This is a genomic window from Streptomyces sp. NPDC088746 (genome assembly GCF_044751065.1).
GTDB lineage: Bacteria > Actinomycetota > Actinomycetes > Streptomycetales > Streptomycetaceae > Streptomyces.
Genome location: NZ_JBIVLA010000009.1, coordinates 225,661 through 283,331, shown reverse-complemented (window position 1 = coordinate 283,331; position 57,671 = coordinate 225,661). Strand labels below are relative to the sequence as shown.

Sequence of the window (57,671 nt, the reverse complement as noted above, 5' to 3'; positions counted from 1 at the left end):
GAGCCTGAAGCTCACCGGACGTACCGAACCGGAGTCCGAGGATTACGCCGCTCCGGACGAGGACGCCGTTCCCGACCCGTACGACACGTTCGAGATGTACCGGGTGATCTGCCCGGACTGCGCCCAGCCGATCGCCCTGCTGGCGGACGAGGACGTACTTCCCGAGCACGCGCTGTGCCCCACGCCGTGGAACCCCTTCGTCCTCACCGTCTGCCCCGGTACGAACCGTGACGCCTCCAAGGCGCGCCCGGCCGACGAGTCGCTCGAGGCCCAGGAGCAGGAGACCGCGCTGCTGTTGACGCTTCCTCAGGGGCTCGACTGGCGGATGCAGCCCTTCTCGCACGCCGGCGGCCCGGGTTCCCGTCCCCTGCGGTACGTGCCGCAGGCGCGGCGTCACGCCGCCTGACGGTTGCGCGCCCCGAGGGCGCACCTTCGCGCGCACCACGACGGCGGGGCCGGCGTGGTGCGGTCAGCTCACCGGCCGGTGGCCGCTGCACCCGAGGAACGGGCGCGCTAATCGGCCGGGCAGTGACCCGGGGCCCCGTGGCGCGTTGGCTCTGTATGACCACGCCGCATTCAACGGCCGGCCCCGTACGCCGCCGTCTCGCCGCACCGGCGTCCGGAGAATCGGTTCCCCGGCCCGGACCGCCGGCCGGGGAGGCCACGGGGCCGTCCGCGCCGCACTCCACCGACCCTCCCATCTACCGGGCCATGCTGCGCCATTGGGAGAGCTCGGGCCGGGCCCTGCCGGGCCGCCATGACCAGGAGTGGAACCGGATCATGACGACACCGGTCTGGTCGGACCGGCCCGTCCGGGTCAGTGCGTCTCGGGACCCGCGAGGTGACGGGCGATGACCATGCGCTGGATCTGATTGGTGCCTTCGACGATCTGGAGCACCTTGGCCTCGCGCATCAGCCGCTCGACCGGGAAGTCGAGGGTGTAGCCGTAGCCCCCGAGGACCTGGACCGCGTCGGTGGTCACCCGCATGGCCGCGTCGGTGCAGAACAGCTTCGCCATGGCCGCCTGCCGTGAGAACGGGAGGCCGGCGTCGCGGAGCCGTGCCGCCTCCAGGTAGAGCGCCCGGCCGGCCTCGATGTGGGTGGCCATGTCGGCGAGCATGAAGCGCAGCCCCTGGAAGTCCGCGATGGGCCGGCCGAACTGGCGCCGGTCGGTGGCGTATCCGACGGCCTCGTCCAGGGCCGCCTGGGCGACGCCGATGGCGCAGGCGGCGATTCCCAGCCGCCCCGAGTCGAGCGCGGACAGGGCGATGGCGAAGCCCTGCCCCTCGTCACCGATGCGGCGGTCGCCGGAGATCCGTACGCCGTCGAAGTGCAGCTGGGCGGTGGGCGAGCCCTTCATGCCCATCTTCTTCTCGGGCAGGGCCGCACCGAGGCCCTCGGTGTCGCCGGGCACGAGGAAGGCGGTGATGCCACGCGGGCCGTCCTCCCCGGTGCGGGCGAGCACCGTGTAGAAGTCGGCGATACCTCCGTGCGTGATCCAGGCCTTGGTGCCGGTGAGGACCCAGTCCTCGCCGTCCCGGACCGCCTTGGTGCGGAGCGAGGCGGCGTCGGACCCCGAGGACGGCTCGGAGAGGCAGTAGGCGCCGAGCAGGCCGCCCGAGAGCATGGCGGGGAGGTGGGCGGCCCGCTGCGCCTCGGTGCCGTATCCGGCGAGCGCGTGACAGGCCAGGGAGTGGACGCTGACGCCGAGGCCGACGGTGAGCCGGGCCGCCGCGAGCTCTTCGAGCACCTGGAGGTAGACCTCGTACGGCTGGTCGCCGCCGCCGTACGCGGAGTCGTACGGCAGTCCGAGCAGGCCGGCTTCGGAGAGCAGGGTGAAGACCGGGCGCGGGAAGAAGCCCGCTTCCTCCTCCTCGGCCGCCCGGGGAGCGATTTCCTTCGACACGATGTCGCGTACGAGCTCGACGAGCTGCCGGGACTCCTCGGTGGGCAGACGGCGTTCCACCGGCTGCGGGGCACGGTCGGACATGACGGCGCTCTCCTCCCTGTCGGGCGTGACGGCGGTCGCGCGCGGGGTGTGCGCAGCACCGCCGGGTGGTCCCGGGCGATGCCCGGAAATCTACGGCTCCGCAGCCGATCCTGCCTTCCCGGATCACGGGAGGCGCTGGCCAGCGGCTGTGGCGCGTTGAGTATGCCCGATCGGAGCGCACGCGTCACCGGGCAGCCGGAGCCGGTGCCGAGGAAATTGGTCCGAACCATTGACCCAACTGGTCTAGTCCTTCTACGGTCTCCCCCAATGCCTCATCGCGTCCATGCCAATTCCGGATGGCGCGGGGCAGGCGCCCCCCACGCCCAAGCCCTCCCCCACGAGGAGCCACAATGACCGGACTTCACCGTCCTCGCGCCCGTCTCCGGGCGCTCACCGCCACCCTCTGTACCGCCGCGCTCGGAGCCGCTCTGCTCGGCGTCGCCGGTACGTCCTCCGCGGGTGCCGCCCCTTCCGCTTCCGAGGTCTCCGCACCGGCAGCCGCCGAAGCCGCGCCCACCGCGGCCGGCGACAAGGTGGTCGGATACTTCACCAACTGGGGTGTGTACGACCGCAATTACCACGTCAAGAACATCGAGACGTCAGGCTCGGCCGACAAGCTGACGCACATCAACTACGCCTTCGGCAACGTCCAGGGCGGCAAGTGCACCATCGGCGACAGCTACGCCGACTACGAGAAGGCCTACACCGCGGACCAGTCGGTGGACGGCGTCGCGGACACCTGGGACCAGGAACTCCGCGGCAACTTCAACCAGTTGCGCAAGCTGAAGAAGCTGCACCCCGACCTGAAGGTCATCTGGTCCTTCGGCGGCTGGAGCTGGTCCGGCGGCTTCGGGGAGGCCGCGCAGAACCCCGCCGCCTTCGCCGAGTCCTGCTACGACCTGGTCGAGGACCCGCGCTGGGCCGACGTCTTCGACGGCATCGACATCGACTGGGAGTACCCGAACGCCTGCGGGCTGACCTGCGACACCAGCGGCCGCGACGCGTACGGCGGCCTCCTGTCGGCGCTGCGCTCGAAGTTCGGCACCGGCAATCTGATCACCTCGGCGATCACGGCGGACGGGTCCGACGGCGGCAAGATCGACGCGGTGGACTATGCGGGAGCGGCGAAGTACCTGGACTGGTACAACCCGATGACGTACGACTTCTTCGGCGCGTTCGCGGCGCAGGGGCCGACGGCTCCGCACTCACCGCTGACCTCCTACCCGGGCATCCCGACGGAGGGCTTCAACAGTGACGCGGCGATCTCCAAGCTCAAGGGCCTGGGCATCCCCTCGGAGAAGCTCCTGCTGGGCATCGGCTTCTACGGACGCGGCTGGACCGGCGTCACCCAGGAGGAACCGGGTGGCACCGCGACCGGGGCGGCCCCGGGGACGTACGAGGCGGGCATCGAGGACTACAAGGTCCTGAAGAACAGCTGCCCGGCCACCAGCACGGTCGCCGGGACGGCGTACGCCCTCTGCGGCACCGACTGGTGGAGCTACGACACCCCGGCCACCGTCGCCACGAAGATGGACTACAAGAACGAGCAGGGCCTGGGAGGCACGTTCTTCTGGGAGCTCAGCGGCGACACGACGGACGGTGAGCTGATCCGGGCCATCAACTAGCCCCGACGGGGTACACGACCCGCAGGGCGGGTCAGGGGTGGGGTGCCGGGCGGGCGCCCCACCCCACCGTCGTTCACGGTCACATCAGTCCGGCCGGGGTGACGAACATGGCGAGGACGACGACGAGCGTCCAGCCCAGGATGTGCTCCAGGACCTTCGGCCCGTCCTTGGGGCCGCCGGTGCGGGCGCGGCTGTGGGTCCGGTTCTCGGCTGTGGTCGCGGTCATGGCATCTCGCTCGGTCGTTCGGCAGTGGGCGTCCCCCGTGACCCGACCACAGTGCCAGCGGAAGCGGGCGGCGCGGTAGAGATCCGGGTCACAGCGGCCTGCGGGACGGCAGGCCGGAGGAAGCCCTGTTCCCGCGCTCCCGCAAGGGATCGGCGGGCGGGGACACCCGGGGGCGGGCGGGTCCGCTGTGCGCTACGCCATACCGCCCCGCGGGCCCCGGCCGGGCGTGGAAGCCGCCCCCGCGCCGCGGCGGTGTGGTCACGTCGGTCGCCGCGCCGCCGAACGGCTGAGCGGGCGTACCGCGCCACGACGGCCCGCCGGGCGCACCTGCCGCCGGGGCCCATCGGCCGGAGCCCGGCGATCCGCGCCATGGATGGCATGCACCGAGCCCGCCCGTGGGCTCCGCCCCGCGGAACCGCCCGGGGCGTCATACCGCGGGCGGGCCTGCCAGACGTCTGCCGACCCGGGCGGCGGTCTCCCGGAGCCAGATGTGGGCGGCGTCGTGCGTGTGCACCGGGTGCCACCACAGCGCTTCCCGCAGCGGCACCGCTTCGTACGGGGGCTCCACGATCCGGACGGCGGCGACCGGGGAGAGGAGCCGGGCGAGCCGGGCCTGGACGAGGGCGATGCGCCGCGTGCCGGCCACCAGGAGCGGCAGCAGCTGGAAGCTGTCGACGGAGACCTCCACCCGCGGCTCGATGCCGAGCATCCCCAACTGCCGCATGGCGGGGGCGTCGTACGTGCGCTGGTAGGTGACCCAGGGCAGCCGGGCGAGGTCCTGCTGGGTCAGCGGGCCGTCGACGCTCGGGTGGTCGTCCGCGACGAGGAAGACCCAGCGGTCGTCGTAGAGATCGGTGGCGGGGAAGTCGCTGATGACGCCGTGCGGCATGAGCAGGCCGTCGGTGGCGCTGAGCAGGGTGGCGGTGTCGTCGACCACCGTGGAGGGGGTGTGGGTGAAGCGGAGCCGGATGCCGGGCGCCTCCTCGTGCACGACGTGGGCCAGTTCGGTGCCGAAGAGGGCGACCGCGTAGTCGGACGCGACGAGCTTGAACTCACGGCTCTCCTCGGCCGGGTCGAAGTCGGCCTGGCTGGCGAAGAGACGCTCCAGCACGGCGTAGGCGGTGGACGTGCGGTCGAGGAGGACCTGGCCGAGCGCGGTGAGCTCGTAGTGGCCGCCGACCCGCGCGAGCAGATCGTCGTCGAAGTGCCGGCGCAGGCGTGCGAGCGCCGCGCTCATGGCGGGCTGGCTGAGCCCCACGCGCTGACCGGCCCTGGTGACGTTGCGTTCCTCCAGGAGAGCACGCAGGGCGACGACCAGATTCAGGTCGAGGCTGGCGAGATTCACGGGGCTCCTCCTGCGGTAGGGCGCCGGTAGGGCGCCGACCAGGCATGAATAGACGTGATGGATACCGATTATCCACGGAATCGATTTCCCTGATCACGGGCGGCGGGTCCAGATTGGTTCCACCGCAATCAGGAGGACATGTTCGTGAAACCTGGATCCGCGTCCGCGCTCTTCGCCGGACCCTTCGCCCTCGGCACCCTGTCGGCCCCCGGCGGCCCGGCGTTCCCGGCTCTCGTCACCCCCGACGGACAGGTGACAGACCTGCGGATCGCCTTCGGCGAGGAGCAGTTGACGGTCCGGGACCTGCTGGACCGCTGGGAGACGGCCCTGCCGCGGCTGCACGCCCTGTCCGGTGGAAGCGGCTCCGGCAGCGGCCCGCTGGAGGGGTTCCGGGTGCACGCGCCCGTCGAGCCGCGGCAGGTGTTCCAGTCGGGAGCGAACTACCGGCAGCATGTGATCGACCTCCATGTCGCGCACCGGGCGCCGGACGACGAGCGCCCCGAGGAGGAGCGCCGCGCGGAGGCGGCGGAGATCATGGACCGGCGGGCGGCGGACGACCTCCCGTACGTGTTCATCGGCCTGCCGAGCGCGATCACCGGGCCGTACGACGACGTCGTGCTGCCCTCCTGGGCCGGCAAGCCGGACTGGGAGCTGGAGCTGGCCGTGGTGATCGGCCGCCCCGCCCACCAGGTGTCCGTCGAGGACGCCCTGTCGTACGTCGCCGGCTACACCATCGCCAACGACCTCACCGACCGGGCGACGGTGTTCCGCCGGGACATGCCGCAGATCGGCACCGACTGGCTGCGCAGCAAGAACGCCCCCGGGTTCACCCCGCTCGGCCCCTGGATCGTACTGGCCGGGTCGGTCCCGGACACCGACGGCCTGCGGCTCACGCTGAAGCTCAACGGCGAGACGATGCAGGACGAGTCCACCGGGGACATGATCTTCGACGTGGCACGCCTGATCTCCTACGTGTCGCAGTCCGCCCGCCTCCTCCCCGGCGACCTGGTGCTGACCGGGTCCCCCGCCGGCAACGGGATGCACTGGGGCCGTCTCCTGCGTGACGGGGACGTCATGGACAGCTCCGTCACCGGGCTCGGCACCCAGCGCACCCGTTGCGTCGCGGAGGAGTCATGAGCATGGACCGCACCGACCCCGAGGGCTCGATCGCACAGGCCGCGAAGGAGTGCTCCAACTGGGGCCGCTGGGGCCGGGACGACGTGCTCGGCACCCTCAACTTCCTCGACGAGGCCAAGCGCCGGGAGGGTGCCGCACTCGTCCGGCGCGGCGTCAGCTTCTCGCTCTCCCAGCGCTTCGACATCGACGGCCCGCAGAAAGGCTGGCGGCGGCGCACCAATCCGGTGCACACCATGCTGGACACCGGGACGGACGCGGCCCTCGGGAACCAGGGGCTGCCCCACGGGATCGGCGGCGCCGACGACGTGATCGCCATGCCGCTCCAGTGCTCGACGCAGTGGGACGGGCTCGGGCACATCTTCGACCACGGCAAGGCGTGGAACGGCCGGCCCGCCGAGGAGGTCGTCACGTCCGACGGCGACCTGGTGACCGGCATCGAGCACATGGCGCCGCACGTCGCGGGACGCGGCGTTCTCCTGGACGTGGGGCGGGTGTTCGGCGAGGGCGACGGGCTGCCGGACGGCTTCGCGATCACCGAGGAGCACCTGACGGCGACCGCCGAGGCCCACGGCGCGACCGTGGGACGCGGTGACCTCGTGGTGGTGCGCACCGGCCAGCTCACCCGGGTGCGCCGCGACGGCTGGGGCGACTACGCGGGCGGGCCCGCCCCCGGTCTCTCCTTCACCACGGCGGGGTGGCTGCGGAACAGCGAGATCGCGGCCGTCGCCACCGACACCTGGGGCTTCGAGGTGCGGCCCAACGAGTTCGACCACGCGTTCCAGCCGCTGCACCAGGTCGCCATCCCGCACATCGGCCTGCTGATCGGCGAGATGTGGGACCTGGACGCGCTCGCCGAGGACTGCGCCGCCGACGGTGTGTACGAGTTCCTGCTGGTCGCCGCGCCCCTTCCCATCACCGGCGCGGTCGGCTCGCCCGTGAATCCGATCGCCGTCAAGTAATCAGCGGAACGAAGGAGTTCCCCCATGACCGATACCCGCACGATCCTCGTCGTAGGCGGAGGCGCGGCCGGCAACGCCGTGACGATCCTGCTGCGCCGCGCCGGCTTCACGGTGGACCTGATCGAGGCCCGGGACGACTGGAACGCCACCGCCGGCTCCGGCATCACCCTCCAGGGCAACGCCTTGCGCGTGCTGCGCGAACTGGGGGTCTGGGAGCAGGTGGAGGAGTCCGGCTCCGGTTTCGGCTCGGTCGGCATCACCGCCCCCGACGGTACGGTCCTGCACGTCCAGGACGACCTCCGCACCGGCGGTGACGACCTTCCCGCCACGGTCGGCATGCAGCGCCCGCGGCTCCAGCAGATCCTGATCGAGGCGGTGCGCGCGAGCGGTGCCCGTGTCCGGCTGGGCACCCGGGCCGAGCGCTTCGACCAGGACGCCGACGGCGTCACGGTCCGGTTCACGGACGGCACCGAGGGCCGCTACGACCTGGTGATCGCGGCGGACGGCCTGGGATCCGCCACCCGCGCGGCCGTCGGCATCGAGGCCGCCCCGGAACCGACCGGCATGGCGATCTGGCGCGTGGCCACCCCCCGCCCCGCCGGGGTGACGCGCACGGACCTCGCCTACGGCGGCCCGGCCTACATCGCCGGCTACTGCCCCACCAGCGACACCACGCTCTACGCGTACGTCGTCGAGGCCAACCGCGACCGTGCCTCGATCCCCCCGGAGTCGTACGCCGACGAGATGCGGCGCCTGGCCTCCGCCTACGGCGGCAACTGGCCGGAGATCACCGAGCACATCACCGATCCGGCGCGGGTCAACTACACGTGGTTCGACCGCATGCTGGTCGAGGGCTCGTGGCACCGGGGCCGGGTCGTCCTCGTCGGCGACGCCGCCCACTGCTGCCCGCCCACCCTCGCTCAGGGCGCCGCCCTGTCCCTGGAGGACGCCTGGGTGCTGGCGCAGATGCTGACCGGCTCCGGCACCTGGGACGACGCGCTGTTCCAGGCGTATCACGAGCGGCGGATCACCCGCGTACGCCCCGTCGTGGAAGCCTCCGTACAGATCGGGCAGTGGCAGCTCGACGGGGTACGCGACGCCGACGTGCCCGGCCTGATGGGCCGCACCATGACGATGCTCCGGGAGCTGCCGTGACCTCCCCCACCGTGGACGTGCACGCCCACGTCCTGATCCCTGAGATCGAGGCGCTCGTGGCGGGCCTGCCCGGCCTGGCCGAGGCCAGGGAGCTCGACGCGCGTCGGAACGGCCCCGCGGCTCTCGCCGTCAGCGGCCCGATGGTGGGTGAGCGGATCCCGCGGCTGACCGACACCGCCGTACGGCTGGCCACGATGGACGCACAGGGCGTGGACGTCCAGCTGGTCAGCCCCTCCCCCTCGCACTACCACTACTGGGCCGACGAGGAGACGGCCGAGAAGGTGTACCGCGCCGCCAACGAGGGGACTGCCGCGCACTGTTCGGCCGCCCCCGACCGGCTGCGCGGACTCGGACTCGTACCTCTCCAGCATCCGGGCCAGGCGGTACGCGCCCTCGACCACGCCCTGGAACAAGGGCTGGCCGGAGTGGAGATCTCCAGCCACGCCCCGGGGCGGGAACTGTCCGACCCCGCCTACGAACCGTTCTGGTCCCGGGCCGGCGAGACGGGTGCGATCGTCTTCCTGCACCCCTTCGGCTGCACGCTCGACGAGCGTCTGGACCGGTGGTACCTGTCCAACACGGTCGGCCAGCCCACCGAGAACGCCGTGGCACTCTCCCACCTCATCTTCTCGGGAGTGCTCGACAGGCACCCGGGCCTGAAGCTGATCGCCGCGCACGGCGGCGGCTACCTCCCCACCCACATCGGCCGCTCCGACCACGCCTGGTCCACGCGCTCCGACGCCGGTGCCGGCTGCGCCCACCCGCCGAGCAGCTACCTCAGGCGGCTGTACTTCGACTCGCTCGTCCACGACCCGCACGTCCTGCGGGAGCTGATCAGGGTGGCCGGGGCCGACCGCGTACTCCTCGGCTCCGACTTCCCCTTCGACATGGGCACCGAGGACCCGGTGGGCGCCCTGCGCGCCGCGGGGCTGCCCCGGGCCGACTTCGACGCCGTACGCGGTGACAACGCCGCCGCCCTGCTCGGCCCCGCTCTCACCTGAGGAGGAACCCACCATGAGCGCACGTCTGCTCACCCACCTGCGTCATGTCGACCTGGCGGTGCCCGACTACGACAAGCAGCTCGACTTCTACGCCGGCGTCTGGGGCCTCACCAAGGTCACCGAGGACTCCGGGATCTCCTTCCTGGCGGCCGAGGGCTCCCCGGAGCAGTACGTCGTAAGGCTGCGCAAGGCCGAGGAGAAGCGGCTCGACCTCGTCTCCTACGGCGCCGCGAGCCCGGCCGACGTGGACACCCTGGCCGAGCGGCTCCTGGCCGGCGGCGTGCAGCTGGTCTCCCGGCCCGGCGCCGTGGACACACCCGGCGGCGGGTACGGTTTCCGCTTCTTCGACGTGGACGGCCGCACCATCGAGGTCTCGGCCGACGTCCAGGTCCGGCAGCACCGGAAGATCGAGGAGAAGGAGGCCATCCCGGTCAAGCTCTCCCACGTCGTCCTCAACTCGCCCGACCTGAACCGCACCCGGGAGTGGTACGAGCGCCACCTCGGCTTCGCCCTCTCCGACACCCTCTCCTCGCCCCACATGGGTGAGGTCATGCACTTCATGCGGATCAGCAACCAGCACCACTCCATGGCCATCGCCCAGGGTCCGCACACCGCCCTGCACCACGTCTCGTTCGAGATGCGCGGCATCGACGAGTACATGCGCGGCTCCGGCCGGGTCATGCGGGCCGGCTTCCGCAAGATCTGGGGGCCCGGACGGCACATGGCGGGTGACAACACCTTCACGTACTTCCTCGACCCGCACGGCAACACCGTCGAGTACACGACCGAGCTGGAGAACCTCGACGAGGACACCTGGCACCCCCACGTCTACGACTTCTCCCAGCCCGAAGTCACCGACCAGTGGGGCACGGCCAACGCGATGAACGAACTCGTCGCCAAGGAGTCCTTCAACGACCCCGACCGCGGTGTGTTCGTCGCCCCGCCGGTCTGAGCCCGGCCCGACCCCAGGAGCCGCACCATGCGCTTCGCCGCTTATCAGCATCAGCACCGTGACCGGGTGGCCGTCGTGGACGAGGACGGCACGCTCTTCCCGTTGCCCGGCGTCACCTCACTCACCGCACTGCTCGCGGAGACCGACGGGCTGCCCGGCCTGCTCGCCGCGGGCGGGGCGGCGCTCGACGGGCCGGCCGGCCCTCCTGTCTCCCAGGTCCGGCTGCTGGCTCCGCTCCAGCCCGCGTCGGTACGCGACTTCGTCACCTTCGAGGAACACGTCGAGGGCGTGCGCCGCTCGGTCGACGGCGTCGCAGGCGTGCCCGAGCAGTGGTACGCGGCGCCGACGTTCTACTTCACCAACCCGCACGCGATCTACGGCCCCCAGGACGGCGTCCCCGTGCCGCCCGGCTCCGCCGTGCTCGACTTCGAGCTCGAAGTCGCCGCCGTCATCGGCCGGGAGGGGCACGATCTCACCCCACGGCAGGCGCGCGACCACATCGTCGGCTACACGGTCTTCAACGACTGGTCCGCCCGTGATCTGCAGTCGGCGGAGATGAAGGTCGGTCTCGGCCCCTGCAAGGGCAAGGACACCGCGACCACCCTCGGCCCGTACCTCGTGACGTCCGACGAGCTGGAGCCCCACCGGGACGCCGAGGGCTTCCTGCGTCTCGCGCTGACCGCCGAGGTCAACGGCGTGACGGTAGGCGAGGACCTGCTCTCCCACATGAGCTGGACCTTCGAGGAGATGACCGCCTACGCCTCGCGCGGCACCCGGGTCGTGCCCGGGGACGTGCTCGGTTCGGGCACGTGCGGCAACGGCGGATGCCTCGCCGAACTCTGGGGCCTACGCGGCGAGCAGACCCCGCCGCCGCTCGGGCCCGGCGACACCGTCACGCTCACGGTCGAGGGCATCGGCTCGCTGACCAGCACCGTCGTCCCGGGCACCGCGCCCGTGCCGCTGCCGGCCGGCCGGCGCCGCGACAGGCGGCGGGCGTGACGGGCCCGGGCGCCCCGCGGCTCCGGGACAAGGTCGTGGTCGTCACGGGGGCCGCCCGTGGCCAGGGCGCCGCCGAGGCGGCGGCCCTGGCCCGGGAGGGCGCCCGTGTCGTCGCCACCGACGTGGAACCCCGGGACGGCTGCCGGCGGCTCGACGTCACCAGTGAGGAGGAGTGGGCCGAACTCGCCGCCGAGCTGCGGGACTCGTACGGCGAGGTGCACGGCCTCGTCAACAACGCCGGCATCACCTGGCGGGCCCGGATCGGCGACGTACGCTCCGAGGACATGGCGCGGGTCCACGCCGTCAACGTCACCGGGCCCCTCCTCGGCATCCAGCACCTCGCCCCGCTCATGCCCCGCGGTGCCTCCGTCGTCAACGTCGGCTCGTCGGCGGCCCTCACCGGCCACTACCCGGTGGCCTACACCACCAGCAAGTGGGCGCTGCGGGGCCTGTCGAGGACCGCGGCGCTGGAGCTCGGTGCGCGGGGCATCCGCGTCAACACCGTCCACCCCGGCTACATCGAGACCGAGATGACCGCCTCCGCGGCGCCCGCGTTCCGCGACGCCAACGTTCGCGAGACGCCGCTGGGCCGCACCGGGACGGCCGACGAGGTCGCCCCGCTCGTCGTCTTCCTGCTGTCGGACGAGTCGTCTTTCATCACCGGTGCGGACATCCCCGTGGACGGCGGCCTCACCGCGCACGGCGGCGTCAAGTCCGTCTCCGACGCCCTGCGCGAGTGAACGCCGGAGCCGGGCTGTTCAGGAGCTGAGATCCGGTACAGGTGCGGCGGCGCATGAGCAGGACGAAGTCGCCCATGGCGATCGGCAGGAGCTTCGCCCCACCGGCCCGCCGTCGACGACCTCGACTCCGTCATCTACGGCCTCCACAGTCGGACCATCCTCCAGGCGTGACCGCATGTGCCATGGAGATTCGTATTAAGCTTTGTAAATACGAGCAGGGCTCCACTAATCTGTCGCACATGCAGCCCCGAACCGGGGATCGTCCCGCTCGGCGCGGCTCTCCGACACCCGCCCGGGCGGCACAGGCCGGCCGCGTTTCCAAGGAGCCCTCCGCATGTCTCTCACCTTGACCCGGCGGCGTACCGCGGCCGCCGTCCTCACGGCGGCTCTCCTCGTTCCGCTGGCCGCCTGCGGCAGCGACGACAAGAAGGACTCGGGTGACAAGGCGTCGGCATCCGGGGCGGCGGAGGCCGACCTGACGGTTCTGGCCGCCTCCTCGCTCACCGACGTCTTCAGGACGGCCGGTGCGGCCTACGAGCAGAAACACCCCGGGACCGAGGTGACCTTCTCGTTCGCCGGCTCGCAGGAGCTTGCCGCGCAGGTCGAGCAGGGCGCACCCGCCGACGCGCTGGTGACGGCGGACACCAGGACGATGGACGGGCTGAAGTCCGACACCGGGTCGCCGACCGTCATCGCGAAGAACCGTCTGGTGATCGCCACGGGCAAGGGCAACCCGGAGAAGATCGAGACCCTGAAGGACCTCGCCGACCCCGGGCTCAAGGTCGTCCTCGCCGCGCCCGAGGTGCCGGTCGGGCGCTACAGCCGGCAGATCCTGGACGCGCAGAAGATCGACGTGAAGCCCGTCTCCCAGGAGCCCAACGTCCGTGCCGTCCTCAGCAAGGTCGAACTCGGCGAGGCGGACGCCGGCCTCGTCTACAGGACCGACGCCGCCACCGCGACCGACAAGATCGACGCGGTCGACATCCCGGACGCGCAGAACGCCGTAGCCTCCTACCCGGCGGCGACCCTGAAGACCTCCGGGAACAGCGAGGCCGCGACCGCGTTCGTGGCATGGCTGTCCACCCCCGAGGCCCAGAAGATCCTCGCCGACGCCGGCTTCCAGAAGCCGTAGCAGGCATCCGCTCCGTGCGGGCGTCCCGTCCCCGGGGCTGGACGCCGGCACGGCACTTCAGCATCGGGGATCCTCATGAGACGCCTTCGCCGCCGCGCCACCGGCCCCCGCGCCCCGATCGCCCTGGTGATCCCCGCACTGCTGGCCATCGCCTTCCTGCTCCTGCCTCTGCTGGGGGTCATCACCCGTACGTCCTGGTCCGACCTGGGCGCTCACCTGACCAGCCCCGGGACGACCCAGGCGCTGAAGCTCTCCCTGCTCGTCTCCGCCTGGGCCCTGGGGCTCTCCCTCGTCCTCGGTGTGCCGCTGGCCTGGCTCCTGGCCCGCGTCGACTTCCCCGGCAAGGCGTTCGTCCGCTCTCTCGTCCTCCTGCCGATGGTCCTGCCACCGACGGTCGGCGGCGTCGCACTCCTTCTGGCCTTCGGCCGGCGCGGGCTCCTCGGCCCGTGGCTGGAGGACACGTTCGGAATCACGCTGCCGTTCCACACCTCCGGCGCCGTCCTGGCCGCGACCTTCGTCGCCATGCCGTTCCTGATCATCAGTCTCGAAGGAGCGCTGGGCGGGCTGCGCCCACGCTACGAGGAGACCGCGGCCTCCCTGGGAGCCTCACCGGTACGGGTGTTCTTCACCGTCACCCTGCCCATGGTCGCCCCCGGTCTCGCCGCGGGCGCGGCGCTGACCTGGGCGCGGGCCCTCGGCGAGTTCGGCGCGACCATCACCTTCGCCGGAAACCTCCCCGGCACGACGCAGACGCTTCCGCTCCAGGTCTACCTGCTGCTCCAGGACAGCCCGGAAGCCGCGACCTCTGTCTCACTCCTCCTGCTGGTGATCGCCATGGCCGTACTCGTCGCACTGCGCGGACGATGGACCGGCACCCCGGATTCCCCCCGGCCGCGCTCCCCGGCCGACGATCCGGACCCGGCGCCGCGGCTGGACACGCGTGCCGCCTCGGAGGTCACGCCCGGCACCGGTGACACGGGGGCAGGGGCAGGCTGGCCGCTCCACGCCACCGTCACGGGTTTCGACGACCTGACGCTGGACGCGGACGCCGGGACCACCATCGCGGTCGTCGGCCCCAACGGCGCCGGAAAGACCACCCTGCTACGCGCGCTCCTCGGCCTCACCCCGCGCGCCCACGCCGAACTCCGGCTCGGCGACACCGACGTCACCGCGCTCCCCCCGCACCGCAGGGGCGTCGCGTGGGTCCCCCAGGACGGGGCGCTCTTCCCCCACATGAGCGCCTCGGCCAATACCGCGTACGGGCTCCGCGCCCGTGGTGTCCCGCGCGCCGAGGCCCGCCGCAGTGCGCAGACGTGGCTGGACCGTCTGGGCGTAGGGCATCTCGCACACCGCAGACCGGGTCAGATCTCCGGGGGCCAGGCCCAGCGTGTCGCGCTCGCCCGGGCGTTGGCCGCCCGGCCGCGGCTGCTCCTCCTCGACGAACCGCTGGCGGCCCTCGACCAGACCACCCGCGCCCACGTCCGGCACACCCTCCGCCGACATCTCGACGGCTTCGGGGGCGTGTGCCTCATCGTCACCCACGACCCCGTCGAAGCCGTGGCGCTCGCCGACCGGGTCCTCGTCCTCGACGACGGACGGACCCTCCAGGACGCCCCGCCCGCCGAGGTCACCCGCAACCCGCGCTCCCCCTGGGTCGCCCGGATGCTCGGCCGCAACGCCTGGCCCGGCACCGCCACCGACACCGGCATCCGACTCACCGACGGCGGCCTCCTCGTGGCCGCGGAGACGCTCCCGCCGGGCACGGACTCCCTCGCGATCATCCCTCCGGAAGCCGTCTCCGTGCACAGGGACAAGCCGGCCGGCAGCCCGCGTAACGTCTGGTCAGGCACCGTACGGGAGATCACCACCAGCGGAAGCCGGCTGCGGGTCCTGATCATCTCGGACCAGGTGCCGGACCTCGTCGCCGAGATCACTCCTGAGGCCCTCGCGGAACTCGGCCTCGCCGAGGGAAGCTCCGTCTGGACCAGCGTCAAGGCCACGGAGGCGACCGTCGTCGCCCTCTGAGCGGACCGGGTGGCGGGAAGCCGTGGTGCCGGCCGACCGCAGCCCCGCCGGGGATGATGGTCCCCCGCATCCGGTTGGAGCCTGACACCTTGAACAACGCCGCCGAGGACGCCCAGTTCGCCCGCGACCCCTACCCCGCGTACGCGGCCATGCGCTCCGAATGCCCCGTACGGGCTGTGGCGTCCGGGTCCGGCGGACGCCACAGCTACCTGGTCACGGGCTACGAGGAGGCCCGGCTGGCTCTCGGCGACGCCCGGCTGTCCAAGGACACCGCCGCCTTCTTCGCCGGCAAGGACTCGAAGCGCCGGCTGCATCCCGCCGTCGCGCACACCATGCTGGCCGCCGACCCGCCCCAGCACACCAGGCTCCGCAAGCTGGTCACCGGCGCGTTCACGAGCGGCGCCGTCGCCGGGCTGCGCCCCTTCATCACCCGGCTGACCGACGAACTGCTGGACCGGTGGCCCGCCGACGGGCCGGTCGACCTCGTCGCCGGCCTCGCCGTCCCTCTTCCGGTCATGGTGATCTGCGAACTGCTGGGCGTTCCTGAGACCGACCGGCGTCGGGTTCAGCACTGGTCCGCCGAACTGTTCGCCGCCGGAGAGCCCGGCCGCACCGACGCCGCCTCGTACGCCGTCGCTGAATACATGACCGGCCTCATCGCGTCGAAGCGCCTCCGGCCGGGCGATTCGCTCCTGGACCGTCTCATCGCCGCGCGCGACGGCGAGGACCACCTCGACGAGGAGGAGCTGGTCTCCCTGGCCGTGCTGCTGCTCGTCGCGGGGCACGAGACGACCACCCACTTCCTGGGCAACGCCGCACTGGCCCTGCTGCGGCACCCCGCCGCGATGGAACGCCTGCGCAGCGACCCGGACGCCCTCCCGCACGCACTGGACGAGCTGCTCCGCTTCGACGCGCCGGTCAGCTCCTCCACCTTCCGGTTCACCACGGAAGCCATCACCCTGGGCGGAACCGAGATCCCCGCGGGCGTCCCCGTCCTCGTCGCCCTCGGAGCCGCCAACCGGGACCCGGGACGCTTCCCGGCGCCGGACCGGCTCGACCTGGACCGGGACGCGAGCGGTCATCTCAGCTTCGGCCACGGCATCCACCGCTGCGTCGGCGCGCCCCTCGCGAAGGCCGAGGCCCACATCGCCCTGCGCGCGATCCTGACGCGCTTCCCCGGCGTCCGGCTCGCCGTGCCGGACGAGCGGCTGGTGTGGCGGCGCACCCGTCTTGTCCGCGGGCTGGATTCTCTGCCCGTTCTGACCTGACGCGCCGGCCCGGCCGGATCCCCTTCACGGGGGCCCCGGCCGGCAGAAGGCCTGCGGCCCGAGGTCACACGGCCCCCGCCTGGGGCGGTCCGTGCGAGAGCCCTACTTGCTGATCGCGAAGCGCATCAGCGCGTGCTCGTCACCCTGCTTGATCTTCCCCGCCGAGTTGATCACTTCGAGTTTCCATGTGCCCCCGACCCGCACGGCCTTCGCGACCGCGCAGCCGTTCTCCTGGGTCAGCAGGCTGGGCCAGATGTCGGCCACCTGCTGGGCGCTGCCGCCTGTCGCGTCGTAGACCTTGAAGCTGATGTTGCGGGCTTTCTGGAAGGAACTCCCCTTCTTGAAAGCGGCGGCGACGAAGACGATCGACGTGATGTTGGCGGGGATGCGCGCGAATTCGACCGTGACGGTCTCGTCGTCGCCGTCACCGCGCCCTGTCTGGTTGTCGCCGCTGTGCACCAGGGAGCCGTTGCCCATGGGGTCCAGCGAGTCCAGGCCCGCCAGACGCACCGGGTCGGCGCCCTGCACGGCGATGGCGATCAGGTCGAGGTCGGTGCCGGTCTTGCGGCGCAGCATGCCCATGACCCCGCCGCTCGTACCGGCCGTGGGGTCCCAGGACACGCCGATGGACAGATGGGTGACTCCGTCCAGGTCTGCCGGTCCGTCTTCCTTGGTGAGCGTGATCATGCGTGGGCCGTCCTCTGCTGAAGGAAATACAACACGCAGAGTGTGCCTGTCGCCCCGGCAGCGCGATACGCCGGGCCTCACCTCTTCACACTGTCCCGGTGGCGCTGTCCCGGCCAAGGGACCGCGCCCCCCTTCCGTCCGGTGCGTGCCGCGACTGTGCCGGTTCCGCCGGCGACCATGGGGCGCCGAGGTCACCGTCGACCGGCACGGCCACCTCACGCAGGACGGTCAGCAGCGCGGCCGTCAGGTCGTCGAGGTGGCCGTGGGGGCCTCACACGGTCACATCAGACGCAGCGACCGGAGGACACTGCGCTGGCCTGCCGTGGGGGCAGCCGGCCAGTAGACGTAGCAGACCCCTCCCGTGCCGCTCCTGACCGCGCCGTTCGCGTCGTACCTCTTCGTGCGGAGCCAGACGTTCTCCCACTCGCGCCGCCGGTAGACGCGGCGTACCGCGTCGTTGGACGGGGACGCGGGGTCGTTGGCGATCACGTCGCCGTCGGCCGTGAAGCCGATGACGGTCATCAGGTGACCCGAGGTCCCGTAACCCGCCCCTGTCAGCTCGCCCTTGACGAACGACTGGGACGTGATGACCGGGATGCCCGCGGCGATCAGCTCCTCCACATCGGTGAGCGACCCCAGCCGGGTGACCACGGCGTTCATGTCCTTGTACGTCGCGGCGTAGGCGGCGTTGAAGGGCCAGTTGCCACATCCTTCGTACTGGTAGTCGAAGGTGTGACGCGCCGCGTGGCACACCTGCGGGTCGGGGATGCCGGGCTTGACCCAGGCCAGGTCCTCCGGGGTGGGCTTGCGGCCCCAGTACTCGATGATCATCTGCGAGGAGGTGGGGCTGCACCACGCCTCGCCGCCGTTGTCGTACTCCGGGTACTGCCCCACGTGGACGTTCTGCGAGTAGCGGGGCACCGTCAGTTCCCGGGCGGTGCCGGGTTCCGTGGCGGGGACGGTGAAGCGGTCGGGGATGTCCGAGGCCATGGCGCCGACCCGGTGGACCGTGGGCGTGAGGCCGGTACCGGGGGTGCGGTGGAGGGTGAGCCGCAGGCGGTAGGAGGCCAGCCGCAGGCCGCTCGCCGCGTCGTCCACGGAGAAGGTGTCGGTCCAGACCGAGCTCCTGCCGTCGGTCTGGTCGTCCACGGAGGTGCGGCGGATGTCCGTGTCACCGGCCGCCCAGCGGCCCATCACGTACCAGGGCGTGTCCGTCCCGTCGGAGTAGCTGCCGCGCAGATCCACCTGGATCCAGGTGCCCTGCGGGGTGTGGGCGTTCCAGGAGGCGATCACCTCGGTGGCGGGGACGGCCGAGCGGTGGACCGGAGAGGTCCAGGTCGCGTACTCCCAGGTGCTGGTCCTGCCGGTGTGCGGGTCGGTGTAGTCGGTGCTCCCGGCGGGGGCGGAGATCTCCAGGCCCGGCCGGCGTCCGGCGACCGCGCGGGTCCCGGCGGACGTACCGCAGCGCCAGTCGGTGTACGTCGTCCAGAAACGGTTGTCCACGAGCGAGGCTGCCGCCGGTGATGGGGAGGTACGGGAGGGGGCGGCGCTCGCGGGGCCGGCGGAGGCCACGGCGCCTGCCCCTGCCGCTGCCGCGAGCGCGGCGGTGAGCACGGTCCTGCGTGAAGTCGGTCTGGTCATGGGCGAGACCCCCGGTCGTTGAGCGGATTGGGGCTGCGGGTGCCGATCGGTGCGCCAACTATTGCGGGTCGAGGACGGATCCGGCCAGTGATTCGCCCCGTGCCGCGTCAGCAATATTGGTCTGGTCCACTGGCGTGACCTGGGCGGGGCCGCGAGGGGCGCCGCGGACTCTCGTAGGGTGGGGACATGAACGACCTGGCGGACCACGCGCGCCGGCTGCGCTCCCTGCCCCCCTCCTGCGGGCCGGTGCGGCTGATCGCCGTCGACGGGCACGCGGGGTCCGGCAAGAGCACCTTCGCCGACCGCCTGGCCGCAGCGCTCGGCGACGCCCCCGTACTGCGCCTGGACGACCTGGCCACGCACGAGGAGCTCTTCGCCTGGACGGACAGGCTCCGGGCGCAGGTCCTGGATCCACTCTCGCGCGGAGAGTCCGCACGCTATGCCCCGTACGACTGGACGGCCCGGCACTTCGGCCCGCCGAGGACGCTGGACCCCGCCCCCGTGGTCCTGATCGAGGGGGTGGGGGCCGGGCGCACCGCGGTGCGGCCGTATCTCGCGGGGCTGCTGTGGGTCGAGGGGGAGAGTGAGGCGTCCTGGGAGCGGGGCCGGCTGCGCGACGGCCCGGGCCTCTCGGACTTCTGGGACGGCTGGACCGTCGCCGAGCACCGTCATTTCGCCGACGACCCCTCATATCCCTTCGCGGATGCGGTGATACGGCGGATGCCCACGGGATACACGTGGCTGGATGGCCCTCACCCGACAGCGGTGACGAGTCGAATCGTCACGGACAGTAAAACGTGAGGGCCGCCATACCGGGCAGTACGAAAAAGCCCCGGAGCCGCCCCAACTCGGCTTGACCGAGGAGCCGTACAGGTCTTACGTTCTCAATGTGCGGCTTTTCGGAGCCCCCGCAGACGCGAAGCCCCCGGTTGTTCCCCCGTGATCGGGGGCTTCGTTCTGCCCTCACACCTCGCCGGACCGGGCCGTTCCCTCACCCTCGGTCACGGCCGTCGAAGCGCCGGTTACGCACTTAACCGCTCACTCCCTGTACAGGTACGATGCGTCTCGGGTGTGGTCAATTCCCGTCCCCGGCACGGTGATTAGGGGCGCCGAGCTGGGCATGCTGTGCGGGCGGGACATTCTGGGGGCACGGTTTGTGGGGGACCTGATGGACATCGGCACGCCGGGCACGCAGGCCCCGGCCGACCTTGCCTGGCTGCGTGGGGTGGACGCCTACACCATGGGCGCGTACCCCCAGGCCGAGGAGGAGTTCAGAGCGGCGGTGCGTCTCGACCCCGGCATGGCGGACGGCTGGCTGGGCCTGCACGCGCTGCGGATCGACACCACCACGGCGCTGTTACGCATGTACCGCCACCGCGACCGCTTCGGCGAGCAGCGCACCCGTCATCGCCGCACGCTCAACTCGTGGTACTGGCTGGGGTGGTGGGTCCAGCCCGTGCTGGAGAGCCCGCGCGATCTGCTCCTCGCGCACGCCTCGCACTGGCTGGACGGCCGCCATGTGCCGGAGCTGGACCGGGCGTTGGCGGGTCTTCCGCCGGTCGACGCCGATCCCCAGGTCCGCTTCCTGCACGCCTGCCGCTCCTACCTGGTCAAGGACTGGGACCAGCTCGTGCGCACCACGGAGCCGCTCATCGACGATCCGCTGCTCGGGATCGAGGCGGGCCTCTTCGGCGGCATGGCGCGGGTGCGCCTGGAGATGTACGGGCAGGCGGAGCCTCTGCTCTCCGCCGCGCTGATGCGCTGCCGCAGCGAGCAGCCGCAGCGCAAGGAGCTGCGTTACTGGCTGGCACGGGCCCACGAGGGCACCGGCCGCAGCGCGGCGGCCCTGCCGCTGTACCGGGCGGTCCACCGCGTGGACCCGGCCTTCATGGACACCTCGGCCCGGCTCGCCGCGATCTCCGAGGGGGACGGCTACGACGAGGCCGCCGACCTCGCGGCGGTCTCACTTGCCGGCTTCGGCTCGGACGGCACGGGCATGGAGGGCCGGGCCGACGGCGACCTGGCGCTCGGCACCGAATTGGTGGACGGCCGTGAGCCCTGGCTCGGCGGTGACCCTCAGGTCCTGCCCGGGGCCGTGGTGCCGCCGCCGGGTTCCGCTGCCGCCGGGGCACGGCAGAAGCCCGGAGCGCCGCGGGCCGCCTCCTTCCCCGCGGGGCCGAGCGACCCGGTGATGCTCGCGGAGGCCCTGGCGGAGCTTGAGCGCATGGTCGGCCTCGAACCCGTGAAACGCCAGGTCAAGGCCCTGTCCGCGCAGCTGAACATGGCACGTCTCCGTGCGGAGCAGGGGCTTCCGGTGCAGCCGCCGAAGCGCCACTTCGTCTTCTCCGGGCCGTCCGGGACGGGCAAGACCACGGTCGCCCGCATCCTGGGCCGGGTCTTCTACGCCCTCGGGCTCCTCGGCGGCGACCATCTGGTGGAGGCCCAACGGTCCGATCTGGTCGGTGAGTTCCTCGGGCAGACAGCCGTGAAGGCCAACGAGCTGATCGATTCGGCACTCGGCGGGGTGCTCTTCGTGGACGAGGCGTACAGCCTTTCCAACTCCGGTTACAGCAAGGGCGACGCGTACGGCGACGAGGCCCTCCAGGTCCTCCTCAAGCGGGCCGAGGACAACAGGGACCACCTGGTCGTGATCCTCGCCGGCTATCCGGAAGGCATGGACCGGCTGCTCTCCACCAATCCGGGGCTCTCCTCACGCTTCACCACCCGGGTCGACTTCCCGAGCTACCGCCCCCTCGAACTCACCGCGATCGGCGGGGTGCTGGCCGCCGAGAACGGCGATGTGTGGGACGAGGAGTCCCTCGACGAGCTGCGCAGCATCAGCGGGCACGTGGTCGAACAGGGCTGGATCGACGAGCTGGGCAACGGCCGCTTCCTGCGCACCCTGTACGAGAAGAGCTGCGCCTACCGTGATCTGCGGCTGTCCGGCTACACCGCCGTGCCGACCCGGGACGATCTGGCCACGCTGCGGCTGCCGGACCTGATGCAGGCCTACGGCGAGGTGCTGTCGGGCCGGGGCCCGGTGGACCGGGGGAAGCAGGAACCCGGCGCCCTGTAGGCCCGCTGTCCGCCGGACGGCCCCGGCGAGGGGCCGTCCGGCGGCGGGGGTCAGCCCAGCGGCGCCATGGCCTTCGGCACCTCCACCGTGCGGCGGGGCACCGAGACGTGGTGGGCCGGGTCGCGGACCTCGCCCACGAGCATCTCCAGGACGTCCTCCATGGCGACCAGGCCGAGCACCCTGCCGGACGCGTCGGCGACCTGGGCGAGATGCGTGGCCGCGCGGCGCATGACCGTCAGGGCGTCGTCGAGCGGGAGCTCCGCCCGGACGGTCGCCATCGGGCGCCAGATCTGCTGCGGCACGGCCCGCTCGCCGTCCTCCAGCTCCAGGACGTCCTTGACGTGCAGATAACCCATGAACGGGCCGCCGCCCTCGGCGCAGACGGGGAAGCGCGAGTAGCCGGTCCGCACGGTGAGCTCCTCTATGCGGCGCGGGGTGACGGAGGGATCCACCGTCACCAGGGAGGCCCGGTCGAGCAGCACGTCGGTGACGGGCCTGGTGCCCAGTTCGAGAGCGTCCCCGAGGCGGTCCCGCGCTTCCGGTTCCAGCAGACCGGCCATGCCGGCGTCCTCCACCAGCCGGTTGAGCTGCTCACTGGTGAAGACGGCCTCGACCTCGTCCTTCGGCTCGACCTTGAAGAGCCGCAGGACGAGATTGGCGCAGGCGCCGAGCGCGGAGGTGACGGGCCTGCAGAGCCGGGCGAAGCCGACCAGGCCTGGGCTGAGCCACATCGCGGTCTTCTCGGGTGCGGCCATCGCCAGGTTCTTCGGGACCATCTCGCCGATGACGAGGTGGAGGAAGACCACGGAGACGAGGGCCACCGCGAAGCCGAGCGGATGGACGAGCCCTTCGGGCACGCGTGCCGCGTGGAAGACCGGCTCCAGGAGGTGAGCCACGGTCGGCTCCGCGACGGCGCCGAGCGTGAGGGAGCAGACGGTGATGCCGAACTGCGCGGCGGCCATCATCTGCGGCAGGTTCTCCAGGCCGTACAGGACCTGTCTGGCCCGACTCGACCCCCCTGCCGCCAGGGGCTCGACCTGGCTGCGCCGCACGGAGACGAGCGCGAACTCGGCTCCGACGAAGAATCCGTTCGCCAGCACCAGGAGACCGGCGAAGATCAGCTGTACGAAGCTCATCGCACGGCCTCCAGCAGGTCCTGGGTGAGCCGTCCGGCCGGAGCCTGCGGCAGGTCCGTCAGCCGGACGAAGCGGACCCGCTCGGCACGGTAGTGGCCGACCTGGCGGACGGAGATCCGCCAGCCGGGGAGTTCGGCCCGGTCACCGGGGGCGGGGATGCGTCCCAGCAGGTCGGCGACCAGCCCCGCCACGGTCTCGTACGGCCCTTCGGGTACGTCGAGGCCTATACGGCGCAGGGTCAGCACCCGGGTGCTGCCCTCCACGTCCCAGCCGGCCCGGCCGTCGTCGGCGACGACGGGGGTCAGCTCGGGGCGGTCGGCGCCCTCCACGTCGTGCTCGTCCCTGACCTCGCCGACGAGTTCCTCGATGATGTCCTCGAGGGTGACGACACCGGCGGTGCCGCCGTACTCGTCGACCACGACGGCGATCGGCTGCTCGCTGCGCAGCCGCTGGAGCAGCTGTTCGACGGGCAGGGTCTCCGGCACCAGGAGCGGTGCCACGGCGATCCGGCTCACCGGGGTGCGCAGCCGGTCCTGGGAGGGGACGGCCAGGGCGTTCTTGAGGTGGACCATGCCGACGACCTCGTCGATGCGGTCCTGGTAGACGGGGAAGCGGGAGAGGCCCGTGGCCCGTGTGAGGTTGAGGACGTCCGCCGCGGTGGCCGACGTCTGGAGCGCGCTGACCTTCACGCGCGGGGTCATGACGTGCTGCGCGGTGAGGCCGGCGAGGGACAGGGTCCGCACGAAGAGATCGGCGGTGTCCTGCTCCAGGGTGCCTGCCTCGGCGGAGTGCCGGGCCAGCGAGACGAGTTCACCCGGGGTCCTGGCCGAGGCGAGCTCGTCGGTGGGTTCGACCCCCAGCAGCCTGACCAGCCGGTTCGCGACGGTGTTCAGTGCGGTGATCACCGGGCGCAGGACGGTGGAGAAGCGGTGCTGGGGCCCGGCGACGAACCGGGCGACCTGGAGCGGCCGGGAGACCGCCCAGTTCTTGGGCACGAGCTCGCCGATCACCATCTGGACGGCGGAGGCGAACAGCATGCCGATCACGACGCTCACCCCGGGTACGGCCCCTTCGGGCAGCCCGGTGGCGGTGAGCGGTCCGGCGAGCAGCTGGGCGAGCGCCGGTTCGGCGAGCATGCCGACGACCAGCGAGGTGATGGTGATGCCGAGCTGGGTGCCGGAGAGCTGGAAGGAGAGTTCACGCAGGGCGGCGACGACGGTACGGGCCCGGCGGTCGCCTTCGGCGGCGGCGCGTTCGGCGTCCGGCCGTTCCACCGTGACGAGCCCGAATTCGGCTGCCACGAAGAACCCGTTGGCGAGGATGAGAAGGAATGCCGCGAGGAGCAGCAACAGGGGGGTGGTCATGCCGCCGCCTCCGGGGAGAGGGCGGCGCAGGTACTACCGGACGATCCGTCCATTGCTGGAGGGAGTCACTCCTTGGGTCGCAGGAATCTGCCCCGCGGCCTCGGGGGGCCTTGTGGTGCGGGGCGGGGCGCACCCGGTGCGCCACCGGATCCAGAATAATCGGGATCGTGGCGTACGGGGCAGGGGGCTCAGCCGTTCTCCGTGGCGTCGTTCACTCCGCTGCCGTGGAATTCGGCGAGAGCGCGGAGCGTACGGGCGTCGCTGATGGCCCGTTCCCGGGCGATTCCGGGCTGGATTCCGAGGGCGGGCATGCTGGTCCCGTCGCTGAGGTCGAGGAAGACCCACGGGTCTCCGGCGCGCAGATTGACGCGGAGGATCTCGGCCCAGGCCAGTCGGCGGGTGCGGGTGATGTTGACCACCGTGACCCCCGTCTCGTCGGCGGTGACGCGGGGCCTGCTCAGCATGGCGAGGACACCGAAGAAGAGCAGGGCGACGAAGACGAAGCTGGTCCGCTCCCCCGCGCTGAGGTTCTCCAGTATCAGCGCGACCGCGGTGATGACGACGAACATCGCCGCCCCCACCGCCAGCAGGACCACTCGGGTGAGGGTGGGCCTGAAGGTGGCCGGAAGAGCGGGGAGTTCGGTCGGCCGGGGCGCGGGGGCGGACATGGCGGCGCTGTCGTCCTTCGGTGTGCTCGTGGTCCGGCCGTCAGAGGCGGCAGGCGTGGATGGCCGTCGTGAGGATGGCGCGGGCGCCCAGCTCGTAGAGGTCGTCCATGATCCGCTGGGCCTCCTTGGAGGCGACCATGGAACGGACGGCGACCCAGCCCTCGTGGTGCAGCGGGGAGATGGTCGGCGACTCCAGGCCCGGGGTGAGGGCGACGGCGCGCTCCAGGTGCTCGACCCGGCAGTCGTAGTCCATCATCACGTAGGTGCGGGCGACCAGGACGCCCTGGAGACGGCGCAGGAACTGCTGCACCTTGGGGTCCTCGGCGTCGGCGCCCTTGCGGCGGATGACGACGGCTTCCGACGTCATGATGGGCTCGCCGATGACCTCGAGCCCGGCGTTGCGCAGGCTGGTGCCGGTCTCGACGACATCGGCGATGACCTGGGCGACACCGAGTTCGATGGCGGTCTCGACCGCGCCGTCGAGGTGCACGACGGAGGCCTTCACGCCGGCGTCGGCGAGGTGGGCCGCGACGATGCCCTCGTAGGACGTGGCGATCGTCATGCCGTCGAAGTCCTTGGGGCCGGTGGCCGTGCCGGGCTTGGTGGCGTAGCGGAAGGTCGAGCGCGCGAAGCCGAGCTGGAGGATCTCCTCGGCCTCGGCCCCGGAGTCCAGCAGCAGGTCGCGGCCGGTGATGCCGATGTCGAGGCGGCCGGAGCTGACGTAGATGGCGATGTCGCGCGGCCGCAGGTAGAAGAACTCGACCTCGTTGGTCGGGTCGACCAGGACGAGTTCCTTCGACTCCTTGCGCTGCTGGTAGCCGGCCTCATGGAGCATCGCCATCGCAGGCCCGGAGAGTGAACCCTTGTTGGGGACGGCGATGCGCAGCATGAGGTCGGGTTTCCTTTGTGCGGAGGGATGTTCGGGGGACGTGCGGGGTGTGGCTCAGAGGTGGGCGTAGACGTCGTCGAGGGAGATCCCGCGCGCGACCATCATCACCTGGACGTGGTAGAGCAGCTGCGAGATCTCCTCGGCGGCGGCTTCCTTGCCCTCGTATTCGGCGGCCATCCAGACCTCGGCGGCCTCCTCGACGACCTTCTTGCCGATGGCATGCACACCCTTGTCCACCAGCTCGGCGGTGCGGGAGGTGGAGGGATCGCCGTCGGCGGCCTTGAGCTGCAGCTCGGCGAAGAGCTCTTCGAAGGTTTTGTTGGCCATGATGGTCCTAAGAATACGGGGTCCGGGAGCGCTGCTCAGCGCCAGGGTTCGCTGACGGTGCGCAGTGTGGCGGCGGTGGCCACGGCGGCGGTGACCGCTTCGTGCCCCTTGTCCTCGTTGGAGCCCTCGAGTCCGGCGCGGTCCAGTGCCTGTTCCTCGTCGTCACAGGTGAGCACGCCGAATCCGACGGGTACGCCGGTGTCGACCGTGACCTGGGTGAGGCCGTTGGTCACGCCCTGGGACACGTATTCGAAGTGGGGAGTGCCGCCGCGGATGATCACGCCGAGGGCGACGATCGCGTCGTAGCCCCGGCCGGCGAGGACCTTGGCCACCACGGGGAGCTCGAAGCTGCCGGGGACCCGGAGCAGCGTCGGCTCGTCGATGCCGAGGTCACGCAGGGCGCGCAGGGCCCCGTCGACGAGCCCGTCCATGACCTTCTCGTGCCACTGGGCAGCGATCACCGCCACCCGCAGGTCTCCGCAGTTGCGTACGGACAGTTCGGGTGCGCCCTTGCCGCTCATGTCTCTCCTGTGTGTTCGTCGGTGCTTACTGGTTGCCGCAGGCCGACGCCGCGGCGTCGAGCCAGGGCAGGTCGTGCCCCATCCGGTCCCGCTTGGTGCGCAGGTACCGCAGGTTGTGCTCACCGGCCTGGACGGGCATCGGTTCACGTCCGGTGATCTTGAGCCCGTGCCGTACGAGGGCGGCGGTCTTGTCCGGGTTGTTCGTCATCAGCCGCAGGGTCCGCACACCGAGGTCGCTCAGGATCTGGGCCCCGGCGGCGTAGTCCCGGGCGTCGGCGGGCAGCCCCAGTTCGAGGTTGGCGTCCAGGGTGTCGGAGCCGCGCTCCTGGAGTTCGTACGCACGCAGCTTGGACACCAGCCCGATGCCGCGGCCCTCGTGCCCGCGGAGGTAGACGACGACCCCGCGGCCCTCGGCGGTGACGCGTTCCATGGAGGTGTGCAGCTGGGGGCCGCAGTCGCAGCGCTGGGACTGGAAGATGTCCCCGGTCAGGCATTCGGAGTGGACCCGGACGAGCACGTCCTCGCCGTCACCGATGTCGCCGTGGACGAGTGCGACGTGCTCGACGCCGTCGACGATGGAGCGGTAGCCGTACGCGGTGAACGGGCCGAAGGTGGTGGGCAGCCGGACCTCGGCCTCACGGCGCACGGTGGGCTCGGCGCTGCGGCGGTAGGCGATCAGGTCCTCGATGGAGATGATCGTGAGGCCGTGCTTGCGGGCGAACGGGACGAGTTCGGGGAGCCTCAGCATGACGCCGTCCTCGCCCGCGATCTCGACGATGGCGCCCGCGGGGCGCAGCCCCGCGAGCCTGGCCAGGTCGACGGCCGCCTCGGTGTGGCCGTTACGGACGAGGACACCGCCGGAGCGGGCACGGAGCGGGAAGACGTGGCCGGGGCGCACGAAGTCGCCGGGGCCCGCCCTGCCGCCTGCCAGCATCCGGAGCGTGGTGGCTCGGTCGGCGGCGGAGATCCCGGTGGTCACTCCGTGGGCCGCGGAGGCGTCCACGGAGACGGTGAAGGCCGTCTGCATCGACTCGGTGTTGTGCGTGACCATCTGCGGGAGTTCGAGGCGGTCCAGCTCGTCGCTCTCCATGGGCGCGCAGATCAGACCGCGGCACTCGCTCATCATGAACGCGATGATCTCGGGGGTCGCCTTCTCGGCGGCGATGACGAGGTCGCCCTCGTTCTCCCGGTCCTCGTCGTCGACGACCACGACGGGCCGTCCGGCCGCGATGTCGCGGATCGCCTGTTCGACGGGGTCGAGCGAGAGGTCGTCGAGGGTGCGGTCGTGCAACCAGGTGGGCTGGGCAGTCATGCCGTGGCTCCTTCCAGAGCGGGTGTCCGCGTACGCAGCCACCAGTCGCGCATGCCCCACAGGACGAGGGCGCCGTAGACGACGTAGATGAGACCGGAGAAGGCGAGTCCGCTGTGGAAGTTGAGCGGTACGCCGACGAGGTCGACGAGCAGCCAGGCGAACCAGAACTCGACCATGCCGCGGGCCTGCGCCAGCATCGCGACGAGCGTGCCCGCGAAGATGTACGCGTCGGCCCACGGGCTCCAGGAGAGCGAGGGGAAGGCGGTGAAGAGGCCGCCGACCGCGAGGGTGCCGACGACGGCTCCGCCCAGCAGGTACGCGCGCTCGCGCCAGGTGGCGAAGCGCACGGCGATGGATCCGTCCTGCGCCTGCTGCCGGCCGCGGGTCCACTGCTGCCAGCCCCACACGGCGACGGCGATGACGATCAGCTGCTTGCCGACGCTGCCCGCCTGCTGCACGGAGACGTTGGCGGCGACCAGGACGACACCGGACAGGAGCTGGGCCGGCCAGGTCCAGACCGAGCGGAGCCAGCCGAGGGCCAGGGCTATAAGGCCGATCGTGTTGCCGAGCATGTCCGACCAGATGATGTGCTGCCCGAAGGCGGTGAACGCCTCCGAGTTCAGCCAGTCCAGGGCGCTCATGCGACCGGCTCCCCGGACTCGGGCGCGGCACCGTGGCCGAGCAGCCGTTCGACGTACTTCGCGAGGACGTCCACCTCGAGATTGACCGGGTCGCCGGGCTCCTTGATGCCGAGCGTGGTCAGCGCGAGGGTGGTGGGGATGAGGCTGATGGTGAAGTGGTCGGGGGCCGCGTCGACGACGGTCAGGCTCACGCCGTCGACGGTGATCGAGCCCTTCTCCACCACGTAGCGGCTCAGGCCGGCGGGCAGGGAGATCTTGACGATCTCCCAGTTCTCGGAGACCCGGCGTTCGACGATGTGACCGGTGCCGTCCACGTGCCCCTGGACGATGTGGCCGCCGAGGCGTCCTCCGAGGGCCATGGGGCGCTCCAGGTTGACCCGGGAGCCGGCGGCGAGCGCGCCGAGGCTGGAGCGGTTCAGCGTCTCGGCCATGACGTCGGCGGTGAACTCGTTCTCCCCGAGGTCCACGACGGTGAGGCAGACCCCGTTCACGGCGATGGAGTCGCCGTGTTTGGCGCCCTCGGTCACGACGGGGCCGCGCAGTCGGAAGCGGGAGGCGTCGTCGAGCTTCTCGACGGCGGTGACCTCACCCAGTTCTTCGACAATTCCGGTGAACACTCAGTTTCCCTTCCGAGCAGGAACGGGGACGGCGGTGATGCGCAGATCGGGGCCGATACGGACGGTCTCGGTCACATCGAGGCGCAACGCCTGGGAGATGGTGGAGATTCCGGCGTCCCCGAGGGCTGCGGGGCCCGCGCCGAGGAGGACCGGGGCGAGGTAGCCGACGACGGTGTCGACCGCTCCCGCGGCGACGAAGGAGCCGGCCAGGACCGGCCCGCCTTCGAGGAGTACGGAACGGATGCCGCGGCCGTGGAGGGCGGCGAGCAGCGCGTCGATGTCCAGGCCGGGCCCGGTGGCGGCGCGCGGCAGGCGCAGCACGGCGTCCTCGGGGAGGTGGCCGGCCTCGGCGTCGTCGGCGACCGCGATCAGGGCGGGCGCGGACTCGTCGAGGACCCTCGCTCCGGGCCGGACGGCGGTGGCGCCGGTGTCGACGACCACCCGGAGCGGCTGGACGGCGCCCTCGATGCCGCGTACGCCCAGCTGGGGGTCGTCGGCCCGGGCGGTGCCGGAACCGACCACCACGGCGTCGGCCTCGGCGCGCAGCCGGTGGACGTCGGCGCGGGCCTCGGGGGAGGTGATCCAGCGGCTGGTGGCGTCGGCGGCGGCGATCCGGCCGTCGAGGGTCGCCGCGTACTTCCAGAGGACGTACGGGCGGCCGAGGCGGACCGAGGTGAGCCAGGCGGTGTTGCCGGCCTCGGCCTCGTCGGCGAGGAGGCCCTGTTCCACCTGGACGCCTGAGGCGCGCAGGGTGTCCGCACCGCCGGTGGCCTGCGGGTTCGGGTCGCTCACCGCGTACACGACACGGCTGACGCCGGCCTCGACGAGCGCCTGCGCGCAGGGTCCGGTGCGGCCGGTGTGGTTACAGGGTTCGAGGGTGACGAGGGCGGTGCCGCCCCGGGCCCGCTCGCCGGCCTCGCGCAGGGCGTGGATCTCGGCGTGCGGCCCTCCGGCACGCTGGTGGAAGCCTTCGCCGGCCTGCTCCCCGGCGGCGTCGAGGATGACGCATCCGACGACCGGATTCGGGCTGGTGGCGCCGAGTCCGCGGGCTGCGAGCGTGATCGCCCGCCGCATGGCGGTTCTTTCGGCTGCGGTGGCCACCGGGTCCTCCTGCCTCTTCGGGCACGGACTCCGGGGCCTGTCGATGACGACAGATGAAGCGGAACGCAACAGGGGAACGCCGAAAACCGAAGACACGGATGTGGGCGTCCCGGAACCTCCCGGAACACATCCGCCGACGGCGGCGTACCTGTGACGGCCCGCCGCGCACTGCCTCCCATCCGGACTTTCACCGTCGGTCCAGGAATCTCACCTGGTCAACCGGCCGCTGGATGCGGACGGGTCGCGGACTATAACCGCCGGTTCGGAATTACACCGACCCCGGAGTGCGCTGCTGCTGGTACATGGTCATTGTGCCACGGCGGGGAGCGGTCCATATGGGTGACTTCTGTGGGACGGCTCACAGAGCGGGTTTGTGCGGCTGCGGGGGCGGGGCAGTGGCCGGGGCTGACGACCAGGCGAACGTTCCCGCCCGGCTCCGACCCGGGGAGCCAGATGCCGCCCCCATGAACCGGGCGTCCCACGAGCCGCGCGTTCGCGATCGAGAGCGACATCGCCCCTGCTATTCGGGGGTCCGCAGCTCTCCAGCATCACCCTGACGCGGCTGCTCTCCGGCCGATACATCCCACACCAGTGCTTGCTCAGCCGCGCCTTGCCGCACTTGGCTGCGAAGTCGGCCTCCGGTGAGCAATGATCGTAATCATGGCTCAGCTCGAAGCGCGGGAATTACCCCTGCACAAGGTCTTCTGCAGTGACTACGACTTCCGGATTCCGGACTACCAGCGCCCGTACGCATGGCAGGCCGAGCAGGCCCAGCAGCTCCTCGCCGACCTCGAGGAAGCGCTTCTACGGGGCGACGGGGAGCCCTATTTCCTCGGCTCCCTGGTGCTCGTCAAGGACAGTCGCGCCGCCGAGGCCGACGTCATCGACGGTCAGCAGAGGCTGACGACCCTGACCATTCTGCTGGCCGTCATGCGCGATTTGGCTCAGCAGCCCGATGTGGTGACCAACCTGGTGGCAATGATCTCGGAGCCCGGGAACACCGTTCTCGGACTGAAGGCCAAACCCCGGCTCACCCTGCGCCCCCGCGACGCAGAATTCTTCCACCAGCACATCCAGGCATCCGGTTCCATCAAGACCCTCCTGGAACTGAATCCGCACAACTTGCGGACCGACGCGCAGAGGGCCGTCCAGGCCAACGCCCGGGCTCTCCACACTGCCCTGTCCGCCTGGACCGACGATCAGCGTCTCGCCCTGTGCACGTTGATGGGCGTACAGACCTTCCTCGTCGCCGTCAGCACCCCGGATCTGGACAGTGCCCACCGGATCTTCAGCGTCATGAACTCCCGAGGCCTTGATCTTTCACCTGCCGACATCTTCAAGGCGCAGATCATCGGAGAGATCGCCGACGAGGTTTCGGAGACATACGCCAGGCGGTGGGAAGACGCGGAGGAAAGCCTCGGCCGCGAGGAATTCTCCGACCTCTTCATGCACATCCGCATGATCTTCTCCGGCGAGCGAGCACGGCAGGAGCTGCTCAAGGAGTTCCAGACGCAGGTTCTCGTCGACTACAAGGGAGGGCGGGCCAAGGAGTTCGTCGACGATGTACTCGTCCCCTACGCCGAGGCGTCCGCGATGATTCGCGACAAGACGTACGCGGCCGGAGACGGATCGCCACAGGTCAATGCGTGGTTCCGCCGGCTGCTGCAGCTCGACAACAACGACTGGTGGCCGGCCGCGTTGTGGGCTCTTCGGTCCCACGGGGACGATCCCGTATGGCTGGGTTCGTTCTTCCGGCTGCTGGAACGCCTCGCGGCCAGCATGTTCGTCCGGCGCATCTACACCACTCCGCGAGTGCTCCGTTTCGCCGAGCTGCTGACCGAGCTCAACGCCGGCCTCGGCCTGGAGGCCCCTGCCTTCCAGCTCACGGAGGCCGAGCGGACCGAGACTCTGGCCCGTCTCGACGGCGATGTGTACTACGAGCTGAGGACGCGCCGCTTCATCCTGCTCCGGCTGGACGAGTTGGTGGCCGAGGACGACATCGTGGCCACGTACGACGCCCCGCGCATCACCGTCGAGCACGTGCTCCCGCAGAACCCGGGAGCCCAGTCACAGTGGCGCGCGGACTTCACCGTGGACCAGCGCAAGGAGTGGACGCACAGGCTCGCCAACCTTGTGCTGCTCAGCCGCACGAAGAACTCCCAGGTCCAGAACCTCGACTTCGCGGAGAAGAAGGATCGGTACCTCAGGCGGGGCGTCGTCACGTTCCCTCTGACCACGCAGGTATTGGGGCAGGGCACCTGGACGCCGGAACACTTGGAGAAGCGGCAGGTCGAACTGCTGGGGCTGCTGGCCGAGGAGTGGCGGCTGTAAGTCGAACCAAGCGGGACGCCCCCGGACCACGCCCGCCATCGCACCCTGCCGTTGTGAGGTCAAGGAGAGAATCACATCCGGAATGGCCCTCGCCTCTGCCCTTCTCCTCACAACGACCGGGTGTGTCACCTATGTCTCGATCAGCCGAGGGATGTCGTACGGCGTCCGGGTGAGGTTCTGCGTACGGCGCGGGTGTGTCCTTTCCGTCTCGGTCGGGATACCGCACAGCACGTCCGACACGTCGTCAACAGGCCGTTTTCAGCTGGGGTGTACGCCGTCGTAGATGGTGAGGAGCAGGTCGAGGTCGGCCCGTTCCCCCGCGGTCAGGTCGTCCGAACGAAGGCGATTGTCTGCCCCGTGCCGGACACGGCGCAGGTAGCCGGTCCGCTCCAGGTGCCGCCACAGCAGACGGAACGCCTGCTGGTGGTCGTAGAGAGTGGTCTCGTACGAACACGAGGTGACATGCCGCGCCTGCACCACCATGGCCTGGAAGTTCTGCACATCGTCCCTTGTGCTGAACTCCGCCTGATGCCTGTCATGGACGGGCGTCTCCCACCCGTCCACCTCAGCCGGGATGGGCCGCTCAGCCGACACGCTTCCACTCCTGACAACGGGTGGACTTGAAGACCTCGCCCTTGTTGACCGTGACCCGGCCGCTGCCGTCCAGGTTGCCGTTGGCGATGATCGCGTCGAACTCGCCGCTGGCGTTGCTCGCCCGCTCCCAGTAGCACCCGAAACTCCCCTCGGGCCCTGCGGTCTTGTAGGTCCCCGCCTTCATGTCCTCACCCACCAGGTACTCGCCGTCTCCCTCGACGGTGGTGGGCGGCCCCTTCGGCTTCGGCGGCTTGGGCGGCGGGGCCGTGACCGTGGCGGTCTTGGTCACGGTCACCGTGGGACCGGGAACCTCCACCTCCTTGGTGACCGTCTTGGTGACGGTCACCTTCGGTGCCGACCCGGCGGTGTCCGTGGCCTGAGCCTGGTCGTCCGAGACGCCGATCCCGACTCCGAGGAACAGGGCGACAAGACCGACGGCCCCGTGGGTGAGCCACTTCTTGCCCTGCGACGGCTTCGCGGGCGGCGCGGGCAGGGGCGTGAACCCGCCCGGGTACGGGCCGTGCGGCGGCGGGGCGGGCGGATTCGGGTACGCACCGTGGGAGGGGGTGCTGGTGGGACGGGGCGTGCCGGGCTGCTGCGGGCTGTCGGAATGCATGGTGTGGGCTCCTTGGGCGTCGCGATGGGGCGTGGGCAGGTCGGGCGTCGGTGGGTCTGGCACCGGTGCGTCGGGGTGAGGGCGGTCACTGCCCCCGGATGCGCCGCCCGGCCTCCGTGCCCGGGTAGAGCATCGCGTCGGCGACCCGACCGCCGGAGTCCTTCACACCGCCGCTGAAGTTGAGCCGCCCGGTCGCGCCGGCCTTGGCCGCCACTCCGTCCCAGTAGCGCGCTTCGCGCTCCCACCGGATCTCGGCGAGGAGCCGCTGAAGCGCCTCGGCGCTCAGCGCGTTCGCAGGGTCGGCCCACGGCGTCGTGTGATGGACGGCGATCCCGAGCCCGGCAAGCACGGCGGGTGCGGTGAGGGCGCTGCGCGAGACGAAGTGGGCGCTGTGCTCGGAGATGAGCCGGGCGAGCAGCGGGACGATGCATCCCTCGACCTGAGCGGTGTCGGTGCCGGCAGGGAGCTCGTCCTCCTGGACGGTCTCTGCGGACCGCGAGAGCCCGTTGCGGCCGTAGATCGCCGTGATGACCAGTGCCCGCAGGGCGGAGAGAGTGATCACCTCGGGGTCGCTCTTGCCGACCTGCCGCTTGCTGGCGTTGACGAGCTTGGTGAACGGTACGAGCTTGCCGTCCGCATCCACCTTGACGGCCTCGGCGACACGGTGGGCGAGGCGCGTGGCGAAGTCCCGCTGGTCCATGGACATGGCCAGGTTCTTCGCGACGGCCACGCCCTGGACGTTGCGGTCGTAGAAGATCTGTCGTGCGTCCGCCACGGTCAGGTCCACGTACAGCTCGAAGGGCACACGGATCGAGGCGAGTTCGGTGTAGCTGAGACCGAAGTGCTCCGGGTCGTCGTACAGCTCGTGCCAGGCGGTCGTCTGGGTCTCGCCGTCGATGGCGACGACCGCGGTGCCGGGCGTGATGGTCAGGGTCCGCAGTCCGGTTCCGGGCAGCAGTTCGTCGCTGAGTGCGGCGAGCGGTCCGGCGTGCCAGAACGTGATCGGCGGCGTGGACCAGCCGGCGCCCAGCTCACCCTTGACGCCGTCGGCGATGTACTCGGCGTACGAGCCGACGTTCTTCCCCTTCTGTGTGGACTTCAGCGCCCGCTGCACCAGCGACCGCAGTTCGGCGTGGCGGCGCACGGCGCCGGAGGCGGCCTTCAGCGTCTTCGTGTCCTCCTCACGGCGGGGAGAGGGCACGAGCTGGACGAGTGTCGGGACGGACATGGTCCCGATCACGGCGTCCGCCCGGAACGGCATGACGGTGAGCTGGGTGCCTTCGACGACAGCGGTCGGCATGGTGATGCGCATGGCGATTCCCCCCACGGGATCGACGAGTTGCCTACCCGGACCCCCTCGGGCCGAGCCGCTTCACTTGGAAGCAACACCAGAGAAGCATCATCGTGAAAGCGTTGTCAAACAGCTTGACGCGTTTGACCGACGGTGTAGGTTGTGAGCTGTCAGCTACCGAGAGGCCCAGGACTCCCGCCATGCCCCAGCCACCCGCCCAGGTGACCGCCGCCGAGATCTCCCGCATCGCCGGGGTCACGCGTGCCACCGTCAGCAACTGGCGCCGTCGGCACGACGACTTCCCGGCACCCTCCGGGGGCACCGACTCCAGCCCGCTGTACGACCTGGTGGACGTACGGAAGTGGCTCGGCGCCCGAGGACACGCCTCGACGGCCGATCCCGCGGAGGAGCTGCGCACCACGTTGCGACTGCACCCCGGGGGCGGCGGCATGACCGGCGCCCTGCTCCCCCTGGTCCTGGCCACGGCTCGGCGCACCCCCGAGGAGCGCACCGCGCTCGCCGGCCTGTCCGACGCCGAGCTCGTCGCCCGCGCCGACAGCGCGGTGGCAGATCTCGCGGAGCTGGTCCCCGGCGCGGAGGCCGTCCACTTCGCTGCGCCTGACGTCGATGTCCTGCGGGCGCTGCTGCGCTGCGTACAGGACGACACGAGCGGCGAGGCGGCGCTCGCCGTCCTTGCGGAGCGGGAGCTGGAGGACAGCGCCGCGAGCGGCACCTACCGCACCCCGGCGCAGCTCGCCGACCTCGTCGCCCGGCTGGTGCCCGGTCCGTACGCACGGGTCATGGACCCGGCGTGCGGCAGCGGCTCCCTGCTCTCGGCCGCCGCCCGGCGGGGTGCCACGGCGGCGTACGGGCAGGACAGCGTCCCCGTGCAGGCGCAGCGCAGTGCGGTGAGTCTGCTGCTGGCCGCCCCCGACGCGGACATCACGGTGCGTGCGGGAGACAGTCTCCGCGCGGACGCGTTCGGCAGGGTCACCGTGGACGCGGTCCTGTGCAACCCGCCCTACGGCGACCGCGACTGGGGCCACGACGAGCTGGCGTACGACGCCCGCTGGGCGTACGGCGTACCGCCGCGCGCGGAGTCCGAGCTCGCCTGGGTCCAGCACGCCCTGGCCCACCTGGTTCCCGGCGGCCACGCCGTCCTGCTCCTCCCCCCGGCCACCGCCTCCCGCGCCTCCGGCCGCCGGGTCCGCATGGAGTTGGTCCGCAGCGGGGCTCTGCGCGCGGTGGTGGCGTTGCCCCCGGGCGCGGCGGCGCCGTTCCATGTGGGGCTTCAAGTCTGGATACTGCGACGCCCCGAACCGGCCGGCCCCACGCACACGTCGGTCCTGTTCGTCGACACGTCCGAGGCGGCGTCCGATCCGAGCACACGGACGGGCGGCACCACCTCCGGTACGCGCGGGGCGCGTACCCCGCTGGACTGGACGGCTCTCACGGAGATGGCCCTCACCCAGTGGTCGTCCTTCGCGAAGGACCCGGAGGCGTACGCCGACGAGCCGGGCACCGCCCGCGCGGTCCCGGTGGTCGACCTGCTGGACGACGTCGTGGACCTCTCCCCCGCCCGCCATGTACGCGCCTCGCGCACGGACATCGCCCCGGCGGACCTGGCCCGGGAGGCGGACGACGTACGTCGTCGGCTCGTCACCGGCGCCAAGTCCCTGGGGAAGGCAGCCGGTTACACCGACTGGAGCCCGGCCGGCCCGGCCCCGCGCGAATGGCGCACGGCGACGGCGTCGGACCTGGCCCGCGGTGGCGCGCTCACCTTGCTGCGCACGGCGCCGGACGCCCTGGGCTCAGCCGGTGAGGCGTCGGCGACGGCGGTCCTCACCGGCATGGACATCGCACGCGGCACAGCCCCGTCCGGAGACCCGGGAAGCCTGCGGGCGGACGCGGCGCCGGTGATTGCGGCGGGCGACGTGCTTGTACGCGCGGTCGCGGGCGGGAGTGGCGCCATGGCCCGGGTAGCAGACGGCGCGGACACCGGAGCCCTGCTCGGCCCGCAGGTCCACCTGTTCCGGCCCGACCCCGCGCGCCTCGACCCGTGGTTCCTGGCGGGCTTCCTGGGCGCGGAGGAGAACATCGCGGGAGCGTCGACCGGCAGCACGGTCCTGCACGTCAGCCCGGGGCGACTACGTGTGCCGCTGCTGCCGCTGGAGGAGCAGAGACGCTACGGCGAGGCGTTCCGCCGCGTGCACGCGCTACGCGCGGAGGCGGCGCGCGCCACGGAGCTGGCAGAGGAGACGGCACGACTCCTGGTCGGCGGGCTGACCGGGGGTGGGCTGATCCCATCGGCTCCGGCGGCCGACACCGGGGCAACCGCGGAATCGGCCTGAAACGGCACTACGGCCTTCACGTAACCATCACACTTGTCAGGACCCGCTCCGGCAGAGCGGGGGTCCAAAAGGAAACCGGGGAATCCCTTGAACAGCAGCAAGCACACGGAGCTGGCGAACCACGCCTGGTCCGTCGCCGACCTTCTGCGCGGCGATTACAAGCAGTCCGACTACGGAAAGGTCATCCTTCCGTTCCTGGTGCTGCGCCGCCTCGAATGCGTACTGGAGCCGACGCGGGAGAAAGTCGCGGAGACGGCCGCCCGTTTCGAGGGCCAGGAGATCGACACGGACCACTTCCTGCGCCGGGCGTCGGGCCACTCGTTCTACAACACGAGCAGCCTGACCCTGCGGAAGATCGCCGGCGACGCGAGCAACGCGGCGGCGAACCTTCAGGTGTACGTCGGGAAATTCTCCCCGAACGCGCGCGAGGTCATGGAGAAGTACGAGTTCGCCCAGCAGATCCGCAAGCTGGACAGCGCGAACCTGCTCTACCAGGTCATCGGCAAGTTCACGGACCTGGACCTGCGCCCGGAGGTCGTGCCCAACCACAACATGGGCTACATCTTCGAGGAGCTGATCCGGCGCTTCTCCGAGCAGTCCAACGAGACCGCGGGTGAGCACTTCACCCCGCGCGAGGTCATCAAGCTGATGGTCAACCTGCTGATCGCCCCGGACGGCGACGCGCTCAGCATCCCTGGTGTCGTGCGTACGGTCATGGACCCGGCCTGCGGCACAGGCGGCATGCTCAGCGCGGCCGAGGACCACATCAAGGCATACAACGACGATGCCACGGTGGAGGTCTACGGGCAGGAGCTCAACCCGGAGTCCTGGGCGATCTGCCGGTCCGACCTGATGATCAAGGAGCAGGACCCGGAGAACATCGCCTTCGGCAACTCCTTCTCGGACGACGGCCATGCGCGGGAGAAGTTCGACTACCTGCTGGCCAACCCGCCGTTCGGTGTGGAGTGGAAGAAAGTGAAGGAGGCCGTCGAGTTCGAGCACGAAAAGCTCGGCGACTCCGGCCGCTTCGGCGCGGGCCTGCCCCGCATCAACGACGGCTCGCTCCTCTTCCTCCAGCACATGATCTCGAAGATGAAGCCGGTGGACGTGAACGGCGGGGGCGGCTCGCGCGTGGCGATCGTCTTCAACGGCTCGCCGCTCTTCACCGGTGCGGCCGGCTCGGGTGAGTCGGAAATCCGCCGCTGGATCCTGGAGAACGACTGGCTTGAGGCGATCGTCGCTTTGCCGGACCAGCTCTTCTACAACACGGGCATCTCCACGTACTTCTGGATCCTGACGAACCGCAAGGACGCCCAGCACAAGGGCAAGGTCGTGCTGCTGGACGCGCGCGACCAGTGGGTGAAGATGCGAAAGTCACTGGGCGACAAGCGCAAGGAGCTGGGCGACGGGACGGGCGGCAAGCCGAACCACATCGGCGACATCACCCGCCTGTACGGGGAGGCCGTGACAGCCGCGGCAAACCCGGAGCACCCGATGCACGCCAAGGTGAAGGTCTTCGACAACACGGCCTTCGGTTACCAGCGGATCACGGTGGAGCGGCCGCTAAAGCTGCGGTTCGAACTGACGGAGGAGACACTGGCGGCGCTGCTGGCGTCGAAACCGGTGCAGAAGTGGGCGGAGGAGCGCTTCCTGCCGCGCGAGCCGGAACTGGCAGCGAAGGCGAAGGCCCGGAGGAAGCTGACGGACGAGGAGCAGGCGCAGTTCCAGAAGCTGGCCGACGCCGAGACGCAGGCGCTGGGGGACACGTTGAGGCCGCTGCTGGGCAGCGAGTGGGCCACCAAGTCCGAGGCGCAGGTGGCGGTACGGGACGCCATGGCGGAAGCCGGCGTGCAGGGCCCGACGGGTGCGCCGTTCACGAAGGCGCTGCGGGACACGGTGGGGGTGCGGGACCCGGAGGGTGAGGAGCAGCTCCTCAAGGGCGGGGAGAAGGAGCCTGACAGCGAGCTGCGGGACTACGAAAACGTGCCGCTGGGCGAGGACGTGGAGGAGTACCTGGTGCGGGAAGTGCACCCGCACGTGAAGGACGCGTGGATCGACCACACGAAGACGAAGGTGGGGTACGAGATCCCGTTCACGCGGCACTTCTACGTGTACGAGCCGCCGCGGCCGTTGGCTGAGATTGATGCGGAACTGAAGACTCTTGAGGCGGAGATTCAGGCGCTGCTGGGGGAGGTGACGGAATGAGTACCGTATTGGGTATCCCCCTCCCTGCCGCTTGGGCGGTGGCTCCACTGAAGCATGTGTCTTCCCTGCTGAATCGCGGGTCTGCCCCGAACTATGTGGACGAGGGACCAGTGCGGGCCGTCAGCCAAGCCGCGAACCAAGAAGGCGGTCTCGACTGGTCCCGTACCCGTTTCCATGACTTTAGTGGCGACCCAAAAAGCCTCAAGGGCTACCTTCACAGCAACGACGTGCTCATCAACTCCACAGGCACCGGCACGCTGGGACGCATCGGCTACTTCAGCGAGGCACCGGACGGGCTCCCATGCATGGCAGACACCCATGTCACAATCGCTCGGGCCAAATCTGGTGAGCTTGACGCACGATTCTCCTTCTACTGGCTCGGAGCACGCCCCTTCCAGGAGTATGTCTACGCGGCACTCGTGGTTGGAGCCACAAACCAGATCGAGCTCAACCGTGACCGGCTCGGCGATGCCCCCATCCCGCTGCCCCCGCTGGAGGAGCAGCGCCGCATTGCCGACTTCCTTGACGCCGAGACCGGCCGCCTTGACCGTTTGATCGCACTTCGCAAAAGGAACAAGCAACTCGTACTGGAACGCTCAGAGGCGGTCGTTTCATCATTCTTCTCAAGGGCAGAAGGGAAACGCGAGTACCGCTTCCGCGACCTCATGAAGTCCAATCCTTGCTACGGAGTGCTGGTTCCGAAGTTCGCAGACACCGGCGTCTCTCTAATCCGTGTAAGCGATCTGGGGAAATTGGATGACAATCTCGAGAGACTTCCTAAGATTGAGGAAGAGCAAGCAAAAGAGTACAGGCGAACTCGGATCTCACCAGGTGACCTCTTGATCACCGTAGTGGGTGCCACAATCGGGCGGTGCGATGTAGCACCCGAGACAGCAGATGGATTCAATGTGAGCCGCGCATTGGCGCGCATCCAATTGCTCCCATCGATCTCTCCCCAGATGATCGCCTCCTGGGTCCGGGGGAAGGATTTCCGCGTGCAGGCAGAACTCGCCACTAGCGGAGCCGCTGCTCAGCCCGCCCTCAACATGTCAGACATCACCCATTTCTCCCTTTGGGTTCCAGAAGATAATTCCGGGCGCCAATTGTTGGCAAGCCGAGTCAGTGATCACGAACATCGAGTCCAGAGCCTCCTAGCCGCTCTGCAGCGGCAGCTCAGCCTCCTCGCCGAACGCCGCCAAGCGCTCATCACCGCCGCTGTAACAGGCCAGTTCGACGTCTCCACTGCCAGCGGCCGCAACGTTACGGACGGAGTGCACGCGTGAGCCCCATCCACAACGAGTCAGCCTTCGGTGACGCCATAGTCGCCGCCATGACCAAGCGCGGATGGCGCGAGGCCAGCCCCACGGACTACGAGGCCGACCTCGGCCTGGACACCAAGGAGCTGTTCCGCTTCCTCGACGCGAGCCAGCCCCGCGAGTGGGCTGAACTCGTCGCCGTCTACGGCAACGACGCCAACGCCGCCCGGCGCAGCTTCGCCCAGCGCCTGGACAAGGCCATCAGCGACGACGGCCTCCTCAACGTCCTCCGCAACGGCGTCAAGGATCGCGGCGTCCGCCTCCGCGTGGCCTACTTCAAGCCGAACCTGGTCGCCGACGACACCGTCCTCGACGGCTACCGCGCCAACCGCCTCACCGTCGTACGCGAGCTCGTCTACGCCACCAAGCAGGCCGACTGGGGCCACAAGCTCGACCTGACCTTGTTTCTGAACGGCATCCCCGTCGCCACCGCCGAGTTGAAGAACCCGCTCACCCGGCAGGGCGTCGAGCACGCCAAGGAGCAGTACCGCACCGACCGCGATCCCACCGAGCTGATCTTCACCCGTCGGGTTATCGCGAACTTCGCCGTGGACCCGGACCTCGTCTTCGTCGCCACTCAGCTCCGGGGCAAGAACACCCGCTTCCTGCCCTTCAACACCGGCTCCAACGGCGCCGGCCTGCCCGGTGGCGCCGGAAACCCGGTCCCCACCGCATACGGCACGTACGCAACGTCCTACCTGTGGGAGCAGGTCTGGGCGCAGGACAACTGGCTCGACCTGCTCCAGCGCTATGTGCACCAGCAGAAGACCAAGACCCCCGGCGGCGGGACCACCAAGTCGACGATCTTCCCGCGCTTCCACCAGTGGGACGTGGTCAAGAAGCTCACCACCCACGCCGCGACCTTCGGCGTGGGCCAGAACTACCTCGTCATGGCCTCCGCCGGCTCCGGCAAGTCGAACACCATCGGGTGGCTCGCCCACCGCCTGAGCGACCTCCACGCCGACACCGACCCGCGCACACTCGATCCGGACGCGTTGTCCGCCGGCCGGATCAAGCCCGGCACACCGGTCTTTGACAAGGTCATCGTCATCACGGACCGCCGTAACCTCGACGCCCAGCTCCGGGAGACGGTCGGCAGTTTCTCGCAGACCGAGGGCCTGGTCGTGAAGGTGGACGAGAAGCACGGGTCGAAGAGCGAACAGCTCGCCCGCGCGCTGTCCCGGGACACGGGCAAGATCGTGACGGTCACACTCCACTCGTTCCCCGCGCTCATCGACTACATCGAGCGCAACCCGACGGAGATCAGCGGCACAAAGTTCGCGATCGTCATCGACGAAGCACACTCCTCCCAGTCCGGTGACGCCTCCACCGCCGTCAAGGCGGCGCTGCGTGACCTCGGGCTGGACGCCGACTCGGAGGAACAGGGCGCAAGCGCCCTCACCGTCTACGAGAAGCTGAAGAAGAAGGCCGCGGAGCGCTCACGGGCCGCGAACCTCTCCTACTTCGCGTTCACCGCCACCCCGAAGGCGAAGACGCTCGAACTCTTCGGCACGGAGGACATCGTGGACGGCAGGGCGGCCTACCGCCCCTTCCACACGTACTCCATGCGCCAGGCCATCGAGGAAGGCTTCATCCTCGATCCGCTGCGGAACTACGTCACGTACAACACGTACTGGAAGCTGGTGAACGAGAACCCCGACGAGCGGGAGGTGGACCCCTCCAAGGCCAATGGCCTGCTCGCACGGTTCGCGCTCACTCACGAGTACACCGTCTCCCAGCACGCCCAGGTGATCGTCGAGCACTTCCTTGCGCACTCCCGCGGCCGACTCGGTGGGCGGGCCAAGTCGATGGTGGTCACCTCCTCGCGGCAGTCCGCCATGGAGACGGCGCGGGCGATCAAGAGCTACATCGCGGACCGGGAGTACGACACCAAGTATCCGGACCTCGGTGTCCTGGTGGCGTTCTCGGGTGCCCTGAAGATCAGCGAGGACGAGGAGACGACCGAGTCGAAGGAAAACGGCGGCATCGCGGAGAGCGCGTTGCCGAAGGCCTTCGCATACACGCGTGCCGACGACAAGGCGGTCGGCGCGGGCGGCCGGGGCCAGCAGGAGTACAAGATCCTGGTGGTGGCGGAGAAGTACCAGACGGGCTTCGACCAGCCGCTCCTGACGACCATGTACGTCAACAAGACGCTGACCGGCATCTCCGCAGTCCAAACGCTCTCCCGACTCAACCGCACCGCCGACCGCAAGACGCAAGCAGACCTCGCGGTCCTGGACTTCGTGAACGACGCCGAGGACATCCGGGACGCGTTCCGCCCGTACTTCGAGGAGGCCAACACCCTCCCGTCGGACCCGAACCTGCTCTACACCGCGCAGAGCCGGGTGATGTCGGCGCCGATCATCTCGGAGTCGGAGATGGACGAGTTCGCCGCGGCGTACTTCGCGGCGAAGGAGAAGGCGGCCGGCTCCCAGGCGAAGTGGGAGAAGCTGCACGCCGAGCTTTACCGGCTTCTCTCCCCCGCCGTCGCCCGCTTCACGCCCCTCATGGAGAGCGAGGAGGACGACGACATGGAGACGGCGGAGGACTTCCGCGCGGACCTGAACGACTACGTGCGCAAGTACGGCTTCCTCGCCCAGATCGTCCCGTACCGCGACCACGAGTTGGAACGGCTCCACCTCTACGGCCGCTACCTCCTCAACCGGCTCCCCCGCCGTGCGGACGGTGGCGTGGACATAGGCGAGATCGACCTCAGTCACCTGCGGGTGGAGAAGACGGGCGAGTACGACGTCTCCCTGTCGTCCGAGGGTTCTGCCCAGCTTCCCGGCTTCGGTGATGGCTCGGGCGGCGCGGCGGAGGCAGAGAAGTCGCTCCTGTCGGAGCTGATCGAGGCGTTCAACGCCAAGTTCGGCACGGACTTCACCGAAGAAGACGTCCGCAAGCCGTTCAACAAGACCACGGAAGACCCCAAGGTCCGGGCAGCGGCCGTCGTCAACGACGAGGCCAACTTCGGCAAGGTCTTTGACAAGGTCTTCGCCAACAACATGGAAGACCACATCGAGGCAACCGCCGGCATAGGCCGCCAGTACTTCGGCCCCGACAAGAGCTTCCGGTCCAACCTGGACCGCAGCGCACGCCGGGCAGCGTGGCGGATGATCCGCCGCGAGGAGAACGTGGACGAGTAGGTTCCGTGCACACGGAGGCCCCCGCACGCTGTGCCAGCGTGCGGGGGCCTCCGTGTGGGTGACTCAGTTTGCGGCCAGCTCCAGGAATCCCGCCCACGCCCGAGCTCCAACGGTCAGCATGGGGCCGTCGAGCTGCTTCGAGTCACGTACGTGCACCGCACCAGGCGACTCAGCCACCTCCACGCACTGCCCGCCTTCGGCACCGCTGTAGCTGCTCTTCGACCAGAGGAGTGCCGACTCGGGGGCCATTGCGGTGTTCATAGTTCTCCCAGCAACTTCTCGACAAAACCCAGAGTCTCTCGCGGAGTGAGAGCCTGACTCCGGATGATTCCATAGCGCGCTGCGGCGAGCTGGGTCTCGTCTCGTTTTGTCAGCAGGTTACTGCGCCCCTGAACCTCCATGTAGACGAACTGCTCCCCGTCCTTGCGCGTGATCACGGTGAACGGGCCATCCACTCCCGCGTTGTCCTCGCGATCCAGTGGCATGAGCTGTAGCTCCACGTTCCGCAAGGAGCCAAAAAGCAGAAGTTGCTCAAGCTGGCCACGCATGACCACCTTGCCGCCGAGCCTCTTCCGCAGCGCGCCTTCCTCCAGGACGAAGCTGAGCAACGGCGCGGGCCAACGGCTCAGCATCTTCTGTCGCGCGAGGCGGGCAGCCACGCGCTCCTCGATCGTCTCCTCGCCGAGGAGCGGTCGACGCATCCCAAGCACAGCGCGCATGTACTCCTCGGTTTGCAGCAGCCCATTCACGATGTGACTGTCGTACGCACAAAGCTCAATCGCCTCGGCCTCCAGCCCCGCCATATCCCGGAAGAACGCCGGATACTGCGACCGCGCCAGCTCCTCCTTCAACGCCACGAGCAGTCCCCCGGCGTCCAGCACCCGGTCCGCCTTGTCGACGAACTCCGGCTGCGGGATGCGCCGCCCCTGCTCGAACGAGGCCACCGACTGCGCCGCATACCCCACCCGCTTACCGAACTCCTCCCGTGTGAGCCCCGCCCGCACCCGCAGCAGCTTCAACTGCCGCCCGAACGCGACCGCCACCCCGTTCTCCGGCTTGTTCTCCGGCTGCGCCCCCGACGAGGCCACCGCCCCCGCGCCCATGGCCGCCTCGTCCTGCGTCATCGCCACCCGCCTGTCCCACGTACGTACACGCCTCAGCCCATCACGTACAACCAGCCTCTGAGGGAGGGCTCTTCGAGGTTCCGCCACACCGACGGCACCGGCCCCGGAAGGCAGCGCCCGCTCCGGCTTGTCCCACTCGGGCACCGTAACGACGCGCTCTCCCGCACGCACCCCATTCCGCCCGCGTTCCATCGAAGGAGTGGCCCGACGCTCGGCGCCCGAGAGCCAAGCTTCGAGCGCCGGACTGGGCTCGTTCACTCGTTGGAGGGACGCGATCACGGGTGCTGGCCCGACGCTTGAGCTTCGGGATTCGGGGGCCGGGATACGAGCATCGAGATCCGAGCGATGTTGTTCACCCGGTAGGTAGAAGAAGGGTTTTGGGAAAACCTCCCCACCCTCCCTACCCCGTCACGGCCAGCCAATATGACTAAAGGTGATCAGCTTGCGACTCAACGTCACGCCTGCTTACGGTGCCCCCAACGAATCGACCCCGACGAGGTGCGCAAACACCAGGCCGGGGTCTCACCCCAAGATCGAACGGACGATCTCGTGGCTACCGAGCACCTTAGCCCTGCCCTTCGCGCACCCGCATCCTCGCGCCCGTACACGAAGGCGCGCCCCGGCTACGGCAAGCGAACCGCACCCGACCAACGCGCGCCCCGTACGGATGACTTCGCCCTGATGCCGGAGCGCGAGCGACACATCGCCGGATACGTCGACCGGCTCCCCGACGGCGCGGCCATGGACATCAAGTCGCTGGCCAAGAGCCTCCCGCTGTACGGTCAGATGGCAGTTTCCAGCGCGTTGAAGGCCCTCGGAGTGGCAGGGCATCTGCGGCGCGTACGCTGCCTGGCCGGCGAAGGGGACCAGGTCCGCTGGGTCTCCCGGACCTACTGGTCCCGTACGGCCCGCGACAACGAGTGGTGGCACACGTTCCTGGCCACTGAGAGCAGCTGCTCCGCCCCGGAGGCGGCTTCCACTCCCCCGCCGCCCGGCGACACCGCCCCGACCGCGCCGCTCGCCATCACGCCCCCGACGCCGCCTGCTCCCGCGCCCGCATCCCCCGCCGTACCCGCGCAGCGCACCGCCAAGGCACCTGCGGCCGCCACCTCCCCCGCCTACCTCGCCCTGGCCCAACTCGGCCGCCTGGACACGCGCCTGGCACTCTCCGCGGCGGACTGCCGCGCCCTGGAGCCTCTGGCCGCCACCTGGTTCGCACGCGGGGTGGATGCCGACTACCTCACCCAGGCCCTCACAGCAGGCCTCCCCGCACAGGTCGGCTCCCCCGTGGGCCTCGTACGCCGCCGCCTCACCGACAAGCTGCCGCCGCACGCGGCCCCCAGCCCGGCCGCGACCGTCACCCCGAAGCGCCGTCTCGTCGCGGAGTGCACCGAATGCGGGCGCCCCGGCTCGCCCGAAGCGCTCCCCGACGGCCTCTGCCGCCCCTGCCGCACCACCCCGCAGGAGGCGCCCGTCACTCCACCTGCCGAGCGCGACGTCCACGCACTGGTCGGACAGCTACGCGACCTGACCCGCCTGCCCTGACCGCCCTCGATCAACTCAAGGCATTCGTGCCGAACCGCTGGGCGTCGAGCCATAGAATCCGCCGAGAGCGCCGACGACGTCTGGCCGTTGGGCGTCCCCGCAGGAGGAGATCGCATGCAGGACCCTTCGGACTCGACGGAAATACCCGAGCCTGAGGAGATCAGCCGGAGCGAGAACGCCGACTCACCTGCGATGGACGGACCGGCACCGGGCCCCGACGTCGACGTGACGCCCGCGTCGACGGTCATCGCTGAGGTCCTTCCGGGGGTGGCAGTCGTCTGTGGTGACATCCCGACGGAACTCAAGCCCGATCTGATCGACTTCGGAATCGTGCCTGCTGCCGACCGCAAGCAGATCTCCGCAGTCCTCGCCTCGCTCGGCAACGCGGCGACCGTGGCCGGGAACCTCGGAAACGCCTTCGCGAGCGTGCAAGGGCTCTACCGGATCGGCGACACGGCACAGGCCCTGTTGAAGAGCGGTGCAACGCTCGCCGTCAAGGACGGCGGGAACCTCGGAACGGTGATGGTTCCTGGTCACTTCCTGCATCAGGCCCGCTTCTACTCCGTGAATGCGGTGAGCAAGGCACAGACCGCTGCCTCGATCGGGCCGGCGCTGGCCATGATCGGTCTTCAGATGATGCTGAGCGAGGTCTCGGGCCTCGTCAGGACCAACCTCGCGGTGACGAGTCAGGTTCTCACCGCCATCCGCAAGGACCAGTGGGCCGAACTGACAGGCCTCGTCGCCGCCATCGATCGCGCGGTCGGCCAGGCGCGAGAGATCGAATCAGTCCCGACGTCCCTGTGGGACGACGTCGCGGGCAGTGGGGCGCTGCTGCAGAAGCAGCTTGAGCTCTACCGAGGAAACGTCGGCGACCACGTCAAGCAGATGGACCGGGCCGGCACACGCAGCCACCACGAGTACCTGCAGACGAACGCCGAGGCGATCGCCTTCGACGCCTATGCCCTCCTGTCCGCCCTCAAGGCATGGACCGGATATCACGCGCTGCGGGCGGCTAGGTCGCGAGTCGCCGGACTCGAAGACACGGCCGAGGCTCAGTACGCCGAGGTCATCGCGCGCGACACCCGAGCGGAGTTCGACTCGTCCCTCACCGAGTCGACGAGCCTCGTCGCCTCCCTGGCGCGGGAACTGCACATCATCGCCGAGCTCCCCGGACGCGACACCCTGCCGCTGCCCGGGAAGCGTAAGGACTCGAAGGCAGCCCGGCAGACCGCTGCCCGCCTTCTGGAGGCGATCGAGCCTCTCGCCGACGCTCTCCGTCCGCCGCCCCCTCCGCTCGTCGCTCCGGGCCTCGTCTGCGCACCCGAATCGCTGGTTCTCGATCCGCACCTCCGCATCCTGCGATGGCTCCTCGATGACGGTGAGGTCCTTCGCGTCCTCGGCTTCGCCGATCAGCTCGATGCCCTCGGCCCCGTGTCTGCGATCTTCAGCGGGGCCAAGGAGAAGCTCGCAGCAGCAAGGGACAAGGCTGCTGCCAGCACACTGGTCGCCATCACGAATGACCGCATCATCACAGCCAAGGCCGGCGCGTTCCTCGAACAAGCTGAGATCCGTGCGGACATTCCGATCGACCAGGTGCGATACGTCCGTGCAGCGGCCACCCAGGACAAGAGCACGCGTCTGACTGTCGACCTCATCACCCGCGACGAGAACATCCGTTGGCTCTTCCACGCTGACACGGACAGCGCACGAGTGGACGAGCTCGCCGCCGTACTCGCAGAGTCGATGGCGATCCCGGACTCGGAACGCGACGCACTGCAACAGCGGCGCCCCACGGCCATCGAGGCGGACGGGACGAACGAAAGCACTGATGCGAGCTCCGCGGAACCGGCCAGATCCGAGGCCGCGACCTCCAGCGCAGAGTAACCTCCGGACCTGTTGGCCTCGGGGCCGCACCTGCCCCTCCTGCGTACAGGCTGTTCCAGCTCACGTACATCCAGGGCGTGACAGTACGTAACCTCTAGTGACGTGCAGTCATGGCTTGACAGTGTGGGGGAATGACCGACAAGCAGCCGCTCCTCCCCCTACGACCGATGCGCGCCCCGCGCACCCGGTTCCCCTGGCACCACTTCACGATGCGTTTCAGCTCCACGCCGCGGGGAGCCCGGCTCGCCCGGCGCCTGGCCGGCGAGCGCCTCGACGCCTGGGGCGTCCCGTACGGGACAGACGCGCACGATGCGTTGCTGCTCACCGTCGCCGAGCTCAGCAGCAACGCCGTACGCCACGGACACGTATCCGGACGCGACTTCCGGCTCCGCCTGTCCGCCGAGGGCACGGCCATCCGCGTCGAGGTCACCGACACCCGGGGCGAGCGCCTTCCCACCCCCGCGAACCCGCTCTCATTCGATCAGGAGGGCGGCCGTGGCCTTCTGCTGGTCGCCGCCCTGGCCGACCGCTGGGGCTGGTATCCCTGCGCTGACGGTCCAGGCAAGACGGTATGGGCGGTCCTGGAAGTTGCCCCGTGCCCCAGGCAGCAGAATTCAGGCCAGTAGGCGATTTACGTTGCACTCGAAAATCTGTGCGTGTGATGATCCCATGCATGACCACGGGTGGGGACGGGATACCGGAGCAGCAGCGCAGGCGATCAAGGCTGGCGGACTTGGATGATCTTTCGGGGCCGCCTCCCGAGCGGGCACCCGCTGCGACGTCGGTGGAGGCCGAACAGGAGCAGTTGCGTACGGCCCGCCGTGAGTTTGCTGTGTTGCTGGGTGAGTTCCGGCGTACGGCGGTGCTGGTGCCTCTGGACGAGGCCGGTGACCTGTGGTCGGCGGAGCAGAACGGTGTGCGCTGGATCTGCGCCTTCTCGGACGAGGAGGCACTGGCCCGGTTCGCGCTGGCCCGTGGGGATACCGGGCAGGAGTGGACGTACCAGGCCGTTCTGGGTGCGCGGCTGCTGGATGTGATGGTGCCGTTGCTGCCGGGGCCGGCGGGAGTGGCACTGGATGCGGGTAGCACGGACGGCATGTTGTTCCCGCCGGTGGCGGGCATCGTGCCGGACGCGGTTGCGGTTGATCTCGGGGGGATGCAGTGAGCGGGGAGAACGCGGATCTTCAGGTGCCGCCGGAGGCCTTGGCGGAGATCGCGAAGGGGATCAACCTGGCGCATGCGGAGCTGAAGGAGCTCGGCATGATCGGGGAAGCGTCGACGGGCCGGGGGTTCTCGGATCTGGCGTTGTCGGGGCTGGAGTTGGGGCATGGCGGGCTGACGTCGGAGTTCGAGACGTTCTGCAACCGCTGGGAGTGGGGCGTGCGGGCTCTGACGCAGAAGGGGAACGGTTTCGCCCTGGGGGTGGGGCTGTCGGCGGGTTCGTATGCGGAGCAGGAACAGTACGTCAAGGACTCGATCAAGATCGGTGTGAACTCCTTGAACGGGAATCCGCATGCGTCCGAGGACGAGGTCAAGGCGATGAGCTGGGACACGATCAGCACCCAGTCCGCGTACGACAACCCGGACTGGAGCTGGGAGTCGATGAGCCAGGCCCAGGGCGAGGTGAACCAGACCTGGAAGAACACCGCGTACGACGTGGAAGACGCCGCGCTCGACTCGATGGAGCGCAACGGGCTGATGGACCCGGAGGTGCGGGCGGCTGCGGACGAGCGGCTACGTGACCAGTTGGATCCATCGCAGGAGACGATCGATCAGGCTGAGCAGCCGCGGTGGGGGGAGAGTCGCTGATGCCGGACTGGGGGAAGTGGGGCGACGCCCTGTACGACGGGGCGGGCAACCTGGTCGACAAGGGCAAGGAGATCGTCGGCACCGGGATCGACAAGGGCACCGATGTGCTCGGCTCGGGTCTGGAGAAGGTTGGTGCCGATGAGTGGGCCGACAACGTCGAGGACTGGGGCGATGAGACCGCCTCCTCGCTGGGTGCGAACGTCGGGGAGCAGCAGCTCGGTCAGACCGAGGAAGCGGATGAGCTGATCCACGGAAGGCCGGAGAAGATCAGCGCGGCGGTGAAGAACCTCCGCGACTTCCAGAAGGCGTTCGATCTCGTCGGCGGCGGGATGAAGAAGCTCGACTCCGGTCATTGGAAGGGCGAGGCTGCCGACGCCTTCCGCGCCAAGTTCCAGACACTGCCCACCGACTGGCTGGCGGCGGCAGATGCGTTCGAGGACGCGGCCAAGGCGTTGGAGACGTACGCAGGGACAGTCACCAGCGCGCAGGCCAAGGCAGGTGAGGCGATCGCCCTCTACAAGGAGGGCAAGCAGGACTACGAAACGGCCGCAGCTGCCTTCAAGGAGAAGGCGGAGGCGTACAACGCGGTCCGCAACACTGACCACCCGCTCCCGCACCCAGGAAAGTTCTCCGATCCGGGCGCGGCCAAACGCCAGCACGCGCAGGAGATCCTTCAGCGCGCTCGCCGGGCACGTAACGACGCGGCCGAAACGGCCAAGGGCGCGATCACGGCCGCGATGGCACACGCTCCGAAGGAGCCCACCGGCCTGGACCGGGCCAAGCAGGAGCTCATCGACTACGGCGTCGGCCAAGGCATCGAGCTGGCCCATGTCGGTGGCGGTGTCATCAAGGCCTCCGCGGGGCTGGTGAATTTCGTCCGCTCGGTCAACCCGACCGACCCGTACAACCTGACGCACCCGGCCGAGTACTACAAGGGCGTCAACATGACACTCGCCGGCCTCGTCTCCACCGCCGCCAACCCCGACCGCGCCCTGAAGAACGCCTGGGACGCGGCCAAGGGAGACCCCTCCGAATTCATCGGCCGACTCCTCCCCGAACTCATCGGCACCAAGGGCGGCGGCCTCATCAAAGGCCTTGCCCGCCATGGGGTGAAGGATGGGGTGGAAAGCGCTGCCCGCAAGGGTGTCGAGGATCCGGCGAAGACCTCGAAGCCTGACAAGGGAGTGGAGAAGGACCCCACGGATCCGGTTGACCTGGCCACTGGAACGATGTACCTGCCGCAGACCGACATCGCCCTGCCGGGGACGCTCCCGTTGATCTTCCGCCGACGAGTCGCCTCCAACTACCGCGCGGGACGCTGGTTCGGTCCCTCATGGTCCTCCACAGCCGACCAGCGACTCGAGATCGACTCCCAGGGCATCGTCTTCGTATGCGAGGACGGCCTGCTGCTCTCCTACCCGCACCCCGCGCCAGGGGTGCCGGTCATGCCGAGTCACGGCGTGCGCTGGCCCCTCAACGTGGACACCACAGGTCACTACACCATCACCGATCGCGACAGCGGCCGCACATGGCACTTCGGCCCGCGCTCCGGAGACCTCGCGCTGTTGGTGCAGATCGACGATCGCAACGGCAACTGGATCCAGTTCGAGTACGACGACGAGACGGGAGCGCCGTCCGGGATCATCCACGGTGCCGGCTATCACCTGAAGCTCACCACGAGCAAAGGCCGGATCACCGCACTCCACCTCGCAGGTGCCGCCCCGGACGGTTCCGACCAGGAGATCCTGCGCTACCGCTACAGCGACGGGCATCTTACCGAGGTCATCAACTCGTCCGGGCTACCGCTACGGTTCTCCTACGACAACCGTGGTCGAGTCGCTTCCTGGACCGACACCAATGACAGTCGGTACGAGTACGCCTACGACGACCAGGACCGCTGCATCGCCGAAGGCGGAGCCGCTGGTCACGTGGCCCTCCGCCTGGACTACGACGGCACGGATTCCGAGAGCGGGATGCGCGTCACGACCGTTACCAGCAGCACCGGAGCCGTCCACCGATACGTAGTCAACGACTACTACCAGGTGGTCGCCGAGATCGACCCACTGGGTGCGACCACACGCTTCGAACGCGACCGCTACAACCGCCTGCTGTCCCGCACGGATCCGCTCGGCCGCACCAACCGATTCGAGTACGACGAGTCAGGGCAGCTGACCGCCGCAGTGCGCCCGGATGGCCGGGGTACCTCCGCTCAGTACAACGACCTTCGGCTGCCGGTCCGCGTCACCAACCCGGACCGGACCACAGTCCGCCAGGAGTGGGACGAGCGCGGCAACCGGCTCACCGTCACCGAACCGTCCGGCGCCATGACCCGAACCACATACAACGAGGCCGGCCACGCGACCTCTGTGACGGACGCGCTCGGCAACACGACACACATCCGCAGCAACGCGGCCGGCCTGCCGCTCGAGGTGATCGACCCGCTCGGTGCCACGACCCGCATCACCCGCGACGCCTTCGGCCGCCCTGCTACGCTCACCGATCCCCTCGGTGCGATCACTCGCTTCGAATGGACCGTCGAGGGCAAACTCTCGCGGCGCATCAATGCGGACGGCACCACCCAGTCCTGGACGTACGACGGCGAGGGTAACTGCCTCACCCACACCGATGCCATGGGCTCCATCTCCGGCTTCGAGTACACACACTTCGACCTCATGGCCGCCCGTACCGGTCCAGACGGCGTGCGCTACGAGTTCGCCTACGACCCCGAGCTCCGCCTCACACAGGTCCGCAACCCTCAAGGGATGGCCTGGAACTACGTCTACGATGCCGCCGCGCACCTCGTCTCCGAAACGGACTTCGACAACCGCACCTTGGCCTACAGCCGGGACGTGGCAGGCAACCTCACCGCGCGCACCAACTCCCTCGGTCAGACGATCCGCTATGAGCGGGACGAACTGGACAGGATCGTCACCAAGAACGTCGCGGGAGCCATCACAACCTTCGAGTACGACATTTTCGACCAGCTTGGCGAGGCAACCGGTCCGGACACGAGTCTCGTCTTCCTCCGCGACCGGTACGGCCGTCTCACATCAGAGACCACCAACGGCCGGACCATTTCGTACGAGTACGACGCTCTCGGACGACGCACCAGCCGGAGAACGCCGAGCGGCGTGACCAGCGTATGGACCTACGACGCCGCGGGCCGACGCAGCTCGCTCACCACCTCGGGCCGGACCCTCGCCTTCGAACACGACGCAGCAGGCCAAGAAACCGCCCGCCACTTCGGCACCCTCACCCTGGCCAACCAGTACGACTCCTCGGGTCGCCTCACAAGCCAGCACATCACCGGCAGGGACAACGGAACCATCCAGCGCCGTGACTATCGCTATCGCGCCGATGGCCACCTCACGTGCCTCACCGACCACCTCTCGGGCGAGAAGGCCTTCGATCTCGACATAACCGGCCGGGTCACCGCGGTTCACGCTGCGAACTGGACGGAGCGCTACGCCTACGACGAAGCAGGCAATCAGACAGAGGCCTCTTGGCCTGCATCCCACCCGGGACATAAGGCCGTCGGCTCTCGCTCGTACTCCGGCACGAACATCACCCGCGCCGGCACCACCCGCTACGAACACGACGCCCTTGGCCGCATTATCCTTCGCCAGAGGTCCCGCGGCTCCCGCAAACCGGACACCTGGCGATATCAATGGGATGCGGAAGACCGAATGTGCTCGGTGACTACACCCGAGGGTGCGGTCTGGAAGTACCAGTACGATTCGCTCGGACGCCGCAGTGCCAAACATCGAGTCGCAGGCGACGGGCTCACCCTTCTGGAGCAGACCAGATTCGTATGGGATGGCGGCACCCTCTGCGAGCAGGAGACTCAGAGCGTAGAACTGCCGAATCCTGTCGTTCTGACCTGGGAACACAAAGGGCTGCGCCCACTGACGCAGATGGAGCGCGTCCTGGATGGCAGCTCCGACCGAAAAACCATTGATGAACGATTCTTCGCAGTTGTCACGGACAGCGTCGGGTCAGTAGTCAATCTCGCCAGCGAACGTGAAACTCTCGAATGGACGACGCGAAGCACACTCTGGGGCGAAACGGGATGGCACAGCAAGAGTAAGGCATACACGCCCCTCCGGTTTCCGGGGCAGCAGTTCGACCCGGAAACCGGATTTCACTACAACGTACACCGGTACTACGATCCCGAAGTAGCACGCTACGCCACCCCGGACCCCCTGGGTCTCAGCCCTGCCCCGAATCCGAATACTTACGTATCGAATCCCAATCGAGAGATCGATCCATTCGGACTGTCACCCTATAAGGTTCTCTACCATGGGACGCACGAATGGAAGGGCGAAACTTTCTCACTCGATTCCGATATCAACGTAACACGCGAGTACACCCCGAAGTCAGGGATTTACTTGACGGATGATTTCAATCGCGCTGCGACCCAGTACGCCGGTCCAGGAGGGACGATTGTGCGAGTAGAGGTACCGGTCGACAGGGCCGCATCCTGGCTGAGACTCCACGAGGGGCCTGCGGGCAACTTGCCTGAGTATTTTGTCAATTCGCTTGACGATGTGGCGTTGCTCAACAAGCATCTAACCTCCCTGCCCCAGCGAGATGCAATTGTCCAGCACTTCATGGGTAATTTCTAGGAGATGGCAAATGAATAACGTTTCAGAAGCATCGGAAACATCACTGGCTCGTGAAATCTTCGGCCCTTTGGGAGGAATCGTTGAAATTGGAGCAGTAGCTGAATCCGACGAGAGTGTGCCACTCAATCGCGTCTCGGTCGGAGACTTCGTCAATCGAAACCACAACGATTTGCACCGGATTCTGCAAATCACGCAGACGGTCGGAAGTTTCCACGAATCAACGATGGCACTCGTGGATGACTTGGGCTGGCACGCCGATCACGAAGTCACTGCACCGTCTCTGCTCCTGTGGTCCGGAGGAATTGAGAAATACTCGCCGGACATTGAGGCCCCTGAGGCTGTGCATCGAATGCTGGGCGCGGGCGGCGACGTACAATTGGTTGGTTTCATGCATGCATTGGTCGGCGCAGCCGTAGCCAGGAACCAGCCCGCAGTGCCAACGTCCGAACTTATTGTTGAAGCCATTCAGAAGGCCTGCGCTGTGGCCGGTATTCATGAATCCGGCGCGGATCGCACAACATTTCGCATGTGGCGCGTCGCGCATCTCCCAGCTGTTCTGATGCCGAGTTCCAACTCTTCAGAAGCTGTCAAAACTGGTTACAGGTCATTCGCGCATGCCATCGAGCGCATCGTGTCGTCGCACTGAGTACGAACACAGCACCCCGGCCGGGCACAAGGATCAAGCTGCGCAGGACCAACCGCTCCTGCTCCCGGTGACCGAAAAGTGACGCCACCTCACTCACTCCCACGACTTCGCTGGACTGGAGATCGCCGCCCGGAGAGACTTGCCCCACTACGCCGGGTCAGCGCGCCACCACGCGCCGGCCATCAGCACACGCACACACGGGGGCAAGGTGCCGGACCAGCCGATCGCCGGGCGGTACGAGCTCCTGGAGGAGCTCAACAGCGGCGGCATGGGTGACGTGTGGCGTGGTTACGACGCCGTGCTGGACCGACCGGTCGCCGTGAAGGTGGTCCGGCGGCAGGCCGTTGCCGGCTCACCGCAGCTGGCCGAGGAGTTCGCCAAGCGGTTCAAGCGTGAGGCCCGCATCACCGCGCGGATCCAGCACCCCGGCGTGCCGCAGGTGTTCGATGCGGTACTCGATGACGCGTACGAGCGGCTGTTCCTCGTCATGGAGCTGGTCGACGGCGTCCCCCTGTCCGCGTACATCCACCCGGATCATCCGCTGCCCGTCAGCTGGGCCGTCGCCGTCGCCGCGCAGGTCGCCACCGTGCTGTCGCACGCCCACGACGTGCCCGTGATCCACCGCGACCTCAAGCCGAGCAACATCCTGGTCGCGCAGGACGGAACGGTGAAGGTCCTCGACTTCGGGATCGCGGCCATCCTGCGCACGGACGTCACCAAGCTGACCGCGACCGGCAGCCCCATCGGGACGTACCAGTACATGGCGCCGGAGCAGGTCCGCGGTGGGCGGACCAGTCCGCAGACCGACCTGTACGCACTCGGCTGCGTACTGCACGAACTGCTCAGCGGGCGGGGCCTGTTCACCGCCGACAGTGAGTATCTGGTGATGTACCAGCACGTGAACGCCGCGCCGACCCCGCTGCGCATGCTGCGGCCGGACGTCCCGGCGCCCCTGGAAGAGCTCGTCCTGCACCTGTTGCTCAAGGCGCCCGAGGCCCGGCCCGTCGACGTACAGGAGGTGTACGAGCGGCTCCGGCCCTTCCTGCCGTCGCCCGGTGAGGGGCCTGCGCCCGGTGAGGCGGGTCCTCAGGGGGCACCCGATCCGACGGGCGTCTTCCGTCAGCCTTACGCGCCGCGCGCCCGCGCCGGTGCGGGCAGGGCCGTACCCACCACGGTCGATCCGAAGGCCGCTCCCCCCGCTCCCGTGGTTGTGCCGGAGCAGCTGCGGGAGGAGATCGCGGAGGCGTACGTGCACTCCGACGCGCTGTTGGACGAGGAGCGGTTCGCCCAGGCCGCCGAGGTGCTGAGCGAGGTCATCGAGCCGGCCGCGCGTGCCCTCGGTGCCGAGAGCGGGAAGGTTTTGGAGCTCCGCACTCAACGCGCCGCGATTCAGCTGCTCGGCGGGGACTATCGGGCAGCCCTGCCCGAGTTCGACGCCTTGGCCGACGCGTATGCGCGTACCGGTGGCCTCAACAGTACGAGGGCCCGTGAGTGCCGGGCCCAGGCCGCCCGGTGCCGCGCCGAACTGGGCCAGGCCACCGACGCGCTGGCGGCGTTGCGGGCGGTCCTGGACGTCGTCCGGTCGGTGGACGGAGACGTGAGCGAGGAGGCGGTCGAGCTGCGCCGGGACATCGGCATGCTCTTGCTGGCCCGG

Annotated in this window: 47 protein-coding genes and 1 riboswitch (2 of these 48 only partly in view); of the genes, 27 read left to right on the top strand and 20 right to left on the bottom strand. The window is 69.5% G+C overall.

Annotation, left to right across the window (positions count from 1 at the left end; genetic code table 11):
* A protein-coding gene (locus ACIP63_RS32760; RefSeq protein WP_401523078.1) for a hypothetical protein crosses the window boundary here: on the top strand, positions 1-406 show its 3' portion. 5 nt of this gene lie to the left of the window's left edge; the window shows 406 of its 411 coding nt (coding positions 6-411); its start codon lies off the left edge, out of view; its stop codon occupies positions 404-406.
* A 411-nt stretch (positions 407-817) separates the two neighbouring features.
* Here the strand turns inward: ACIP63_RS32760 and ACIP63_RS32755 are convergent, their stop codons facing one another.
* Complete coding sequence (locus ACIP63_RS32755; RefSeq protein ID WP_401523075.1) at positions 818-1,990, bottom strand: acyl-CoA dehydrogenase family protein; 1,173 nt, start codon at positions 1,988-1,990, stop codon at positions 818-820.
* A gap of 350 nt (positions 1,991-2,340) precedes the next feature.
* Here ACIP63_RS32755 and ACIP63_RS32750 point away from each other — a divergent pair, with 350 nt between their 5' ends.
* The gene (locus ACIP63_RS32750; RefSeq protein WP_401523072.1) at positions 2,341-3,615 is read left to right on the top strand and encodes a glycoside hydrolase family 18 protein; all 1,275 of its coding nucleotides are present in this window, start codon (positions 2,341-2,343) and stop codon (positions 3,613-3,615) included.
* Between the two features lie 79 nt (positions 3,616-3,694).
* Here the strand turns inward: ACIP63_RS32750 and ACIP63_RS32745 are convergent, their stop codons facing one another.
* Positions 3,695-3,841: an SCO1431 family membrane protein gene (locus ACIP63_RS32745; protein ID WP_401523069.1), complete on the bottom strand. Its 147-nt coding sequence runs from the start codon at positions 3,839-3,841 to the stop codon at positions 3,695-3,697.
* Between the two features lie 427 nt (positions 3,842-4,268).
* The gene (locus ACIP63_RS32740) at positions 4,269-5,186 is read right to left on the bottom strand and encodes a LysR family transcriptional regulator (protein ID WP_401523066.1); all 918 of its coding nucleotides are present in this window, start codon (positions 5,184-5,186) and stop codon (positions 4,269-4,271) included.
* A 138-nt stretch (positions 5,187-5,324) separates the two neighbouring features.
* Here ACIP63_RS32740 and ACIP63_RS32735 point away from each other — a divergent pair, with 138 nt between their 5' ends.
* The 10 genes from ACIP63_RS32735 to ACIP63_RS32690 all read left to right on the top strand — a co-directional run bounded on the left by ACIP63_RS32735 (position 5,325) and on the right by ACIP63_RS32690 (position 16,554).
* Positions 5,325-6,323 (top strand): fumarylacetoacetate hydrolase family protein, encoded by a 999-nt coding sequence (locus ACIP63_RS32735; protein WP_401523064.1) that lies wholly within the window; start codon positions 5,325-5,327, stop codon positions 6,321-6,323.
* Complete coding sequence (locus ACIP63_RS32730; RefSeq protein WP_401523062.1) at positions 6,320-7,282, top strand: cyclase family protein; 963 nt, start codon at positions 6,320-6,322, stop codon at positions 7,280-7,282. Before ACIP63_RS32735 ends, ACIP63_RS32730 begins: the two co-directional genes overlap by 4 nt.
* 24 nt (positions 7,283-7,306) lie before the next feature.
* On the top strand, positions 7,307-8,437 hold the full coding sequence (locus ACIP63_RS32725; protein ID WP_401523059.1) for an FAD-dependent oxidoreductase: 1,131 nt from the start codon (positions 7,307-7,309) through the stop codon (positions 8,435-8,437).
* Positions 8,434-9,438 carry an amidohydrolase family protein gene (locus ACIP63_RS32720; protein ID WP_401523057.1) on the top strand — a complete coding sequence of 335 codons (1,005 nt, stop codon included), beginning with the start codon at positions 8,434-8,436 and terminating at the stop codon, positions 9,436-9,438. Before ACIP63_RS32725 ends, ACIP63_RS32720 begins: the two co-directional genes overlap by 4 nt.
* A 13-nt stretch (positions 9,439-9,451) precedes the next feature.
* Complete coding sequence (locus ACIP63_RS32715; RefSeq protein ID WP_401523054.1) at positions 9,452-10,390, top strand: VOC family protein; 939 nt, start codon at positions 9,452-9,454, stop codon at positions 10,388-10,390.
* 27 nt (positions 10,391-10,417) lie between these two features.
* Complete coding sequence (locus ACIP63_RS32710) at positions 10,418-11,389, top strand: fumarylacetoacetate hydrolase family protein (RefSeq protein WP_401523051.1); 972 nt, start codon at positions 10,418-10,420, stop codon at positions 11,387-11,389.
* Positions 11,386-12,129 carry an SDR family NAD(P)-dependent oxidoreductase gene (locus ACIP63_RS32705; protein WP_401523048.1) on the top strand — a complete coding sequence of 248 codons (744 nt, stop codon included), beginning with the start codon at positions 11,386-11,388 and terminating at the stop codon, positions 12,127-12,129. The genes ACIP63_RS32710 and ACIP63_RS32705 overlap by 4 nt, the downstream gene beginning before the upstream one ends.
* 334 nt (positions 12,130-12,463) lie before the next feature.
* The gene (modA, locus tag ACIP63_RS32700) at positions 12,464-13,261 is read left to right on the top strand and encodes a molybdate ABC transporter substrate-binding protein (RefSeq protein WP_401523045.1); all 798 of its coding nucleotides are present in this window, start codon (positions 12,464-12,466) and stop codon (positions 13,259-13,261) included.
* A gap of 75 nt (positions 13,262-13,336) precedes the next feature.
* Complete coding sequence (locus tag ACIP63_RS32695; protein ID WP_401523042.1) at positions 13,337-15,286, top strand: ABC transporter permease; 1,950 nt, start codon at positions 13,337-13,339, stop codon at positions 15,284-15,286.
* 149 nt (positions 15,287-15,435) lie between these two features.
* Entirely contained in the window at positions 15,436-16,554 is a 1,119-nt protein-coding gene (locus tag ACIP63_RS32690; protein WP_401523170.1) for a cytochrome P450, read from the top strand.
* 102 nt (positions 16,555-16,656) lie between these two features.
* Here ACIP63_RS32690 and ACIP63_RS32685 read toward each other — a convergent pair whose 3' ends face one another.
* The gene (locus ACIP63_RS32685; RefSeq protein ID WP_401523040.1) at positions 16,657-17,241 is read right to left on the bottom strand and encodes a TerD family protein; all 585 of its coding nucleotides are present in this window, start codon (positions 17,239-17,241) and stop codon (positions 16,657-16,659) included.
* Positions 17,242-17,520: 279 nt separating this feature from the next.
* Positions 17,521-18,882: a peptidase C39 family protein gene (locus tag ACIP63_RS32680; protein ID WP_401523038.1), complete on the bottom strand. Its 1,362-nt coding sequence runs from the start codon at positions 18,880-18,882 to the stop codon at positions 17,521-17,523.
* A 186-nt stretch (positions 18,883-19,068) separates the two neighbouring features.
* Here ACIP63_RS32680 and ACIP63_RS32675 point away from each other — a divergent pair, with 186 nt between their 5' ends.
* Together ACIP63_RS32675 and ACIP63_RS32670 are read left to right on the top strand one after the other, a co-directional pair.
* Positions 19,069-19,683, top strand: coding sequence for a uridine kinase (locus tag ACIP63_RS32675; protein ID WP_401523035.1), 615 nt, complete (start codon positions 19,069-19,071; stop codon positions 19,681-19,683).
* Positions 19,684-20,050: 367 nt separating this feature from the next.
* The gene (locus tag ACIP63_RS32670; RefSeq protein WP_401523033.1) at positions 20,051-21,958 is read left to right on the top strand and encodes an AAA family ATPase; all 1,908 of its coding nucleotides are present in this window, start codon (positions 20,051-20,053) and stop codon (positions 21,956-21,958) included.
* 50 nt (positions 21,959-22,008) lie between these two features.
* On the opposite strand, the gene ACIP63_RS32665 is transcribed toward ACIP63_RS32670, so the two are convergent.
* The 10 genes from ACIP63_RS32665 to ribD form a co-directional block, all read right to left on the bottom strand.
* Complete coding sequence (locus ACIP63_RS32665; RefSeq protein ID WP_401523030.1) at positions 22,009-23,094, bottom strand: hemolysin family protein; 1,086 nt, start codon at positions 23,092-23,094, stop codon at positions 22,009-22,011.
* A complete protein-coding gene (locus ACIP63_RS32660; protein ID WP_401523027.1) occupies positions 23,091-24,458 on the bottom strand; it encodes a hemolysin family protein in 1,368 nt (455 codons plus the stop codon). Before ACIP63_RS32660 ends, ACIP63_RS32665 begins: the two co-directional genes overlap by 4 nt.
* A 188-nt stretch (positions 24,459-24,646) precedes the next feature.
* Positions 24,647-25,126, bottom strand: coding sequence for a PH domain-containing protein (locus ACIP63_RS32655; protein ID WP_104790455.1), 480 nt, complete (start codon positions 25,124-25,126; stop codon positions 24,647-24,649).
* A 40-nt stretch (positions 25,127-25,166) separates the two neighbouring features.
* Positions 25,167-26,015 carry an ATP phosphoribosyltransferase gene (gene hisG / locus ACIP63_RS32650; RefSeq protein ID WP_401523024.1) on the bottom strand — a complete coding sequence of 283 codons (849 nt, stop codon included), beginning with the start codon at positions 26,013-26,015 and terminating at the stop codon, positions 25,167-25,169.
* A 54-nt stretch (positions 26,016-26,069) separates the two neighbouring features.
* Positions 26,070-26,342: a phosphoribosyl-ATP diphosphatase gene (locus ACIP63_RS32645; RefSeq protein WP_031097852.1), complete on the bottom strand. Its 273-nt coding sequence runs from the start codon at positions 26,340-26,342 to the stop codon at positions 26,070-26,072.
* Positions 26,343-26,377: 35 nt separating this feature from the next.
* Positions 26,378-26,863: a 6,7-dimethyl-8-ribityllumazine synthase gene (gene ribH / locus ACIP63_RS32640; RefSeq protein WP_356712634.1), complete on the bottom strand. Its 486-nt coding sequence runs from the start codon at positions 26,861-26,863 to the stop codon at positions 26,378-26,380.
* Between the two features lie 25 nt (positions 26,864-26,888).
* Positions 26,889-28,175, bottom strand: a complete 1,287-nt coding sequence (locus tag ACIP63_RS32635) for a bifunctional 3,4-dihydroxy-2-butanone-4-phosphate synthase/GTP cyclohydrolase II (protein WP_401523020.1) — start codon at positions 28,173-28,175, stop codon at positions 26,889-26,891.
* A complete protein-coding gene (locus tag ACIP63_RS32630) occupies positions 28,172-28,816 on the bottom strand; it encodes a nicotinamide riboside transporter PnuC (RefSeq protein WP_401523017.1) in 645 nt (214 codons plus the stop codon). Before ACIP63_RS32630 ends, ACIP63_RS32635 begins: the two co-directional genes overlap by 4 nt.
* Positions 28,813-29,433, bottom strand: coding sequence for a riboflavin synthase (locus ACIP63_RS32625; RefSeq protein WP_401523014.1), 621 nt, complete (start codon positions 29,431-29,433; stop codon positions 28,813-28,815). Before ACIP63_RS32625 ends, ACIP63_RS32630 begins: the two co-directional genes overlap by 4 nt.
* Positions 29,434-30,534 carry a bifunctional diaminohydroxyphosphoribosylaminopyrimidine deaminase/5-amino-6-(5-phosphoribosylamino)uracil reductase RibD gene (ribD, locus tag ACIP63_RS32620; RefSeq protein WP_401523013.1) on the bottom strand — a complete coding sequence of 367 codons (1,101 nt, stop codon included), beginning with the start codon at positions 30,532-30,534 and terminating at the stop codon, positions 29,434-29,436.
* 161 nt (positions 30,535-30,695) lie between these two features.
* Positions 30,696-30,826: riboswitch (FMN riboswitch) on the bottom strand.
* 368 nt (positions 30,827-31,194) lie between these two features.
* Between ribD and ACIP63_RS32615 the strand changes: the two genes are divergently transcribed.
* A complete protein-coding gene (locus tag ACIP63_RS32615) occupies positions 31,195-32,865 on the top strand; it encodes a DUF262 domain-containing protein (protein ID WP_401523010.1) in 1,671 nt (556 codons plus the stop codon).
* 258 nt (positions 32,866-33,123) lie between these two features.
* Here the strand turns inward: ACIP63_RS32615 and ACIP63_RS32610 are convergent, their stop codons facing one another.
* From ACIP63_RS32610 to ACIP63_RS32600, 3 genes are all read right to left on the bottom strand, one after another.
* On the bottom strand, positions 33,124-33,459 hold the full coding sequence (locus ACIP63_RS32610; protein WP_401523007.1) for a hypothetical protein: 336 nt from the start codon (positions 33,457-33,459) through the stop codon (positions 33,124-33,126).
* Complete coding sequence (locus ACIP63_RS32605) at positions 33,449-34,075, bottom strand: hypothetical protein (RefSeq protein WP_401523004.1); 627 nt, start codon at positions 34,073-34,075, stop codon at positions 33,449-33,451. Before ACIP63_RS32605 ends, ACIP63_RS32610 begins: the two co-directional genes overlap by 11 nt.
* Positions 34,076-34,160: 85 nt before the next feature.
* On the bottom strand, positions 34,161-35,387 hold the full coding sequence (locus tag ACIP63_RS32600; protein ID WP_401523002.1) for a DNA sulfur modification protein DndB: 1,227 nt from the start codon (positions 35,385-35,387) through the stop codon (positions 34,161-34,163).
* 179 nt (positions 35,388-35,566) lie between these two features.
* On the opposite strand from ACIP63_RS32600, the gene ACIP63_RS32595 reads away from it, so the two are divergent.
* The 4 genes from ACIP63_RS32595 to ACIP63_RS32580 all read left to right on the top strand — a co-directional run bounded on the left by ACIP63_RS32595 (position 35,567) and on the right by ACIP63_RS32580 (position 44,384).
* Positions 35,567-37,717, top strand: a complete 2,151-nt coding sequence (locus ACIP63_RS32595) for an N-6 DNA methylase (protein ID WP_401522999.1) — start codon at positions 35,567-35,569, stop codon at positions 37,715-37,717.
* An 87-nt stretch (positions 37,718-37,804) separates the two neighbouring features.
* On the top strand, positions 37,805-39,922 hold the full coding sequence (locus ACIP63_RS32590) for an N-6 DNA methylase (RefSeq protein WP_401522996.1): 2,118 nt from the start codon (positions 37,805-37,807) through the stop codon (positions 39,920-39,922).
* Complete coding sequence (locus ACIP63_RS32585; RefSeq protein ID WP_401522994.1) at positions 39,919-41,205, top strand: restriction endonuclease subunit S; 1,287 nt, start codon at positions 39,919-39,921, stop codon at positions 41,203-41,205. The genes ACIP63_RS32590 and ACIP63_RS32585 overlap by 4 nt, the downstream gene beginning before the upstream one ends.
* A complete protein-coding gene (locus ACIP63_RS32580) occupies positions 41,202-44,384 on the top strand; it encodes a type I restriction endonuclease subunit R (protein WP_401522991.1) in 3,183 nt (1,060 codons plus the stop codon). The genes ACIP63_RS32585 and ACIP63_RS32580 overlap by 4 nt, the downstream gene beginning before the upstream one ends.
* Before the next feature lie 63 nt (positions 44,385-44,447).
* Here ACIP63_RS32580 and ACIP63_RS32575 read toward each other — a convergent pair whose 3' ends face one another.
* Both ACIP63_RS32575 and ACIP63_RS32570 read right to left on the bottom strand, forming a co-directional pair.
* Positions 44,448-44,645, bottom strand: coding sequence for a DUF397 domain-containing protein (locus tag ACIP63_RS32575; protein WP_401522988.1), 198 nt, complete (start codon positions 44,643-44,645; stop codon positions 44,448-44,450).
* Positions 44,642-45,508: a helix-turn-helix domain-containing protein gene (locus tag ACIP63_RS32570; protein ID WP_401522986.1), complete on the bottom strand. Its 867-nt coding sequence runs from the start codon at positions 45,506-45,508 to the stop codon at positions 44,642-44,644. The genes ACIP63_RS32575 and ACIP63_RS32570 overlap by 4 nt, the downstream gene beginning before the upstream one ends.
* A 549-nt stretch (positions 45,509-46,057) precedes the next feature.
* Here ACIP63_RS32570 and ACIP63_RS32565 point away from each other — a divergent pair.
* The 8 genes from ACIP63_RS32565 to ACIP63_RS32530 all read left to right on the top strand — a co-directional run.
* Positions 46,058-47,053 carry a MarR family transcriptional regulator gene (locus ACIP63_RS32565; RefSeq protein ID WP_401522984.1) on the top strand — a complete coding sequence of 332 codons (996 nt, stop codon included), beginning with the start codon at positions 46,058-46,060 and terminating at the stop codon, positions 47,051-47,053.
* A gap of 114 nt (positions 47,054-47,167) precedes the next feature.
* Positions 47,168-48,937, top strand: coding sequence for a hypothetical protein (locus tag ACIP63_RS32560; RefSeq protein WP_401522981.1), 1,770 nt, complete (start codon positions 47,168-47,170; stop codon positions 48,935-48,937).
* Between the two features lie 131 nt (positions 48,938-49,068).
* A complete protein-coding gene (locus tag ACIP63_RS32555) occupies positions 49,069-49,563 on the top strand; it encodes an ATP-binding protein (RefSeq protein ID WP_401522978.1) in 495 nt (164 codons plus the stop codon).
* A gap of 47 nt (positions 49,564-49,610) precedes the next feature.
* Positions 49,611-50,102, top strand: a complete 492-nt coding sequence (locus tag ACIP63_RS32550; RefSeq protein WP_401522975.1) for an SseB family protein — start codon at positions 49,611-49,613, stop codon at positions 50,100-50,102.
* On the top strand, positions 50,099-50,746 hold the full coding sequence (locus ACIP63_RS32545; RefSeq protein WP_401522972.1) for a hypothetical protein: 648 nt from the start codon (positions 50,099-50,101) through the stop codon (positions 50,744-50,746). The genes ACIP63_RS32550 and ACIP63_RS32545 overlap by 4 nt, the downstream gene beginning before the upstream one ends.
* Complete coding sequence (locus ACIP63_RS32540) at positions 50,746-55,371, top strand: putative T7SS-secreted protein (RefSeq protein WP_401522970.1); 4,626 nt, start codon at positions 50,746-50,748, stop codon at positions 55,369-55,371. The genes ACIP63_RS32545 and ACIP63_RS32540 overlap by 1 nt, the downstream gene beginning before the upstream one ends.
* Before the next feature lie 10 nt (positions 55,372-55,381).
* The gene (locus ACIP63_RS32535; RefSeq protein WP_401522967.1) at positions 55,382-56,017 is read left to right on the top strand and encodes a hypothetical protein; all 636 of its coding nucleotides are present in this window, start codon (positions 55,382-55,384) and stop codon (positions 56,015-56,017) included.
* Between the two features lie 208 nt (positions 56,018-56,225).
* Positions 56,226-57,671, top strand: the 5' portion of a protein-coding gene (locus ACIP63_RS32530; RefSeq protein ID WP_401522964.1) for a protein kinase. 144 nt of this gene lie beyond the right edge of the window; 1,446 of the gene's 1,590 nt are visible here — the first part of the coding sequence; the start codon lies at positions 56,226-56,228; its stop codon lies beyond the right edge, outside the window.

What these genes read in the sequence shown, in the direction of transcription:
- ACIP63_RS32655 (WP_104790455.1), bottom strand. Translation starts at nt 25,126, where the DNA reads ATGTCCGCCCCCGCGCCCCGGCCGACCGAACTCCCCGCTCTTCCGGCC.
- ACIP63_RS32615 (WP_401523010.1), top strand. Translation starts at nt 31,195, where the DNA reads ATGGCTCAGCTCGAAGCGCGGGAATTACCCCTGCACAAGGTCTTCTGC.
- ACIP63_RS32540 (WP_401522970.1), top strand. Translation starts at nt 50,746, where the DNA reads ATGCCGGACTGGGGGAAGTGGGGCGACGCCCTGTACGACGGGGCGGGC.
- ACIP63_RS32595 (WP_401522999.1), top strand. Translation starts at nt 35,567, where the DNA reads ATGCCCCAGCCACCCGCCCAGGTGACCGCCGCCGAGATCTCCCGCATC.
- ACIP63_RS32570 (WP_401522986.1), bottom strand. Translation starts at nt 45,508, where the DNA reads ATGACGCAGGACGAGGCGGCCATGGGCGCGGGGGCGGTGGCCTCGTCG.
- ACIP63_RS32535 (WP_401522967.1), top strand. Translation starts at nt 55,382, where the DNA reads ATGAATAACGTTTCAGAAGCATCGGAAACATCACTGGCTCGTGAAATC.
- ACIP63_RS32555 (WP_401522978.1), top strand. Translation starts at nt 49,069, where the DNA reads ATGACCGACAAGCAGCCGCTCCTCCCCCTACGACCGATGCGCGCCCCG.
- ACIP63_RS32750 (WP_401523072.1), top strand. Translation starts at nt 2,341, where the DNA reads ATGACCGGACTTCACCGTCCTCGCGCCCGTCTCCGGGCGCTCACCGCC.
- ACIP63_RS32670 (WP_401523033.1), top strand. Translation starts at nt 20,051, where the DNA reads ATGGACATCGGCACGCCGGGCACGCAGGCCCCGGCCGACCTTGCCTGG.
- ACIP63_RS32715 (WP_401523054.1), top strand. Translation starts at nt 9,452, where the DNA reads ATGAGCGCACGTCTGCTCACCCACCTGCGTCATGTCGACCTGGCGGTG.
- hisG (WP_401523024.1), bottom strand. Translation starts at nt 26,015, where the DNA reads ATGCTGCGCATCGCCGTCCCCAACAAGGGTTCACTCTCCGGGCCTGCG.
- ACIP63_RS32725 (WP_401523059.1), top strand. Translation starts at nt 7,307, where the DNA reads ATGACCGATACCCGCACGATCCTCGTCGTAGGCGGAGGCGCGGCCGGC.
- ACIP63_RS32690 (WP_401523170.1), top strand. Translation starts at nt 15,436, where the DNA reads ATGCGCTCCGAATGCCCCGTACGGGCTGTGGCGTCCGGGTCCGGCGGA.
- ACIP63_RS32630 (WP_401523017.1), bottom strand. Translation starts at nt 28,816, where the DNA reads ATGAGCGCCCTGGACTGGCTGAACTCGGAGGCGTTCACCGCCTTCGGG.
- ACIP63_RS32660 (WP_401523027.1), bottom strand. Translation starts at nt 24,458, where the DNA reads ATGACCACCCCCCTGTTGCTGCTCCTCGCGGCATTCCTTCTCATCCTC.
- ACIP63_RS32685 (WP_401523040.1), bottom strand. Translation starts at nt 17,241, where the DNA reads ATGATCACGCTCACCAAGGAAGACGGACCGGCAGACCTGGACGGAGTC.
- modA (WP_401523045.1), top strand. Translation starts at nt 12,464, where the DNA reads ATGTCTCTCACCTTGACCCGGCGGCGTACCGCGGCCGCCGTCCTCACG.
- ACIP63_RS32560 (WP_401522981.1), top strand. Translation starts at nt 47,168, where the DNA reads ATGCAGGACCCTTCGGACTCGACGGAAATACCCGAGCCTGAGGAGATC.
- ACIP63_RS32695 (WP_401523042.1), top strand. Translation starts at nt 13,337, where the DNA reads ATGAGACGCCTTCGCCGCCGCGCCACCGGCCCCCGCGCCCCGATCGCC.
- ACIP63_RS32745 (WP_401523069.1), bottom strand. Translation starts at nt 3,841, where the DNA reads ATGACCGCGACCACAGCCGAGAACCGGACCCACAGCCGCGCCCGCACC.
- ACIP63_RS32755 (WP_401523075.1), bottom strand. Translation starts at nt 1,990, where the DNA reads ATGTCCGACCGTGCCCCGCAGCCGGTGGAACGCCGTCTGCCCACCGAG.
- ACIP63_RS32605 (WP_401523004.1), bottom strand. Translation starts at nt 34,075, where the DNA reads ATGCATTCCGACAGCCCGCAGCAGCCCGGCACGCCCCGTCCCACCAGC.
- ACIP63_RS32585 (WP_401522994.1), top strand. Translation starts at nt 39,919, where the DNA reads ATGAGTACCGTATTGGGTATCCCCCTCCCTGCCGCTTGGGCGGTGGCT.
- ACIP63_RS32675 (WP_401523035.1), top strand. Translation starts at nt 19,069, where the DNA reads ATGAACGACCTGGCGGACCACGCGCGCCGGCTGCGCTCCCTGCCCCCC.
- ACIP63_RS32730 (WP_401523062.1), top strand. Translation starts at nt 6,320, where the DNA reads ATGAGCATGGACCGCACCGACCCCGAGGGCTCGATCGCACAGGCCGCG.
- ACIP63_RS32665 (WP_401523030.1), bottom strand. Translation starts at nt 23,094, where the DNA reads ATGAGCTTCGTACAGCTGATCTTCGCCGGTCTCCTGGTGCTGGCGAAC.
- ACIP63_RS32645 (WP_031097852.1), bottom strand. Translation starts at nt 26,342, where the DNA reads ATGGCCAACAAAACCTTCGAAGAGCTCTTCGCCGAGCTGCAGCTCAAG.
- ACIP63_RS32635 (WP_401523020.1), bottom strand. Translation starts at nt 28,175, where the DNA reads ATGACTGCCCAGCCCACCTGGTTGCACGACCGCACCCTCGACGACCTC.
- ACIP63_RS32550 (WP_401522975.1), top strand. Translation starts at nt 49,611, where the DNA reads ATGACCACGGGTGGGGACGGGATACCGGAGCAGCAGCGCAGGCGATCA.
- ACIP63_RS32600 (WP_401523002.1), bottom strand. Translation starts at nt 35,387, where the DNA reads ATGCGCATCACCATGCCGACCGCTGTCGTCGAAGGCACCCAGCTCACC.
- ACIP63_RS32575 (WP_401522988.1), bottom strand. Translation starts at nt 44,645, where the DNA reads ATGAACACCGCAATGGCCCCCGAGTCGGCACTCCTCTGGTCGAAGAGC.
- ribH (WP_356712634.1), bottom strand. Translation starts at nt 26,863, where the DNA reads ATGAGCGGCAAGGGCGCACCCGAACTGTCCGTACGCAACTGCGGAGAC.
- ACIP63_RS32735 (WP_401523064.1), top strand. Translation starts at nt 5,325, where the DNA reads ATGTTCGTGAAACCTGGATCCGCGTCCGCGCTCTTCGCCGGACCCTTC.
- ACIP63_RS32710 (WP_401523051.1), top strand. Translation starts at nt 10,418, where the DNA reads ATGCGCTTCGCCGCTTATCAGCATCAGCACCGTGACCGGGTGGCCGTC.
- ACIP63_RS32680 (WP_401523038.1), bottom strand. Translation starts at nt 18,882, where the DNA reads ATGACCAGACCGACTTCACGCAGGACCGTGCTCACCGCCGCGCTCGCG.